General features: G+C 67.5%; 44 protein-coding genes. 20 read left to right on the top strand and 24 right to left on the bottom strand.

Features of this window, described 5'->3' with window-relative positions; all coding sequences use genetic code 11:
- The first annotated feature begins 150 nt into the window (after positions 1–150).
- The 4 genes from A9974_RS22465 (at position 151) to A9974_RS22480 (ending at position 3,338) form a co-directional block, all read left to right on the top strand.
- Positions 151–372 carry an RNA-binding S4 domain-containing protein gene (locus A9974_RS22465; RefSeq protein ID WP_183006395.1) on the top strand — a complete coding sequence of 74 codons (222 nt, stop codon included), beginning with the start codon at positions 151–153 and terminating at the stop codon, positions 370–372.
- Positions 369–944: a restriction endonuclease gene (locus A9974_RS22470; RefSeq protein WP_183006396.1), complete on the top strand. Its 576-nt coding sequence runs from the start codon at positions 369–371 to the stop codon at positions 942–944. The genes A9974_RS22465 and A9974_RS22470 overlap by 4 nt, the downstream gene beginning before the upstream one ends.
- A gap of 66 nt (positions 945–1,010) precedes the next feature.
- Entirely contained in the window at positions 1,011–1,421 is a 411-nt protein-coding gene (locus tag A9974_RS22475; RefSeq protein ID WP_183006397.1) for a DUF2784 domain-containing protein, read from the top strand.
- Positions 1,422–1,454: 33 nt separating this feature from the next.
- On the top strand, positions 1,455–3,338 hold the full coding sequence (locus A9974_RS22480; protein ID WP_183006398.1) for a tetratricopeptide repeat protein: 1,884 nt from the start codon (positions 1,455–1,457) through the stop codon (positions 3,336–3,338).
- Between the two features lie 80 nt (positions 3,339–3,418).
- Here A9974_RS22480 and A9974_RS22485 read toward each other — a convergent pair whose 3' ends face one another.
- Positions 3,419–4,546 (bottom strand): acyl-CoA dehydrogenase family protein, encoded by a 1,128-nt coding sequence (locus tag A9974_RS22485; RefSeq protein ID WP_183006399.1) that lies wholly within the window; start codon positions 4,544–4,546, stop codon positions 3,419–3,421.
- Between the two features lie 158 nt (positions 4,547–4,704).
- Positions 4,705–5,190 carry an Rrf2 family transcriptional regulator gene (locus A9974_RS22490; RefSeq protein WP_183006400.1) on the bottom strand — a complete coding sequence of 162 codons (486 nt, stop codon included), beginning with the start codon at positions 5,188–5,190 and terminating at the stop codon, positions 4,705–4,707.
- Positions 5,191–5,286: 96 nt separating this feature from the next.
- Here A9974_RS22490 and A9974_RS22495 point away from each other — a divergent pair, with 96 nt between their 5' ends.
- Positions 5,287–6,204, top strand: a complete 918-nt coding sequence (locus A9974_RS22495) for an NAD(P)/FAD-dependent oxidoreductase (RefSeq protein WP_183006401.1) — start codon at positions 5,287–5,289, stop codon at positions 6,202–6,204.
- Between the two features lie 30 nt (positions 6,205–6,234).
- On the opposite strand, the gene A9974_RS22500 is transcribed toward A9974_RS22495, so the two are convergent.
- Both A9974_RS22500 and A9974_RS22505 read right to left on the bottom strand, forming a co-directional pair.
- Positions 6,235–7,644, bottom strand: a complete 1,410-nt coding sequence (locus tag A9974_RS22500; RefSeq protein ID WP_255468297.1) for a hypothetical protein — start codon at positions 7,642–7,644, stop codon at positions 6,235–6,237.
- Positions 7,641–8,276, bottom strand: coding sequence for a DUF2971 domain-containing protein (locus tag A9974_RS22505; RefSeq protein ID WP_183006402.1), 636 nt, complete (start codon positions 8,274–8,276; stop codon positions 7,641–7,643). The genes A9974_RS22500 and A9974_RS22505 overlap by 4 nt, the downstream gene beginning before the upstream one ends.
- 81 nt (positions 8,277–8,357) lie before the next feature.
- On the opposite strand from A9974_RS22505, the gene A9974_RS22510 reads away from it, so the two are divergent.
- The gene (locus tag A9974_RS22510) at positions 8,358–8,825 is read left to right on the top strand and encodes a hypothetical protein (protein ID WP_183006403.1); all 468 of its coding nucleotides are present in this window, start codon (positions 8,358–8,360) and stop codon (positions 8,823–8,825) included.
- A 17-nt stretch (positions 8,826–8,842) separates the two neighbouring features.
- On the opposite strand, the gene A9974_RS22515 is transcribed toward A9974_RS22510, so the two are convergent.
- Complete coding sequence (locus tag A9974_RS22515) at positions 8,843–9,346, bottom strand: DUF2165 family protein (protein WP_183006404.1); 504 nt, start codon at positions 9,344–9,346, stop codon at positions 8,843–8,845.
- 372 nt (positions 9,347–9,718) lie between these two features.
- Here A9974_RS22515 and A9974_RS22520 point away from each other — a divergent pair, with 372 nt between their 5' ends.
- Positions 9,719–10,873, top strand: a complete 1,155-nt coding sequence (locus A9974_RS22520) for a porin (RefSeq protein WP_183006405.1) — start codon at positions 9,719–9,721, stop codon at positions 10,871–10,873.
- A gap of 126 nt (positions 10,874–10,999) precedes the next feature.
- Here A9974_RS22520 and A9974_RS22525 read toward each other — a convergent pair whose 3' ends face one another.
- The 11 genes from A9974_RS22525 to A9974_RS22575 form a co-directional block, all read right to left on the bottom strand.
- Positions 11,000–11,443 carry a hypothetical protein gene (locus A9974_RS22525; protein ID WP_183006406.1) on the bottom strand — a complete coding sequence of 148 codons (444 nt, stop codon included), beginning with the start codon at positions 11,441–11,443 and terminating at the stop codon, positions 11,000–11,002.
- A 21-nt stretch (positions 11,444–11,464) separates the two neighbouring features.
- Positions 11,465–12,091: a class I SAM-dependent methyltransferase gene (locus A9974_RS22530; RefSeq protein ID WP_183006407.1), complete on the bottom strand. Its 627-nt coding sequence runs from the start codon at positions 12,089–12,091 to the stop codon at positions 11,465–11,467.
- 58 nt (positions 12,092–12,149) lie between these two features.
- Positions 12,150–12,728: a hypothetical protein gene (locus A9974_RS22535; protein ID WP_255468298.1), complete on the bottom strand. Its 579-nt coding sequence runs from the start codon at positions 12,726–12,728 to the stop codon at positions 12,150–12,152.
- 272 nt (positions 12,729–13,000) lie between these two features.
- Entirely contained in the window at positions 13,001–13,363 is a 363-nt protein-coding gene (locus A9974_RS22540; RefSeq protein WP_183006409.1) for a winged helix-turn-helix domain-containing protein, read from the bottom strand.
- A gap of 30 nt (positions 13,364–13,393) precedes the next feature.
- Positions 13,394–13,714, bottom strand: a complete 321-nt coding sequence (locus A9974_RS22545) for a DUF4148 domain-containing protein (protein WP_183006410.1) — start codon at positions 13,712–13,714, stop codon at positions 13,394–13,396.
- 157 nt (positions 13,715–13,871) lie between these two features.
- Entirely contained in the window at positions 13,872–15,602 is a 1,731-nt protein-coding gene (locus tag A9974_RS22550; protein ID WP_183006411.1) for an ABC transporter substrate-binding protein, read from the bottom strand.
- Between the two features lie 113 nt (positions 15,603–15,715).
- A complete protein-coding gene (locus A9974_RS22555) occupies positions 15,716–16,024 on the bottom strand; it encodes a DUF2160 domain-containing protein (protein WP_183006412.1) in 309 nt (102 codons plus the stop codon).
- A 10-nt stretch (positions 16,025–16,034) separates the two neighbouring features.
- A complete protein-coding gene (locus tag A9974_RS22560) occupies positions 16,035–16,847 on the bottom strand; it encodes a carbohydrate ABC transporter permease (RefSeq protein WP_183006413.1) in 813 nt (270 codons plus the stop codon).
- Positions 16,840–17,730 carry a carbohydrate ABC transporter permease gene (locus tag A9974_RS22565; protein ID WP_183006414.1) on the bottom strand — a complete coding sequence of 297 codons (891 nt, stop codon included), beginning with the start codon at positions 17,728–17,730 and terminating at the stop codon, positions 16,840–16,842. Before A9974_RS22565 ends, A9974_RS22560 begins: the two co-directional genes overlap by 8 nt.
- Complete coding sequence (locus A9974_RS22570) at positions 17,727–18,815, bottom strand: ABC transporter ATP-binding protein (RefSeq protein ID WP_183006415.1); 1,089 nt, start codon at positions 18,813–18,815, stop codon at positions 17,727–17,729. Before A9974_RS22570 ends, A9974_RS22565 begins: the two co-directional genes overlap by 4 nt.
- The gene (locus tag A9974_RS22575; protein WP_183006416.1) at positions 18,815–19,900 is read right to left on the bottom strand and encodes an ABC transporter ATP-binding protein; all 1,086 of its coding nucleotides are present in this window, start codon (positions 19,898–19,900) and stop codon (positions 18,815–18,817) included. The genes A9974_RS22570 and A9974_RS22575 overlap by 1 nt, the downstream gene beginning before the upstream one ends.
- Positions 19,901–20,107: 207 nt before the next feature.
- Here A9974_RS22575 and A9974_RS22580 point away from each other — a divergent pair, with 207 nt between their 5' ends.
- On the top strand, positions 20,108–20,896 hold the full coding sequence (locus A9974_RS22580; RefSeq protein ID WP_025136358.1) for a DeoR/GlpR family DNA-binding transcription regulator: 789 nt from the start codon (positions 20,108–20,110) through the stop codon (positions 20,894–20,896).
- Between the two features lie 63 nt (positions 20,897–20,959).
- Positions 20,960–22,558, top strand: coding sequence for a glycerol-3-phosphate dehydrogenase/oxidase (locus A9974_RS22585; protein WP_183006417.1), 1,599 nt, complete (start codon positions 20,960–20,962; stop codon positions 22,556–22,558).
- A 102-nt stretch (positions 22,559–22,660) separates the two neighbouring features.
- On the opposite strand, the gene A9974_RS22590 is transcribed toward A9974_RS22585, so the two are convergent.
- The 3 genes from A9974_RS22590 to A9974_RS22600 all read right to left on the bottom strand — a co-directional run bounded on the left by A9974_RS22590 (position 22,661) and on the right by A9974_RS22600 (position 25,192).
- Positions 22,661–23,293 (bottom strand): HD-GYP domain-containing protein, encoded by a 633-nt coding sequence (locus A9974_RS22590; RefSeq protein ID WP_370539675.1) that lies wholly within the window; start codon positions 23,291–23,293, stop codon positions 22,661–22,663.
- Between the two features lie 171 nt (positions 23,294–23,464).
- Positions 23,465–24,145 carry a type 1 glutamine amidotransferase domain-containing protein gene (locus A9974_RS22595; protein ID WP_183006419.1) on the bottom strand — a complete coding sequence of 227 codons (681 nt, stop codon included), beginning with the start codon at positions 24,143–24,145 and terminating at the stop codon, positions 23,465–23,467.
- A 9-nt stretch (positions 24,146–24,154) separates the two neighbouring features.
- On the bottom strand, positions 24,155–25,192 hold the full coding sequence (locus A9974_RS22600; RefSeq protein WP_183006420.1) for an NADP-dependent oxidoreductase: 1,038 nt from the start codon (positions 25,190–25,192) through the stop codon (positions 24,155–24,157).
- Between the two features lie 122 nt (positions 25,193–25,314).
- On the opposite strand from A9974_RS22600, the gene A9974_RS22605 reads away from it, so the two are divergent.
- From A9974_RS22605 to A9974_RS22650, 10 genes are all read left to right on the top strand, one after another.
- The gene (locus A9974_RS22605; RefSeq protein WP_183006421.1) at positions 25,315–26,112 is read left to right on the top strand and encodes a TetR/AcrR family transcriptional regulator; all 798 of its coding nucleotides are present in this window, start codon (positions 25,315–25,317) and stop codon (positions 26,110–26,112) included.
- A gap of 2 nt (positions 26,113–26,114) precedes the next feature.
- Positions 26,115–27,086, top strand: a complete 972-nt coding sequence (locus A9974_RS22610) for an HlyD family secretion protein (RefSeq protein ID WP_183006422.1) — start codon at positions 26,115–26,117, stop codon at positions 27,084–27,086.
- Positions 27,083–28,045, top strand: a complete 963-nt coding sequence (locus A9974_RS22615; RefSeq protein WP_183006423.1) for an ABC transporter ATP-binding protein — start codon at positions 27,083–27,085, stop codon at positions 28,043–28,045. The genes A9974_RS22610 and A9974_RS22615 overlap by 4 nt, the downstream gene beginning before the upstream one ends.
- Positions 28,042–29,187: an ABC transporter permease gene (locus A9974_RS22620; RefSeq protein WP_183006424.1), complete on the top strand. Its 1,146-nt coding sequence runs from the start codon at positions 28,042–28,044 to the stop codon at positions 29,185–29,187. Before A9974_RS22615 ends, A9974_RS22620 begins: the two co-directional genes overlap by 4 nt.
- Before the next feature lie 8 nt (positions 29,188–29,195).
- Positions 29,196–30,680: an efflux transporter outer membrane subunit gene (locus A9974_RS22625; RefSeq protein WP_183006425.1), complete on the top strand. Its 1,485-nt coding sequence runs from the start codon at positions 29,196–29,198 to the stop codon at positions 30,678–30,680.
- Positions 30,681–30,826: 146 nt separating this feature from the next.
- A complete protein-coding gene (locus tag A9974_RS22630; protein ID WP_183006426.1) occupies positions 30,827–31,546 on the top strand; it encodes a response regulator transcription factor in 720 nt (239 codons plus the stop codon).
- A 246-nt stretch (positions 31,547–31,792) separates the two neighbouring features.
- Positions 31,793–32,275 carry a YbaK/prolyl-tRNA synthetase associated domain-containing protein gene (locus A9974_RS22635; protein ID WP_183006427.1) on the top strand — a complete coding sequence of 161 codons (483 nt, stop codon included), beginning with the start codon at positions 31,793–31,795 and terminating at the stop codon, positions 32,273–32,275.
- Between the two features lie 19 nt (positions 32,276–32,294).
- Positions 32,295–34,280: an FUSC family protein gene (locus tag A9974_RS22640; RefSeq protein WP_255468299.1), complete on the top strand. Its 1,986-nt coding sequence runs from the start codon at positions 32,295–32,297 to the stop codon at positions 34,278–34,280.
- A 3-nt stretch (positions 34,281–34,283) separates the two neighbouring features.
- Positions 34,284–35,078, top strand: a complete 795-nt coding sequence (locus tag A9974_RS22645; protein ID WP_183006428.1) for an NRDE family protein — start codon at positions 34,284–34,286, stop codon at positions 35,076–35,078.
- Between the two features lie 104 nt (positions 35,079–35,182).
- Complete coding sequence (locus A9974_RS22650) at positions 35,183–35,617, top strand: carboxypeptidase regulatory-like domain-containing protein (RefSeq protein ID WP_183006429.1); 435 nt, start codon at positions 35,183–35,185, stop codon at positions 35,615–35,617.
- 30 nt (positions 35,618–35,647) lie between these two features.
- Here the strand turns inward: A9974_RS22650 and A9974_RS22655 are convergent, their stop codons facing one another.
- Both A9974_RS22655 and A9974_RS22660 read right to left on the bottom strand, forming a co-directional pair.
- Positions 35,648–36,643 carry a glycerophosphodiester phosphodiesterase family protein gene (locus tag A9974_RS22655; protein WP_370539676.1) on the bottom strand — a complete coding sequence of 332 codons (996 nt, stop codon included), beginning with the start codon at positions 36,641–36,643 and terminating at the stop codon, positions 35,648–35,650.
- A gap of 4 nt (positions 36,644–36,647) precedes the next feature.
- Positions 36,648–37,022, bottom strand: coding sequence for an MAPEG family protein (locus tag A9974_RS22660; RefSeq protein ID WP_183006430.1), 375 nt, complete (start codon positions 37,020–37,022; stop codon positions 36,648–36,650).
- Between the two features lie 337 nt (positions 37,023–37,359).
- On the opposite strand from A9974_RS22660, the gene A9974_RS22665 reads away from it, so the two are divergent.
- Positions 37,360–38,211 (top strand): CPBP family intramembrane glutamic endopeptidase, encoded by an 852-nt coding sequence (locus tag A9974_RS22665; protein WP_183006431.1) that lies wholly within the window; start codon positions 37,360–37,362, stop codon positions 38,209–38,211.
- Between the two features lie 124 nt (positions 38,212–38,335).
- On the opposite strand, the gene A9974_RS22670 is transcribed toward A9974_RS22665, so the two are convergent.
- The 3 genes from A9974_RS22670 to arfB all read right to left on the bottom strand — a co-directional run bounded on the left by A9974_RS22670 (position 38,336) and on the right by arfB (position 40,318).
- The gene (locus A9974_RS22670; RefSeq protein WP_183006432.1) at positions 38,336–39,391 is read right to left on the bottom strand and encodes an alkene reductase; all 1,056 of its coding nucleotides are present in this window, start codon (positions 39,389–39,391) and stop codon (positions 38,336–38,338) included.
- A gap of 47 nt (positions 39,392–39,438) precedes the next feature.
- Positions 39,439–39,780, bottom strand: coding sequence for a helix-turn-helix transcriptional regulator (locus A9974_RS22675; RefSeq protein ID WP_183006433.1), 342 nt, complete (start codon positions 39,778–39,780; stop codon positions 39,439–39,441).
- Positions 39,781–39,901: 121 nt separating this feature from the next.
- Positions 39,902–40,318, bottom strand: a complete 417-nt coding sequence (arfB, locus tag A9974_RS22680; protein WP_025140447.1) for an alternative ribosome rescue aminoacyl-tRNA hydrolase ArfB — start codon at positions 40,316–40,318, stop codon at positions 39,902–39,904.
- Positions 40,319–40,427 lie beyond the last annotated feature (109 nt).

The following is a 40,427-nucleotide window of genomic DNA, read 5'->3' on the forward strand; positions in this document are numbered from 1 at the left end:
CCTTCGGCAAGCGTGAATTCGATGATGGGCATGTCGCGAACAATCGTTGAAAGGGAAATCGGGCCGTTCAGCCCTGGCCGCCGGGGGGGGCAATCCCCCCGGCGGCCAGGGCTGAACGGCCCGATTTCCCTTTCAACGATTGTTCGCGACATGCCCATCATCGAATTCACGCTTGCCGAAGGCAGCCCCTATATTGAAATCAACCAGCTGCTCAAGGCCACCGGCGTGTGCGACAGCGGCGGCGCCGGCAAGATGCTGGTGGCCGACGGCCACGTAAGCGTGGGCGGCGTGGTGGAAAGCCGCAAGACGGCCAAGATCCGGCCTGGCCAGATCGTCACCTGTGGCGACGTCCGCATCGTGGTGCGCGCATGAAGCTCAAGATGTCGCAGAACTCCATTTTCGCGGTGCTGCTGCGCTCGCCGTGGTGGATGAGCGCGGGCGTGGCCGTGGTGCTGTCAGTGGGCGGTTTTGCCGCCCTGCCGCTGGACTATGCCGCCATGGGCGTGTTCGCTGCCGTGCCGTTCGCCGTCATCGCCATCATGGCGGCCTACAAGCAGTTGCGCGCCCCGTCCGGCGCCCGCGTGGAGGCCGTGGCGCAAGCGGCCGCCGCCATGTCCTGGAACGAATTTTCCGCCACCGTCGAAGCCGGTTTCAAGCGCGACGGCTGCGAGGTCGAACGGCTGCAGACGCCCGGCGCCGACTTCGCCCTGAGCAAGGACGGCCACGTCGCCCTGGTCAGCGCCAAGCGCTGGAAGGCCGCCCGCGTGGGCGTCGAACCCCTGCGCGAATTGCAGGCGGCGCGGGAAAAGCGCGGCGCGCGCGAAGCCATCTACATCGCCCTGGGCGACGTGTCGGACTACGCGCTGCAATACGCCCGCGCCCAGGGCGTGTCGCTGATGACGGCGCCTGAACTGACCAAGCTGCTGCGCGACCTGAAGGCCTGATCCGCGCCCGACCGCGGCGTGCGCGGCTGGCGCGGCCCGCTTGCCTGAACCTGGAGAACTCCCCGCATGATCTATCGCCTGATGGCCGACGCAGTGCTGGTGCTGCATGGCCTGTTCGTCGCCTTCGTCGTGTTCGGCGGCCTGCTGGCCCTGTGGCGCTGGCGCCTGGCCTACCTGCACCTTCCCGCACTGGCCTGGGGTGCGATGGTGATCGGCATGGGCTGGATCTGCCCCCTGACGCCCCTGGAAGTCTCGCTGCGCCAGCAGGCTGGCCAGCAAGGCTACGGCGGCGGTTTCATCGAACACTACATCCTGGCCGCGATCTACCCGGACGGCCTGACGCGCAATGTGCAGATCCTGCTGGCGGTCTTGCTGGTGGTGGGCAATCTCATCATCTACACGATGTGGGCCCGCCGCCGCCGCGCCAGCCGCGGCAAGCCCGCTGCGACCCTCCTCAGCCGACGCGCACGCTCGTAGGCGACGGCCTTTTCCCTGCATCCGGAGTTCCGCATGAGCTTCCTGAAGAAAATCCTCGGCCAACAACCCACGCCGCCTGCCGCCGAAGCCGAAGCAGCTCCCGTCAGCGATCCGGCACAAGACCCCAACCTGATCCGCGCCTACGACGCCTATGGCCGCGAAATCTTCGTGACCCGCGAGCAATGGCGCGAGAACGTGCTGGCCGGCGCCATCGAACAGCACTGGAACGACGCCGATTCGCTGTCCGGGCTGATCATCCAGTCGCTGGGCGATGGCTTTGCCGACGACATGCTCAAGCCCGCCGAGCGTCTGATTGAACTGGAGCCCGGCGCGGAACGCGCGGTGGTGCTGCTGGCCATCGTCTACATGAAGACCAGCCGGCTGGACGACAGCGAACGCGTCCTGCTGGAATTCATGCGGCAGCACGGTGAAACCGGCGTCACGCTGACCAACCTGGCCAAGATCCAGGACGAACGCGGCGACGAAGCCGGCGCCCTGGCCACCCTGTGGCGCGCGCTGGAACACGATCCCAACCAGGAAAACGGCCTGGGCTGGTACGAAGCCATCCACCGCGAACACGGCGGCGATGTCGCGGGCGTCACCGCCATGCGCAAAGTCGCGGCCCTGCCCGGCAGCTGGCGCGCGCAGCTGTGGCTGGCCCATGCCGAGCTGGGCGCGCACAACCTGGCCGGCGCGATCAAGCTCTACCAGGAAGCCCTGGCCCGCGCCGGCTCGCCCACGCCCGCCGGCCTGCTGATGCAAATGAGCGCCGACCTGGGCAATGCCGGCGCCATCGAACCGATCCTGCAACTGGCCGGCCCGCGCTTCGATGCCGCGGCGCACGGCGTCATGGTCGGCAACAACCTGATCCGCGCCCATGCCGAACTGGGCCAATACGACCAGGCCCGCCGCATTCTCGAGCAGCTCTACGCGCAGCAGCGCCCCGACTGGCAGGAAAACCTGTCGTACTGGGATACCGAACTGGCGCGCGCTACCCTGGGCGACGGCACCTTGGCCGAACCCGATCAGATGCGCTTTGCCATGCTGCTGGGCCGCGGCCCGGTCTGGCTGGCGCCCGAGTCGCCGGCCGCCAAGCTGTTCGACCCGATTCCGCCCAACCGCCCGCTGGTGTCGTTCCTGGGCGGGTCGGCTGAAATCGGCAACGCGCCTGACCATGCCGAGCGGCAACTGGCCGACGCCACCGGCCGCCTGAGCCGCGCGCTGCCGCTGTATTTCAACGAACAATTGGCGCTGCGCTGCGGCCTGCGCACGCAAACGCTGGTGCCATGGCTGACGCAACCGGACCCCGGCTTCGTGCTCAGCGGCGCGGCGTGGGACGACGCCGATGCCATCCGCTACGCCCAGCAATGCGAAGCGCAAAGCGACTTCGTCGTGATTTCTCACCTGGTCACCACCGCCGAACCCTGGCAGGCCCACGTGCGCGTGCTGCGCACCGACGACGAGGAATGCATCGGCACGGTATCGGCCCGATTCCCCATGGCCGAGCCCGCCGCCGCCCTGCAGCAGCTGACCGAAGACCTGGTGGCGCTGATTGCGCGCGCCGCGGCGCTTAGCCCCAAGAACGCCCCGGCGAACTACACGGTGCCCGACGGCGCGTCGTTCCCGCGCTACCTGCTGCGGCTGGAGCAATTGCTGGCGGTGCGCTGCAATGGCGCCGACGATAGCCGGCCCGGCCAGCTGAACGGCGAACGCGAGATCATCGACGGCAATATCCGCCAATGCCTGGACTTTCCGCACAGCCTCAACGTGCGCCTGCTGTTGGCGCAGACCGTGCGCGCCATGAAGCAGCTCCGGCCGGACGTGGTGCAGGAATTCGAAGAAAAGATCGCGCGGCTGCAGCGGGAACAGCCCTTGCCGCCCGAGGCGCAGGCGGCCGTGCAGGCGCTGCTGGCTTAAGGAGGCTGGCGGCGGCGCAATCGGGCCGCCGCGCCCTGCTCTGGATGCCGCCGCGCCAACGCCATGATGGGCGGGCGCCTTTACAGCGCGCGGGCGATCACCAGGCGCTGGATATCGCTGGTGCCTTCATAGATCTGGCACACCCGCACATCCCGGTAAATGCGTTCCACGGGAAAGTCGGCCAGGTAGCCATAGCCGCCTAGCGTCTGGATCGCGGCCGAGCAGACCTTTTCGGCCATTTCCGAGGCGAACAGCTTGGCCATCGATGCCTCGGTCAGCGCCGGCCTGCCGGCCTCGCGCAGCGCCGCGGCATGCAGCACCATCTGGCGCGCCGCGTGAATCTGCGTGGCCATGTCGGCCAGCCGGAACGACACCGCCTGGTGTTCCATGATGGGCTTGCCGAAAGCCTGGCGGTCGCGCGCATAGTCGCGCGCGCATTCAAACGCCGCGCGGGCCATGCCCACCGATTGCGACGCGATGCCGATGCGCCCGCCTTCCAGGTTGGACAGGGCGATCTTGTAGCCCTCGCCCTCTTCGCCCAGGCGCCACGCCGCCGGAATGCGCATGTCTTCAAAGGCGATCTGGCAGGTGTCCGACAGATGCTGGCCCAGCTTGTCTTCCACGCGGACCACCTGGTAGCCCGGCGTGTCGGTCGGCACGATGAACGCCGAAATGCCGCGCTTGCCGGCCTGCGGATCGGTCACGGCGAACACGATCACCGTCTGTCCGGTACGGCCCGAGGTGATGAACTGCTTGGCGCCGTTGATCACGTAGTGGTCGCCGTCACGCACCGCGCGGGTGCGCAGGCTGCTGGCATCCGACCCGGCCTGCGGCTCGGTCAGCGCGAAGCCGCCGATATGCTGGCCCGTGGCCAGCGGCCGCAGGAACTGTTCTTTCTGGGCATCGGTGCCGTACTTCAGGATGGGCATGCAGGCCACCGAATTGTGCACGCTCATGATGGTGGAGCAGGCGCCGTTGCCGGCCGCGATTTCCTCCAGCGCGACCGCGTACGACAGATAGCCGCTGGCGTTGCCGTCCCATTCCTCGGGCACCAGCATGCCGAAAAAGCCCAGCTGGACCATCTCGGCGATGGCGTCGGCCGGATAGTGGTGCTCGCGGTCCCAGCGTTCGGAATTGGGCGCCAGGCGTTCCTGGGCGAAACGGCGCGCCATGTCCTGGACGCTGAGCTGTTCTTCGGTCAAAAGCATGTTCGGTCTCCTGTGCGGGCAGTTCCAGGCTGGCGCGGGTGGGCGCCGCCCGTGTTTTCTTGCGCGGGCCGAACGCCTGGGATGCAGGCGCGGCACGATTGCGAGAATACACCGGCCAGGACGCCGGCCAGGCTCGCAAGCGGCCTGCTCGGCCGTCTTTAACCGCAGTGCGGATCGTGGTCGGGGTGCTGGCCCGGGAGCAGCCCCCGGTACTCGGGATGCTGCTTCAGGCGTTCCTGGAAGTCCCGCGCCAGCTGGTCGATGCGGATGGTCGAAAAGCGCGCCAGCAACAGCCGGCGCGACTCGGACAGCGCGCCGTCCAGCCCGGCATTGACCGCTTGCTCGACCAGGCACTTGGGTTCGCTGTCGGCCAGGCCCAACGCAAAGATCGGCGGCTCGCCCAGCGCCTGGTAGACGTCCAGCAGCGTCAGCTCGGACAGCTTGCGCGTCAGCACCCAGCCGCCGCCGTGGCCCTTTTCGGACTGCACATAGCCGCGTTCGCGCAGGCCGGACATCATGCGCCGCACCACCACGGGATTGGTATTGAGCATCTTGCCGATGCTCTCGGAGGTCAGCGGCGCGTCGTGCTCGGCCATGTGGATCAGCACGTGCAGCATGCGTGACAGGCGGTTGTCGCTACGCATCGGAGAGGGATTCCAGGTTCATCGATTGAAACATTATAAGTTGCGTGAAACCGCGCGATCGACTTATCATGCAACTTTTAAAGTATCGAGAAAGCCATGCAACTGGATATCCGCCCCCCGCGCTATGACGCCATCGTTGTCGGCGGCAGCTTCGCCGGCCTGTCCGCCGCCATGCAGTTGGCGCGCGCCCGCCGCCGCATCGCCCTGGTGGATGCCGGCCGGCCGCGCAACCGCTATGCCGCCCGTTCGCACGGCTTCCTGGGCCTGGACGGCAAATCCCCCACCGAAATCGTGCGCCTGGGCCGCCGGCAACTGGCCGCCTACCCCACGGTGGAATTCATCGACGGCACCGCCGCCCACGCCGAGGAATCGGCGGGACGTTTCCTCGTCACCATGGAGGACGGCAGCGTCCTGCATGGCGCCCGCCTGGTCCTGGCCACCGGCATGCGCGACGAGCTGCCCGCCCTGCCCGGCCTGCAGGAACGCTGGGGGCAGACCGTGCTGCACTGCCCCTATTGCCACGGCTACGAAGTGGCGGACCGTCCGCTGGGCGTGCTGGCGGCGCACCCCTTGTCCGCGCACCAGGCGGCGCTGCTGCCCGACTGGGGCCCCACCACCTACTTCACCCAGGGCGAATTCGAGCCCGACTCGGAGCAGACGGCCTTGCTGACCGCGCGCGGCGTACGGATCGAACGCACCCCGGTGGTGAACCTGCTGGGCCCGGCGCCGCAGATCGACGCGGTGCAACTGGCCGATGGCCGCCGCCTGCTGATCAATGCGCTGTTCGTGGCGGCCCGCGTGCACATGGCCAGCCCGCTGGCCATGCAACTGGGTTGCGCCTTCGATCAAGGGCCGATGGGGCCGTACCTGCGGGTCGACGATTTCAAGCAAACGACTGTGCCCGGTGTCTTTGCCGCGGGCGATGCCACGCTGCCGATGGCCAACGCGACCTTGGCCAGCGCCTCGGGCGTCATGGCGGGGGCCGGCGCGCACAACTCGCTGGTGCGGGGGTGACGCCGGCGCGGCGCAACGAACGCTATCGTCTCAGGTGCACTGCCAAAGATGCCCGCTAACGCGGCAATGCGCGCACCAGAAGGTGTAATTGCAGCCGCCGCTGCCCCAGAGCCATTCGCCGCCGCCTTCCTGCGGCAAGTCAGAATCCAGCTGCATCGCGTAGTCCATGTGCTTGCCGCAATCGGGGCACGGCGGATATTCCCCCTGCTGCACCCAGCTGGGCGGCCCGCCCACACGGCTCAGGTTCTGGCGGCTGTTGGAATCGCCCCAGTCCTGCCAGGCCCACCGCGCAGGGGCCTGGAACAGCGTCACGTCGGCCTCCAGCAAGGGCTCGGCGGGAAACTCCGGCGTCCACGGCTCGGCGCGTTGCTGCGACGGATGCGCCTGGGGCGCGCCCTGATCGTCGTGGCGGAAGAACAGCACCGACGCGTCCCTCTCCCAGCCTTGGCAGGACAGGCAGGTCGCCAATTCCAGCGGCGTATCGCAAGCAATGCCAGCCAACGCCGGTTGCGGCAGCGCCAGCAGCCGGTGCAACGGGCCGTGGCACAGGCCGCAGGTCGCGGTCAAGGCGCCGCCCATGCGGCCTTGCGTGATCGTGGCGGCGTCGGCCTGTGCGTCGATGCCAGCAGCCCCCGGCTCTGCGGAGGTCGCGGGCCTGCCGGTACGCACCGGATCAACACGGCATCCCGCCACGCCCCATGTCGGATGCAGCCGGTGAATCTCGCGCCGCCAGGCTGGCTGCGAGGCCTCCATCAGCTTGCGCTGCGCCGCGCTGAAACCGATGTGCAGCGGCCGCTCGCCGTGCAGCGCACGCGCCTGTCCATTGTCATCGGCATAGCCCACCGCCATCAGCCAATAGATGCCGTTCGGGTCATCCGGCGCCGCGAACACCCTGCGCCAGACATCCAGCACCAGCGCTGGCTGGCGCGAATGCAACACGGCGCGGGCGCGCAAATGTTCCAACGAGCCCTCTTCCGCCTCTGGCCCGACCTGCGCCAGCCAGTTACGCGCCGTCTCAGCGTCCAGCGCGCGCCAGGCGAAATCCACCCCAAAGCGCGGTCCGCCCTGGCCCTGATGCGCGGCCCTCAGCAGGCGATCCCAATCATCGGCGAACACCTCAGGCCATTGCACCGCAGCGGAATCCAGCACTTCCGCCAAGGCCTTGGACGTCTCGCCCTGCCTGGACCGCTGCCACGCCTGCCGCAGCGTGTCGGCGTAGGTGGCGTCATCCATCAGGTCCAGCGCGGCGTCAATGAAGGTGGCGTGTTCATGCCCCAGATCCAGGAACCGAGTGACCAGCTCGCCCAGCGCCTGCGGGTCATCGCGCCGCAAGCGCAGCACCTGGCCCATGGGGTCGTTGTTCTTCCAGCCAAGGCGCGCAAAGGCGTCCACGATCTGGGCCGGCGACATCGCGCCGCCGGCCTGTTGCTTGTCCGTCATGCGGCTTCCTTGCGGCCCGCGCTGGCGAATTTCTTCCAGTCTTCGTTGTCCACCAGCGTGGACCGGAACACCCGCAGCTTCTCGCACCCCTTGATGGACTTGAGCACCTTCTTGACCTGATCGCATACCGTGGCGGGCAGCCAGGGGCTGAGCGTGACGCGCTTGATGGTTGCCGGCGCCACGGGGATGCGCAGCACCGGTGTGTCGCGCGTCCTGCGGCACACGAACAGGCGGAATTCCTTTTCGTCGCGAAAGGCATGGCGCTTGAGAAACGGTAGATCGGCATCGGCCGGCGGCTGCTCGCGCAGCGACTTGATGGTGCGGTACTGCACCGTCTCGGCGCGCAGGTCGGGCACGCCAGCCACCTGCTCGACCAGTTTTTCCTTGTCAAACTCGATGCACACGCCGCCGCTGCCGTGCGAGAACACCCGCCAGTGATGGTAGGTTTCGGTCGCCTCGGCCATGCACAACGCGTAGATGCCGAGCAGGCGCTTGGCCCGCGCATATTCCTCGATGTAGAACGAATCGTTGCGATCGTCCCACGCCTTCGGGTTGAGCAGCGCCAGTTCTCCGGACTGCAGATAGTCGATCAGATAGGGAAGCTCGGTATATCGGCGCAACGAGGTAGCCAAGGCGGCGCTCCGGTGAAAAAAACCCAGGCGTCAGTCTACCCCGGCGCGACGTTACACTGGCCGATTCGCCAAGGAGACCCTATGCTTCAAAAGAATAGCGAAGGAAAACCCACGCCCAAGCGCCAATCCGCCACCAGCCAGCGATTCTGGTACATCGCGCTGGCGGGCACGCTGGCGGCCTGCAGCTACGAGCTCATTCCCTTGTTGCAAGGCCGGCTCCCGGCGCTGCAAAAACTTCTGGTGCCAATGCTGCTGCTGGCGTGGCTGTACCGCGGCAGCGAATGGCCCCGGTGGCTGCTGACCGCCTTGATGCTCGGCATCGGCGGGATGAACCTGTACCAGGTGATTCCCTTGCTCGAATACGGCGCCACCCTCTGGCTCAAAGCCCTGGTGTACATCCTGATCATGCTGGCCACGGGCCTGTATCTCGCACTGGCCACGCGGGATTTCACCCGCTATCAGAATTACGTCGCGATGCGCGACGGCCCTCGCGCCGCCGCCAGGAAACGCGCGGCCGAACGCTCCAACCGCGAGGGATCGGCACGCTAGGGCCTGAACGTTTGGCTTCACCGCTCGACGGCGGATGCCGATGCCGGCAGAACGGTGAAGATCAGCACGCCCAACATCGTCATGGCAATCCGGAACGCGGCCTCCAATCCATTCCAGCTGTGGGACATCCACATCCCGAACCACTCTCCCCCCACACTGGCGAACATGAACTGCCAGGTCACGAAGCCAAGGGTCAAGCCCTGGATGGCTCGTGTCTTGGCGGCGCGGAATTCCTGATCTGTCTTGCGCCGGGCCCGCAGCATCTGGCGAGCCCCCGCCAGGCACAGCACGGCCGTAGCGGCTTCGGCCAGGATGATGAGGACAAAGGCCGCGCTGTGAGCCAGCGGAGCATCGATGGACCGATAGTGAATGCCCGAGCCAGGAAAAATGGTATCCATCATCATGACGTGCTGAACGAACGGGTAGTTCGCGCCGGGGTCTGTGACATTGCCGAAAGCCACTAAAGCTGCGTGAACACCCATGCACAGAACCAGCAGGCTCTGTGAGATTCTCGTGATCATTCTTGCCCCCTGAAGAGATGACTCTGTCGGCGCGTCGCGCCGTAGCCGGAGAGGGTCGGCGGACACTACACCGATCCATTGAGCGAGTCTAGATCCGGGCTTGCGAAGCGCACTATTGGATATTTCTGAAAGGCGCGGCGGCACGCGCCGGCCGCGACCGACGTGAGCAGGCGGCCGTCGCGATGGCTGATCGGCCCTAGCAGCAAACCATGACGCCTTCCAGACAGCGGCGCGATCGGAATTGTCATTTCAATGTCCGCGAATTGTCGATCGGCGCCGTTCAGACTTTCATTCGCCACGCGGCAGGCCGACCACGCATCCGCCCGCGCGGCGCATCCGATATCCGCACCGTTCCCGCACCCGGAGTCTTTCATGAAAAAAATATTATTCGCCGCGGCCGCTACCGCCCTGTCCGGCGCCGCATCCGCGCAATCGTCGGTCACCCTGTACGGCCTGATCGACACCGGCATCGGCTACGCCAACGTCGACGGCCGCTACACCGACCCGGCCACGGGTCGCAGCACCCGCATCGACAACAGCCGCATCGGTTCGACCACCGGCACCACCGCCGGCTCGCGCTGGGGCCTGCGCGGCAAGGAAGACCTGGGCGACGGCCTGTACGCCGTGTTCCAGCTGGAGTCCGGCTTTGACAGCCGCAACGGCAGCTCGCTGCAGAGCAACCGCCTGTTCGGCCGCGAAGCCACTGTGGGCCTGGGCAGCGCCGATTGGGGCGAGATCCGCCTGGGCCGCCAATACAACATCGCCGCGCGGTACTTCTCGGGCATGTTCGGCTCGTCCTTCGGCGGCGGCTTCAACCAGCTCAGCACCGGCGCCGGCCTGGGCTTCAGCTCGGCGTACTACGTGCGCTACGACAACCTGGTCGTCTATGAAACCCCGTCGCTGGGCGGCTTGAAAGCCGCCGTCGGCTACGCCTTCAACGCCGACGACCGCCGCACCGCGCAAACGGGCTTCGCCACGGCCGACAACACCCGCGCCATCACCGCCGGCGTGCGCTACGACAATGGGCCGTTGATGGGCTTTGCCACCTACGACCAACTCAACGCGTCCAACAAGCTGCCCCAGAGCCAGGTCGACGCCACGCCCCGCTCGTACATCGTCGGCGGCTCGTACGACTTTGAGGTCTTCAAGGTGGCGCTGGCCTACAACCGCATCACCGACGGCTGGTTCGCGGGCAAGAGCCTGCCCAACGGCGGCAGCATCGGCGCCTTCACCGGCACGCCCTCCTACGCCTTCGCCAAGGGATTCCGGTCCAATTCGTACATGCTGGCGCTGGCCGCGCCGGTCGGCAAATCCGGCGGCGCGTTTGCCTCATGGCAACGGGCGGACGCGAACAGCAAACAGCTCACCGGGGGGGATTCGGCCAGCAATACGTATAGCCTGGGATACAACTACAACCTGTCCAAGCGCACGGACCTGTATGCCGTGGCGTCCTATACGACGAACTGGGCGTTCCTGGACAACGCCAAGGCGACCGAGGTGAACATGGGCATCCGCCATCGCTTCTGATGCAGCATTGAGGTCATAACAAGCTGTCTATTGAACCCCCGTTGACGACGCCATGCTCCGCGAAGGGAGGGATGGTGGTTCGATGCGCGCTGCCCGGGAAAAGGCAGCGCGTCTTTTTCTGGCCCGTCAGCCGCTATCGTCCACCGCGTCCTGCAAGACGGCGACACCCTGGCCGGGATCCAACGAGGACAGCGCCTGATTGACGATCAGCCAGGCATCGATGTCCTGGCCAAGCACGTGCAGGCGAAATCCGTTGTAGATCGCATAGTAGGCAGACGCCGCGGCATGCGGCAGCACCCAGTCCTCATCGCGCAACGCAATGATGGGCTCAAGATACCGGCTCTCGACGCCTGCCGTGTCGCGACGGTCTCTGACCGCCGCCAGCGCTTCGCGGGGCAATCCGGTATCTGCTTGCTGGCAAGACCCGGCCACCGACTCGACATAGGTCGGTTGCGCGTCCAGAGAATAGTGGGACTCCCAGACCGCAAGCGCGTGCTTCAACAAATGCAGATGAACACCGCGTTGGCGCTCGGGCGGGAAATCCAAGAAAGCCTCGGCCGCAAGGAACATGCTATCTGATGTGTCCGTGGTTCACAGATCAAGCAGCGCCGGCCGCCGCGCCAGCCACACCGTGGCTCCGCCGCAGGCGACGTCGTTCTGGACTTGCCGCACCACCTCGAAGCCGTTGTCGGCCAGCAACTGGCGATACTCGTCCTTGTCCAGGCTGCCGTGATAAAGCGGCCTGCCCTCGAACTGGCCGATGGCATGCCCGTGCGACGGGCCGCTGGTAAACATCAAGGCCGCACCGGGTTCTGCCCAGCGGCGAAACCGGTCGAACATCGGCCGCTGGTCATCGGGACGCAGATGGAAGAAGCTGTGCCAGGCGATCAGGCCATGGAACCTGTCCGGGCAGGAAAACCGCCGCATGTCGGCGGCGATCCAGCGCTGGTCGGGAAACGCCGCCCGGGCCGACGCGAGCAGAGGCTCGGACGTATCGATCCCGGTGATGAGGCAACCCTGCGCGATCAGATGCCGGGCGATGGGCCTCCCGGTGCCGCAACCGATGTCCAGCACCCGCGGCGCGGCCGCCGGCAGCAGGTCGCGGAATGCCGCCAGCCAGTCGGCCTCGATCAAGCGGTGCGCGTCGCGCTGCGCCTCGAATGCGGCGGCGTGTTCCTGGTAGATCGCGATGATGTCGTCAGCGTAGGGGTCGGACATGTCCAGCCTCGTGAAAACGCGGGCGGCGATGGCGTGCGCGGCCGCGCATTATCGGCATTCAGCGGTTGATGAGCATCGAGTAGCCGGGCGGCGTCTGCGCGTTGTCGATAAAGATGTAGGCCGTGCCATCCGAACAGAAGTTCGCCACTTCCGAGTAGCCGCCCTCTTGCATCGGCACGCAATTGTCGATCTGCAGCAGCAATCGGCCGGGCGGCACGCCTTGCGCGCCGTTTGCGGTCCAGTAAGGCACGCCGCCGAACTTGGTGCGCCATTCGGTGGCCCAGTCGTGGGGGTGCGCGATCTCGTCGGGCAGGTCGTCGTGGCGGCCGTAGTCGTAGAAATCGGCTTCCAGCTCGGCAGGCGCGCCGTCGTCGTCGGTGCGCCAATGGGCCACGCCAAGTTCGGGAATGAGTTCGGGGAAACCATCTTCGGCATGCTCCGGCGGCGCCGTCGGGCCGTCGCCCAGCGCCGTGCGCGGCAGGCTGAATACCGCGTTGGCGCCGCCGTCGCTTTCCCAGAAACTGCAAATGCTGTCCCACTCGCACTTGAAGGCGAACAGCACTTCGCCCGCCGGGATCGGCAGCTCAGGCGCGTTGTCGTCCGCGGACTGCCCGGGCACCTGGGCGAGAAAGCTCATTGCCCGGCCGCATTCCTTGCATACCGGCCAATGCGCGATCGGCAGGCCCCAAGGCAGACCGCCCAGCTTATGGACGAGACCCGGCGCCGCACCGGCGCAATACGTGGGGTAATGACTTTTCATGGAGGCACCTGAGTCGACGGAAGTCCCAGACTATATCGTCTGGCGGCTGCTTTGTCGTGACGCGGCGGTGACCCGTTCCTGCACTTCCTCGGCCGCAAACGGGCGCACCCCTGAAACGCGGGGCCAGCGCCTGTACTACGCCCTCGCCTTCACAGCGGCCCCGCCGCCAGCATGAAACTGCCGCCGCGGATCACATGCAACAGGCGCGGACGGCTGCCGCCATCCACCTTCTTGCGCAACCGGCGCATGGCGATGGCGACCGCCTGGCACTTGACGTGCTGGGGCCCCTGGGTCTTGGCCTGGGTCTTCCAGACCTGCTCGGCCAACTGCCAGCTGGTGAACACGGCGCCCGGGCTGCCCATCAACAAGGCCAACAGCCCGAATTCCTTGGGCGTCAGCATCAGCATCTGGCCATCGCGATAGGCGCGATAGCGCAGCAAGTCCAGCTCCAGGTCCGCGAACTGCAACCTGTCGCCGGACTCGGGCGTACCGGTGAGCATCACGTGGCCCATGCCGCGGTGTCCTGTAGGCCGCCTGCGCGCTTAGCGGCGCGCGTCGTTCTGGCGCTGGACTTCGGCCTGGTAGTCCGGCCCCGAGCGCAGCCGCACATACTCCGAGAACGCGGCCTTGTATTCGCGGCTGTAGATGTCCGGCGTGGCTTCGCCGCGCCAGAACTTGTCCACCCCTGCCTGCTTCCACAACGCCAGGTCCGCCAGGACTTCGGCGCGCGTCAGCGGCTGGCCGTAGGGGCTGGTCAACGCGGTGGCCGGCGCACCGGCCGATGCCACCTGCTGCGCCAGCGCGGTGCCGGAAACGCCCGCCGCCAGGGCCAGGACCAATGCGGTTTTACGAAGAATCTGCATGCTTCACACTCCTAGGTATCAAGTTGAGTACTGCACGGGATTCATTCTAGGAAGGTGATGCAGACAGAAAGCCGATAGGGAGATTACGTTTTTGACATCAAGAAAAAAGCGCCACGGACCCGCCGTGGCGCTTTGCAAAGGCGACGCGGCGACGGTCTTACCGAACCTTGCCCTCCTTCCAGGCTTCCAGCAGCTTCTCATACGCCACCGTCTCGCCCTTGGGCTTTTCATTGCCCAGCTTCTTCCACGGCGCGTGCTGATCCGACAGCCACTTGTTCGGATCGCTCTTGGCGTTCAGCTTGGGCGCGCATTGCGCCATGCCGGCCCGTTCCAGCCGCGCCATGACCTGGTCCATTTCGTTGGCCAGGTTGTCCATGGCGGCCTGCGGGGTCTTTTCGCCGGTGACGGCGGTGGCGACGTTCTTCCACCACAACTGGGCCAGCTTGGGATAGTCGGGCACGTTGTTGCCGGTGGGGGTCCAGGCCACGCGTGCCGGGCTGCGGTAGAACTCGATCAGGCCGCCGTAGTTGGCGGCGTTCTTGGTGAAGTAGTCGCTGTGGATGTCGCTGTCGCGGATGAAGGTCAGGCCGGTGATGGACTTCTTCAGCGAGACCGACTTGGACGTGACGAACTGGGCATAGAGCCAGGCGGCGGCCATCTTGTCGGGGTTGGTGGACTTGAAGAAGGTCCACGAGCCGACGTCCTGGTAGCCGTTCTGCATGCCGTCCTTCCAGTACGGGCCATACGGCGACGGGGCCATGCGCCACTTCGGCGTGCCGTCCTCGTTGACGACCGGCAGGCCCTTCTTGGTCATGTCGGCGGTAAAGGCCGTGTACCAGAAGATCTGCTGGGCGATCTGGCCTTGCGCGGGCACCGGACCGGATTCCGAGAAGGTCATGCCCATGGCCTGCTGCGGGGCGTACTTCTTCATCCAGTCGACGTACTTGGTCAGGGCGTAGACGGCGGCCGGGCTGTTGGTGGCGCCGCCGCGCGCGACCGAGGCGCCCACCGGGGTGCACTTGTCGTCGGCCACGCGGATGCCCCATTCGTCCACCGGCATGCCGTTGGGCAGGCCCTTGTCGGCGGCGCCGGCCATGGACAGCCAGGCATCGGTGAAACGCCAGCCCAATGACGGGTCCTTCTTGCCGTAGTCCATGTGGCCGTAGACCTTCTTGCCGTCGATTTCCTTGACGTCGTTCGAGAAGAAGTCAGCGATGTCCTCGTAGGCGGACCAGTTGGTGGGCACGCCCAGGTCATAGCCGTACTTGGCCTTGAACTTGTCCTTCAGGTCCTGGCGGGCGAACCAGTCGGCGCGGAACCAGTAGACGTTGGCGAACTGCTGGTCGGGCAGCTGGTAGAGCTTGCCGTCGGGCGCGGTGGTGAACTTGGTGCCGATGAAGTCCTTCAGGTCCAGGCCGGGATTGGTCCATTCCTTGCCGGCGCCGGCCATGTAGTCCGACAGCGGCAGGATGGCGCCGTAGCGGTAGTGGGTGCCGATCAGATCCGAATCCGAGATCCAGCCGTCGTAGATGGACTTGCCCGACTGCATGGACGTCTGCAGCTTTTCGACGACGTCGCCTTCCTGGATCAGGTCGTGGTTGACCTTGATGCCGGTGATTTCCGTGAAAGCCTTGGCCAGCGTCTTGGACTCGTATTCATGCGTGGTGATGGTCTCGGACACCACGTTGATTTCGGTGACGCCCTTGGCCTTGAGCTTGGCGGCGGTTTCGATGAACCACTTCATCTCGGCCATCTGCTGGTCTTTGGACAGGGACGACGGCTGGAATTCCGAATCGACCCACTTTTTCGCTTCCGGCTCGCCGGCCCAAGCCCCTGACGTACCGATCAGGGCGATGGCGGCCGCCATGGCGTGCATGCGCAATTTCATGACCTGTCTCCTCGATAAGTCTTCCCGTATCGTGCTGCGGACCGCTGGCCGGGGAAGACGCTGGCCGATAGTCCTTCCAAACCACTGATAGCGCGCGGGGTTCTAGCGCCCCGTCATCCTTTTCTCATGATCAAAGCCAGCAGCAGCATGGACAGCACGAAGCTGATCCACACCGATGGCGGCTCGTCCAGCGAAAACCATTCCACCGCCTTCTGGCCCAACCCGAGGAACGCCAGGTTGAGCCAGGCCGCGGCCATCAAGCCGATGAACAGGCGGTCGCCCCGCGTGGTGCGCAGGGGCAGGAAGCCCTTGCGCTCGACCGTGGGCGACTTCAGTTCCCAGACCGTCATGCCGATCAGCATCAGGACGATGCAGGAGAAGAACACGGCGACCGGGGTGGTCCATACCATCCAGCTGAACATGTCTGCCCCCTTAGACTCGGCCCATCGCGAAGCCCTTCGCGATGTAGTGGCGCACGAACCAGATGACGATGCCGCCGGGAACGATGGTCAGCACTCCCGCCGCCGCCAGCACGCCCCAGTCCATGCCCGAGGCCGAGACGGTGCGTGTCATGGTGGCGACGATGGGTTTGGCATTGACGGACGTGAGCGTGCGGGCCAGCAGCAATTCGACCCAGCTGAACATGAAGCAGAAGAACGCGGCCACGCCAACGCCGGACTTGATCAGCGGCAGGAAGATCGTCAGGAAAAAGCGCGGGAACGAATAGCCGTCCACATACGCGGTTTCGTCGATTTCGCGCGGCACGCCGGACATGAAGCCTTCCAGGATCCACACGGCCAGGGGCACGTTGAACACCAGATGCGCCAGCGCCACGGCCAGGTGGGTGTCCATCAGCCCGAACGAGCTATACAGCTGGAAGAACGGCAGCAGGAACACGGCCGGCGGCGTCATGCGGTTGGTCAAGAGCCAGAAGAACACGTGCTTGTCGCCGATGAAGCGGTAGCGCGAGAACGCGTAGGCGGCGGGCAGCGCCACCGCCAGCGAGATCACGGTGTTGATGACCACGTAAATCAGCGAATTGATGTAGCCCGAATACCAGGCCGGGTCGGTGAAGATGGTGCGGTAGTGCTCCAGCGTGAAATCCTGCGGCCACAGGGTCAGCGTGCTGACGATTTCGGTATTGGTCTTGAACGACATGTTCAGCATCCAGTACAGCGGCAGGATGGCGAACACCAGGTACAGCGCCAGGAAGGCGCCGCGCCACCAGGTGGATGAGTCACGCATTGGCACGCTCCTCGTCAAAGCCGCCGGTGGTGCCGGCGCGCTGCATCCAGTTGTAGAGGATGAAGCACAAGAGCAGGATGATCAGAAAGTAGATGATGGAGAACGCCGCCGCCGGGCCCAGGTCGAACTGGCCCACGGCCTTCTGCGTGAGGTATTGCGACAGGAAGGTGGTGGCGTTGCCCGGCCCGCCGCCGGTCAGGACGAAGGGCTCGGTGTAGATCATGAAACTGTCCATGAAGCGCAGCAGCACCGCGATCATCAGCACGCCGCGCATCTTGGGTAGCTGGATGAACCGGAACACGGCCAGGCGCGAGGCGCCGTCGATGCGGGCGGCCTGGTAGTAGGCGTCTGGAATGGCGCGCAGGCCCGCATAGCACAGCAGCGCCACCAGCGGCGTCCAGTGCCAGACGTCCATGACCAGCACGGTGACCCAGGCGTCGATGTCGTTGCCGGTGTAGTTGTAGTCCACGCCCAGCCACGACAGCGTCGCGCCCAGCAGGCCGATATCGGTGCGGCCGAACACCTGCCAGATGGTGCCCACCACGTTCCACGGGATCAGCAGCGACAGCGCGATGATGACCAGCACGGCCGAGGCGCGCCAGCCGCTGGCGGGCATCGACAGCGCCAGCAGGATGCCCAGCGGGATCTCGATGGCCAGCACGGCCAGCGAAAAGCCGATCTGGCGCAGCAACGCGCCGTGCAGCTCTTCGTCCTGCAGCACGGCGGCGAACCATTCAGTGCCGACGAACACGCGGCGCTCGGGCGAGATGATGTCCTGCACCGAGTAGTTGACGATGGTCATCAGCGGCAGGATGGCGGAAAACGCCACGCACAGGACGACGGGCAGGACCAGGAACCAGGCCCGGTGATTGATCGGTTTCATTGGATCAGTTCCTCGTCGCGGTAAAAGCAGGTGTGCGGATTCAGGGCCGACAGCCATACGGTGGCGCCGGCCGCCATGGCCGCGGCGTCGGCGCCCAGGCGCGCCCGCAGCGGCGTGCCTTCGAAATCGGCCACCAGCAGCGTGTAGGTGCCCACGTCCTGCACCCGGTCGACGCGCACGGGGATGGCGCCGGGCGTCCGGGCGTCGGTCAGGCGCAGGTACTCCGGCCGCACGCCCAGCTTGACCGGGCCGGCGTGGGCCAGCTTGGCGGCCAGGGCGTCGGACACGCCGTCCACGCGGCACTGCCCTACCCGCAACGCGCCGTCGCGCCATTCAGCCGGCAGGAAATTCATGCCGGGCGAGCCGATGAAGTGGCCCACGAAGGTATGGGCCGGACGCTCGAACAGGTCGTCGGCGCTGCCCACCTGGACGGCGCGTCCACGTGCCATCACCATGACCTGGTCGGCGAAGGTCAGCGCCTCGGTCTGGTCATGGGTGACGTAGATCAGCGTCAGCTTGAACTCGTGGTGGATTTCCTTGAGTTTGCGGCGCAGTTCCCACTTGAGCTGCGGGTCGATGACGGTGAGCGGTTCGTCGAACAGAATGGCCGACACGTCATTGCGCACCAGCCCGCGGCCCAGCGAGATCTTCTGTTTGGCGTCGGCGGTCAGGCCGCTGGCGCGGCGGTCCAGCACGTGCGACATCTCCAGCATTTCGGCGATGCGGCCGACGCGTTCGCGGATACGCTCGGGCGGCACGCCGCGGTTGCGCAGCGGAAAGGCCAGGTTCTCGGCCACGGTCATGGTGTCGTACACCACCGGAAACTGGAACACCTGGGCAATATTGCGAGCCTGCGGCGTCTTGCCGGTGACGTCCTGGCCATCGAACAGGATGCGGCCGTGCGAGGGGTGCAGCAGGCCCGAGACGCAGTTCAGCAAGGTGGTCTTGCCGCAGCCCGACGGGCCCAGCAAGGCATAGGCCCCGCCATCGCGGAAGGTGAATTTCAGCGGCAGAAGCGCGTAGTCCTCGTCGGCCTGGGGATGGGCGACGTAGGAATGGGACAGGTCCAGCTCGATCTGCGCCATCAGACCGCCCCTTGCGCGGCGGCGGGGCGCGCGGGCGCGGCCAGCAAGGCCCCGTCGCTGCCGAACGCGTAGGTTTGCGCGGGGTCGAAGTACAGCGTCAGGCGCTGGTCCAGCGTGTAGCGGTGCACGCCGGGCAGTTGCGCGACCACGTCGCCCGCGGCGGTCTGCGCGTGCACGAAGGTGTCGGACCCGGAGATCTCGGCCAGCTTGACCACGCCGTCCAGGCCGATATGGCCGGGCCGCGGCACGACGTCCAGGGCGCCGGCGCGCAGGCCGGCGGTGAGCTCGGCGCCGTCGCCCGGGGGCAGTTGCCGGTCCACCGCGATGCCGCCTTGCAGCGAAAAGCCGCCCTGGCCGCGGCGGGCGGCGAACAGGTTCATCGGCGGATCGCTGAAGGCGCGCGCCACGCGGATGGAGTTGGGGCGGTGAAAGACTTCGGCGGTCGGACCGTATTGCAGCAGTTCGCCCGCGTCCAGCACCGCGGTGTAGCCGCCCAGCAATAGGGCCTCGCCCGGCTCGGTGGTGGCGTAGACCACCGTGGAGCGGCCCTGGGCGAACAGCGCCGACAGCTCGTCGCGCAGTTCTTCGCGCAGCTTGTAGTCCAGGTTGACCAGGGGTTCGTCCAGCAGGATCAGCGGCGCATCCTTGGCCAGGGCCCGCGCCAGCGCCACCCGCTGCTGCTGGCCGCCGGACAGCTCGGATGGGTAGCGGGCCAGCAAATGGTCGATGTGCAGGCGCGCCGCCATGGCGCCCACTTTGTCGGCGATGCCGTCCGCGCCGCGCAGCTTGAGCGGCGAAGCAATATTGTCGAACACCGTCATGGACGGATAGTTGATGAATTGCTGGTAGACCATGGCGACGTTGCGCTGGCGCACCGGCACGCCGGTCACGTCCGCCCCGTCGGCCAGCACCCGGCCTTCGGTGGGCCGGTCCAGCCCGGCCATGATGCGCATCAGCGAAGTCTTGCCCGCCAGGGTCGCCCCCAGCAGCACGGTCATGGCGCCCGGCGCCGGGGCCAGGGTCATCGGATACAGGTGCGTCTGCGAGCCGGCTCGCAAACCTATCCTGTCCAGGGTCAGCTGCATCTGGTCTCCTACCTCTTATACGTCCCCGATTATTCAATCGGGCATCGATACTTGGGTACAGCGGCCCTTGCGGCGCGCAAGAACGCGCCGTTTCAGGTTTTTCTTTCAGATCGCTTTCGTTTTTTGTGCGTTTTACCGAAGAAGCGAACAAAAAACAATCTTGCAGTGCGTCATTATTTTTCGCTTTTGTTGTTTTATGATGCGAACATGACACTGAATCCTAGACAGAGCGCCTTGATCGAAATGGTGCGAGCCCAAGGCTCGGCCACGATCGAGGAGCTTGCCAAACGCTTTGACGTCACGCTGCAGACCGTGCGGCGGGACGTCAACATCCTGTCCGAAGCCGGCCTGCTGTCGCGCTTTCACGGCGGCGTGCGCATCGAAGCGTCGACCATCGAGAACATCGCCTACCGCAAGCGCCAGGGGCTGCATGCCGCGGGCAAGCAACGCATCGCCGAGGCCGTGGCCCGCGCGGTGCCCGATGGCTGTTCGCTGATCCTGAACATCGGTACCACCACCGAGGCCATCGCGCGCGCCCTGCTGCGCCATCGCGGCCTGCGTGTCATCACCAACAACCTGCACGTGGCGGACATCCTGTCGGACAACCCCGATTGCGAAGTCATCGTCGCCGGCGGCGTGGTGCGTTCGCGCGACCGCGGCATCGTTGGCGAAGCCACCATGGATTTCATCCGCCAGTTCAAGGTCGACATCGGCCTGATCGGCATTTCGGGCATCGAGGCCGACGGCACGCTGCGCGACTACGACTTTCGCGAGGTGCGCGTGGCCCGCACCATCATCGAACAATCGCGCGAGGTATGGCTGGCCGCGGACAGCAGCAAATTCAAGCGCCAGGCCATGGTGGAACTGGCGCACATCTCGCAGATCGACCGCTTTTTCACCGACGCGCATCCGCAGGAACCGCTAGCGCAAGTGCTGCTGGATTCCGGCGTGCGCTGCGAGGTCGCCGCCGCACCGAACGCGGCCAAGGCCGCCTGACGCGGCGCCCCGCCCCTTAAGAAACACCGTACTGATTACCTAGCGGCCCAGCCGCCAATGCATATGAACCAAACGCTTGCCACCGTCACCCCGCCCGACCGCAACCGCCTGCTGGCGCAACTGGACAACACGCCCGCGTGGGATGTGATCGTCATCGGCGGCGGCGCCACCGGCCTGGGCACCGCCGTCGACGCCGCCAGCCGCGGCTACCGCACCCTGCTGATCGAAGGCGCCGACTTCGCCAAGGGCACGTCCAGCAAGGCCACCAAGCTGGTCCACGGCGGCGTGCGTTACCTGGCGCAGGGCAACATCAGCCTGGTGCGCGAGGCCCTGCATGAACGCGGCCTGCTCAACCGCAACGCCCCGCACCTGGTGTGGCCGCTGGGCTTTGTGGTGCCGGCCTACAACCTGCTGGACCAGCCCTTCTACGGCATCGGCCTGAAGATGTACGACATGCTGGCCGGCAAGCTGAACCTGTCGCCCAGCCGCTGGCTGTCGCGCCGCGACACCCTGGCCAACGCGCCGACGCTGGCCGAGAACGTCAACGGCCGCGGCCTGAAAGGCGGCGTGCTGTACTACGACGGCCAGTTCGACGACGCGCGCCTGGCGCTCAGCCTGATGCGCACCCTGTTCGACCTGGGCGGCACGGCGGTGAACTACGTGCGCGCCACGGGCCTGACCACCACGGGCGGCAAGGTCGACGGCGTGACCGCGCAGGACGTGCTGGGCGGCGCCACCTTCACACTGCGCGCGCGCTGCGTGATCAACGCCACCGGCGTGTGGGTCGACAGCGTGCGCCGCATGGAAGACAAGAACGCGCAGACGATGGTGGCGCCCAGCCAGGGCGTGCACCTGACGCTGCCGCAGGAATTCCTGCCCGGCAAACGCGCCATCCTGATCCCCAAGACCGACGACGGCCGCGTGCTGTTCGTGGTGCCATGGAACGGCCACACCATCGTCGGCACCACCGATTCGCCGCGCAATGACCTGCCGCTGGATCCGGACGCCGGCGCGCAGGACGTGGACTTCATCCTGCAAACCGCTGCCCGCTACCTCAGCCGCAAGCCGACGCGCGATGACGTCACCAGCGTCTGGGCGGGCCTGCGGCCGCTGGTCAAGGCCACGGGCGATGCGTCCACCAAGTCGCTGTCGCGCGAGCACACCATCCTGGTGTCGCAGGCCGGCCTGGTGACGGTCACCGGCGGCAAGTGGACCACCTACCGCCGCATGGCGCAGGACGTGGTGGACACCGCGATCCAGCACCAGTTGCTGACGCAGGCCAGCTGCCGCACCGAGTCGCTGGCGCTGCACGGCGCGAACGGGCTGGCGCCCTCGCAGGAGCACGCCGGCACGCCGGACAGCTACTACGGCAGCGACCTGCCCGCGCTCAAGGCCTTGCCCGGCGCGGACCGCATGCTGGTCAAGAGCAGCGGCCTGTCCGAAGCGCACGTGCGCTTCGCGGCCCGTTTCGAATTGGCGCGCAGCGCCGAAGACGTGCTGGCGCGGCGCAACCGCGCGCTGTTCCTGGACGCCGACGCGGCGCTGCTGGCCGCGCCCGAAGTCGCGCGCATCCTGGCCGAGGAACTGGGCCATGACGCCGCCTGGCAGCAACGCACGCTGCAGGAGCTGGCCGGCGTGGCGGCGCACTACAAGCTGAAGTAATGCGCGCGGCCTCTGCGCGCGGCGATGTCCGCGCGAAGGTGCTGCAATGTCCGTGTCGGTGATTGGCGGCATCGCCAGCGCGGCAGTGTCCGCCGCCCCGGCTCAGGGCACGCGCAGCGGGCTGTTCTGGATCATTGTTTCAAAGACCCGCAACAGATCGGGGTCGCATTTGGACCCCGCTTCCAGATTCAGGATGCGCAGGATCTCGGCGTGCTTGCGCGCCGGGTGATAGGGCCTGGCGTCGCCCAGCGCGTCGTAGGAATCGGCCAGCGAGATGATGCGCGAGTGCAGCGGAATGTCGTGCCCGGCCAGCCCGTCGGGATAGCCCGAGCCATCGAAGTGTTCGTGGTGGTGGCGCACGGCCTGCGCGATCCGTTCACGCTGCGGCATGTCGCTGTGCAGGATGATGTCGGCGCCCACCGCGGCGTGCGACTTCATGATTTCCCAATCTTCTTTTTCCAGCCGCTTGGGCGAGAACAGCACGCGGTCCGGGGTGCCGATCTTGCCGACGTCGTGCAACCGGGCGGCCACGGCGACGGCCTTCTGCTCGTCTTCGGCCAGGCCGCAGGCGCGGGCCAGGGCCACGCTCAGGGCGACGACGCGGTGGCAATGGCGGCCGGTGGCAAGATCGCGTGCCTGCATTGCGGCGAACAGCGCGGCTTCACAAGATCCCGCGGGCATGGCGGAACAGGCAGCAGGCGCGGACGCGTCCTGCGGAGGTAAGTCTGGAGGCATTAGGCATGGCGCGCGCGGTTGCAACGGAACCGCGCGCCTGTGTCAGAAAGTATCAATTCTGACACAAGCGCGCGGGCCGCGCGGCGCGGCCTTCCGTACAACGATGCGGACATCGGCAGGACGCTGCGGCGCATCCTGACGACATGCGCAGGCGCATGCGCGGGGTCTGCGTCAGCCTTTCAAGCGATCCAGCAACGCCTGCGCCACGCCCACTGACGACGCGGGATTCTGGCCCGTGATCAGGAGCCCGTCGGACACGATGTAGGGGTGCCAGTCCGGTCCCTTGGTGTACAGCCCGCCCAGCGCCGCCAATTCGTCTTCGACCAGGAACGGCACCACGTCGGTCAGTTGCACCGCCGCTTCTTCCGCGTTGGAAAACCCGGTCACCTGGCGGCCCTGCACCAGCGGCTTGCCGTCGGCGGTCTTGGCGTGGCGCAGCACGCCGGGCGCGTGGCAGACCGCGGCCACGGGCTTGCCCGCGGCCAGCATGGTTTCGATCAGCGAGACGGACTTGGGGTCTTCGGCCAGGTCCCAGAGCGGGCCGTGGCCGCCGGGGTAGAACACGGCGTCGTAGTCGGCCGCCTGCACCTCGGCCAGGCGGCGCGTGGCGGCCAGGCGCTGCTGCGCGGCGGGGTCCTGGCGAAAACGGCGGGTGTCGTCGGTCTGCGCATCCGGATCATCGCTCTTGGGGTCCAGCGGCGGCTGGCCGCCCTTGGGCGAGGCCAGCGTCAGCGTCGCGCCCGCATCCAGGAAGGCGTAGTACGGCGCGGCGAACTCTTCCAGCCAGAAGCCGGTCTTGCGGCCGGTATTGCCCAGCGTGTCGTGGGAAGTCAGCACGATCAGGATATTCATGTTGCGCTCCTATGCATCGGGGCCGACGCGCACGATGCGCTTGCCCGCATTTTCGCCCTTGAGCAGGCCCATCAAGCCGCGCGGCGCGTTTTCCAGGCCGTCGACCACGTCTTCGCGATACTGGATGCGGCCGTCTTTCAGCAAGCCCAGCATGGCTTCGCGGAATTCGCCGTAGCGGTGCGCATACTCGTTGAAAATGATGAAGCCCTGCATCTTGATGCGCTTGGTCAGGATGGTGCGCATCAACAGCGGCAGGCGGTCGGGGCCGGCGGGCAGGCTGGTGGCGTTGTAGGCCGCGATCAGGCCGCAGACCGGCACCCGGGCGCGTGGATTCAACAGCGGCAGCACCGCGTCGAACACCGCGCCGCCAACGTTCTCGAAGTACACGTCGATGCCCTTGGGCACCGCGCGCGCCAGCAACTCGGACAAGGCCGGGTCCTTGTGGTCGATGCAGGCGTCAAAGCCCAGCGTGTCGACCACGTAGCGGCATTTGTCGGGGCCGCCGGCGATACCGACCACGCGGCAACCCTGGATCTTGGCCAGTTGGCCCACCACCGCGCCCACCGCGCCGCTGGCCGCGGCCACCACCACGGTTTCGCCGGCCTTGGGCTGGCCGATGTCCAGCAAGCCCATGTAGCCGGTAAATCCGGGCATGCCCAGTACCCCCAGCGAATACGACGGACGGTCGGGCGACTGGCCCAGCTTGAGCAGGCCGGCCCCGTCGGACAGCGCGTAATCCTGCCAGCCGGATTGCCCCAGCACCCACTCGCCCACCGGGTAATCCGGGTGCTGGGACGCCACGACCCGGGAAACGGTGCCGCCCACCATGGGGTGATCCACTTTGACGGGTTCGGCATAGGACGGCGCATCGCTCATGCGGCCGCGCATGTAGGGGTCCAGCGACAGGTAGACGGTGCGCAGCAGCATCTGGCCTGGTCCGGGTTCGGGCACGGCAACGGTTTCCAGGCGGAAATCGCTGTCGGCGGGCTCGCCGTGCGGCCGGGCGGCCAGGACGATGCGGCGGTTGATGGAGGACGATTGCGGCATGGCGTGCAGACTCCTTCTGTTCCTGGTTGGACCATTACACCATCGTTGGCGCGCCGCCTATCCGCCAACCCTGCCGGGTTCCCCTCTTTTAATTAATTAAATATTTAATTAGAATCTGCTCCATGCCGAATCCGCCTGCTCCCGCCCGCCGTCCGGGCCGCCCGCCCCGCCCCGACAACGCCGCCGTCCGCGACCAGCTGCTGGATATCGCCACGGACCTGTTCGCCGCGCAGGGCGTGGCCGCCACCCGCATTGCCCATATCGCCGAACGCGCCGGGGTGACCTCGGCCATGCTGCATTACTACTTCAAGAGCCGCGACCAGTTGCTGGACGCCGTGGTGCTGGAACGGGTGGTGCCGGTGATCAGCTTTGTCTGGAGCCCGGTGCCGCAGACCGCGCGGCGCGTGGACAGCCCGGCCGATACCGCGCGCGCCGTTATCGCCGAAATCGTGGCGCGGCTGGTGCGTTGCGCCGCTGACCGGCCCTGGCTGCCAGCGCTGTGGATGCACGAAGTCGTCAACGAAGGCGGCCAACTGCGCGAACGCGTGCTGCGCCACCTGCCGGCGCAGCGGTTGCAGGTATTCGCGGGGCTCATTGCCGACAGCCAGCGCGCTGGGGCCATCACGCCGGGCGTCGAGCCGCGGCTGGTGTTCCTGTCGATCCTGGGCCTGACGCTGCTGCCGCTGGCCACGTCCGGCCTGTGGCGCCGCATCTGGGAAAACGACCCAGCGACCCAGGCCATCGGGCACCAGGCCATCGCGGCGCACGCCACCGCCATGTTGACGGGCGGGCTGTTTTCGCCGGCCGCGCCGCTGACCGCCAGCCCGGCGCACCCCATGGCCACCGATAGCGGCGACGAGGCCATGCCCGCCGCCATGGCCGATACCCTTCTTCCCCCCACGCCTGCCCCAGGACGCTGATCATGCGCACCGACTCCCCCTTGCGCTTCGCGCTGCCCGTTGCTTGCGCATTCAGTCTGTTGCTGCTGGCCGCTTGCGGCAAAGGCGGCGATGCGGTGTATCAGGGCTACGTCGAAGGCGAATACCTCTATATCGCGTCGTCCGAAGCCGGCCGGCTGGACACGCTGTCGGTGCAGCGCGGCCAACAGGTCGCCGCGGCCGCGCCGCTGTTCGCGCTGGAAGCCACCCGCGAAACCGCCGCGCGCGACCAGGCCGGCGCCCAGTTGGCGGCCGCCGCTGCGCAGTTGCAGGACATCGCCACCGGCAAGCGCCCGGCCGAGGTCGACGTCAACCGCGCCCAGCTCGCCCAGGCCGAAGCCGCCAGCCGCCGGTCGGCGGCCCAGTTGGCGCGCGACACCGCGCAGTTCCGCGCCGGCGGCGTGGCCCGGGCGCAATTGGACGACAGCCGTGAGCAGGCCCAGTCGGATGCGGCGCGGGTGCGCGAATTGCGCGCGCAACTGGACGTGGCCAACCTGCCCGGCCGCCAGGACCAGCGCCGCGCCCAGGCCGCCCAGGTCGACGCCGCGCGCGCCGCGCTGACGCAGGCCGAATGGACCCTGGCGCAAAAGCGCCTGGCCGCGCCCGCCGCCGGGCTGGTCTTCGACACGCTGTACCGTGTGGGCGAATGGGTGCCAGCCGGCAGTCCGGTCGTCAGCCTGCTGCCGCCGGGCAACATCAAGGTGCGCTTTTTCGTGCCCGAGGCGGTAGCCGGTTCGCTCAAGCCCGGCCAGCAGGCCACGGTGCGCTGCGACGGCTGCGGCGATCCCGTGCCGGTGCGCATCGACTACATCTCGCCGCAGGCGGAATACACGCCGCCGGTGATCTACAGCCGCGAAACCCGCGGCAAACTGGTCTACATGGTCGAGGCGCGTCCGGCGCCGGACGCGGCGACGCGGCTGCATCCGGGCCAGCCGGTAGAGGCGGCGTTGCAATGAACGGCGCGCCCGCCTCCCCCCAAACGCCCGGCGGCTACGTCATCGACGTGCATGGCCTGAACAAGCACTTCGGCGACAAACACGTGGTCAACGACGTGTCGCTGCAAGTGCGCGAAGGCGAGATCTTCGGCTTCCTGGGCCCCAACGGCAGCGGCAAGACGACCAGCATCCGCCTGATGTGCGGGCTGCTCACGCCGGATTCGGGCAGCGGCACGTGCCTGGGCTACGACATCCTGAAGGACAGCGCGCAGATCAAGCGCCAGGTCGGCTACATGACGCAGAAGTTCTCGTACTGGGACGACCTGACCATCCGCGAGAACCTGGACTTCGTCGCCCGCATGTACGGCATGCCTCAGCGCCGCGAGACCGTGGACCGCGCGCTGGAAGACCTGGGCCTGAAGAGCCGGGCCGGGCAATTGACGGGGTCGCTGTCCGGCGGCTGGAAGCAGCGCCTGGCGCTGGCCGCCTGCCTGTTGCACCAGCCGCGCCTGCTGCTGCTGGACGAACCCACGGCGGGCGTGGATCCGACCGCCCGGCGCGACTTCTGGGAGCAACTGCACGAGCTGGCCGCGCGCGGCATTTCGGTGCTGGTCAGCACCCACTACATGGACGAGGCCGAACGCTGCCACAAGCTGGCCTACATCTCCTACGGCAAGCTGTTAACGCAGGGCACGGCCGACGAGGTCATTGCCGAGCAGCACCTGACCACCTGGGCCATTCACGGCCACAACCTGGTGCCGCTGGCGCAGCAACTGCGCGGCGCGCCCGGCGTGGACCAGACGGTGGCCTTCGGCTCGGCGCTGCACATCAGCGGCCGCGACGCCGCGCAACTGGAACGCACCCTGAACCAGGCCATCGCCGGCCAGGACTTGCGGCTCGAACAAATCGACACCAGCCTGGAGGACGTCTTCATCTATCTGATGAAGCAGTCCGCCGACAACTTCGCGAGCCCGGCATGAGACGCCACCTGGAAGGCTTTTCGTGGTCACGCTGGTGGAGCATGGTGCTCAAGGAATTCCTGCAGCTGCGGCGCGACCGCATCACGTTCGGCATGATCGTGGGCATACCCATCATGCAGCTGGCGCTGTTCGGCTACGCCATCAACACCAACCCCAAGCAGATGCCCACCGCCGTCATCGTGGCGGACCACAGCCCCTTTACCCGCAGTTTCGTGGCGGCCATGAAGTCGTCGGACTACTTCAATATCGTGGAGGAACTACCCGACGAAGAGGCCGGCCGCGCCGCGCTGGCGCAGGGCCGCGTGCTGTTCGTGGTGACCATTCCGCCGGATTTCACCCGCAAGCTGCTGCGCGGCGAACGCCCAGCCCTGCTGATCGAGGCCGACGCCACCGATCCCATGGCCACCGGGCTGGCGATCGGCTCGGCCAACCAGCTGGCCCAGGCCGTGGCGCAGAAAGACCTGACGGGCCCGCTGGCCCGCCTGGCCGGCGGCCAGCCGCCGTTCGACGTGCGGGTGCACCAGCTCTACAACGAAGAACAGATTTCGCAATACAACACCGTGCCGGGGCTGATGGGCGTGATCCTGACCATGACCCTGGTGATGATGACCGGGCTGGCCATGACGCGCGAACGCGAACGCGGCACCATGGAAAACCTGCTGGCCATGCCGGTGCGGCCGCTGGAGGTCATGACCGGCAAGATCGTGCCGTACATCGCCATCGGGCTGATCCAGGCCACCATCATCCTGCTGGCCGCGTATTTCGTCTTCCATGTGCCGTTCCTGGGCAGCCTGCTCACGGTCTACCTGGGCGCGCTGATCTTCGTGGCCGCCAACCTGACCGTGGGCATCACGCTCTCGTCGCTGGCGCAAAACCAGCTGCAGGCCATGCAGCTGACGATGTTCTACTTCCTGCCCAACATGCTGCTGTCCGGCTTCATGTTCCCGTTCCTGGGCATGCCCAAGTGGGCCCAGTACCTGGGCAACCTGCTGCCGCTGACGCACTTCAACCGCCTGATCCGCGGCATCCTGCTCAAGGGCAACGGCTGGTGGGACCTCTGGCCCGCCATCTGGCCGATGCTGCTGTTCACCGTCATCGTCATGACCGCCGCCGTGAAGTTCTACCGCCGCACCCTGGATTGAAGGCCGCCATGCCCAGCCCTCGCTCGCGTCTTGCCCGCGCCCCGCTCACCCGCCACATTGCCCCGGCCCTCTGCGCCCTGCTGGCGGGCTGCGCGGTCGGCCCCGACTTCACCCGGCCGGCCGCCCCGCCGGTCACGGCCTATACCGCGCCTCGGGAAGACGCGGCCGGCGCGCAGCCCCGTATCACCGCCGCCGATATTCCCGCGCAGTGGTGGCAATTGTTCCGCTCCGACGCGCTGGACGCGCTGGTGCGCCAGGCGCTGGACGCCAGTCCGACGCTGGAACAGGCCCGTGCCCGCCTGCGCCAGGCCGGCGAAGACCTGAACGCCGAGACCGGCGGCCGCCTGCTGCCGGCCGTCGACGCCAATCTTTCCGCCACCCGGCAGAAGGTCGACCCGTCGGCCTACGGCGTGCCGGTGACCGAACAGCCCGCGCCGTTCACGCTGTACAACGCGTCCATCGACGTGTCCTATACGCTGGACGTGTTCGGCGGCAACCGCCGCGCGCTGGAAGGCCTGGCCGCCCAGGTGGACTACCAGTCGCACGAATGGCAGGCCGCGCGCATGACGCTGGCCGCCAACGTGGTCACCACCGCCATCCGCCAGGCGGACCTGAACGAACGCATCGCCATCACGCGCGACCTGCTGGCCGCGCAGCAGCGCCAGCGCGACATCATGCGCCAGCGCCTGGCGGCCGGCGGTATCGCCGAAGCCGACCTGCGCAACCAGGAACTGCTGCTGGCGCAAACCGAAACCACCCTGCCGCCGTTGCAATATCAACTGGCCCAGGCCACGCATCAGCTGGCCACTTACCTGGGTCAGCCGCCCGCCGCCTGGCAGGCCCCGCCGCTGCGCCTGGTCGACCTGACCCTGCCCGCCGAGATTCCCGCCGGCGTGCCGTCGGCGCTGACCCGGCAGCGGCCGGATATCCTGGCGGCCGAAGCCCTGTTGCACCAAGCGTCGGCCGATGTGGGTGTGGCCACGGCCAATCAGTACCCGCGGTTCACCCTGACCGCCAGCTTCGGGTCGCAACGCACGCGGGCCGGCGATATCACCGATGGCGTCAACGTATGGAACCTGGGGCTGGGCGTGGTGCAACCGCTGTTGCGCGGCGGTGAACTGCGCGCCCGCACGCGGTCGGCCCAGGCTGCCTACGAGGCCGCGCAGGCCGGCTACCGGCAGACCGTGCTGGACGGTTTCCGGCAGGTGGCCGACGCCCTGCGCGCCGTGCAGACCGACGCCCAGGCTTTCGACGCCTACGACACCGCCTGGCGCCGCGCCGACGACGCCGCGCGCATCGCCCAGGGCCGCTATCAGGCCGGCGGCATCAGCCACCTGAGCCTGCTCGACAGCCAGCGCCAACTGCTGCAGACGCGGCTTTCGCGCAGCGCGGCCGACGCGGCGCGCTACGCCGACACCGCCGCGCTGCTGCAGGCGCTGGGCGGCGGCTGGTGGAACGAAGCGCAGGAACCGGCACAAAACGCTTCCCCGTAACGCCCCGCAAACCCGCGCCAAATCAGGGTTTGCAAAATCATGTCCGAGAATTCGGGTCAGAAAGTGGTGTTGTGCGACGTTTAGGAATCGGTTGTATCCGATGCATCATGCATGCGCTCAAGCTGCACAGATCTCGACAACGATTCATGAATGACCTACTAGACCTGATCGTCTTCTCGCCCGACCCCCGTCAACGCATGCACCGCAGTGATGCACTGGCGGGAATGGGTTTCTCGCCTCGCAACTGCGAGGATTCCAACGGCCTGTTCCGTCTGTTCCAGGCCCGGCGCACGCCGCTGCTGGTGATGGAAGCCGAATTGACCGACCTGTGCATGGCCGTCGCAGGTCTGCGCGCCATGGACACCACTGCCGGCATCGTCGCGGTATCCACCTTCGATTCCCCCGAAAACCGCATACTGGGCTTGCATTGCGGCGCCGATGCGTGCTTTCAGCCCGAAGTCGCCACTGCCGAGATCGCCGCGGCGCTACAGGCCCTGGTGCGCCGCGTGCCCGTGACCGGCCGCCGGCCGCTCGAGGCCGAGCCGCGCGCCGCCACGGCGGGCGCCGCCGACGGCAACGGCAAATGGCAGTTCCAGGACGCCGCCTGGACCCTGGTCAGCCCGCGCGGCAAGCGGCTGGCGCTGACCCAGGCCGAGCGCGACTTCCTGCTCAAGCTCACCACCAGCCCGGACAAGCGCATGCCCCGCGGCGACCTGCCGCCCGGCGATCCCCATGCCGGCCGCGAATCCGTGCGCCGCACGGACGTGGTCGTCAGCCGGCTGCGGCGCAAGGCGCAGGAAACCAATATGGAATTGCCGATACGGACGGTGTGGGGCTGGGGGTACGCGTTTACGGGGGATATCTAGGGCCTGTTCACACTAGAAGGCGCCTCGCATGAGTACCCAAATGAGTGACTATCAAGGTGCGAAGCGCAGTCGCGGCCGGCCCCCGGCGAGCATTCGCAACGCTGAGAGGCGCTCATTTGGGTACTCACCCTTCGGGCAGGCCGGCCCGGAACGAGGCTGGGCCGGCGGCCGGGCGGCGTATCATGCGACGTGGGGCGCCCTTGCCGGCGCTGGCCCCTGTTCAACCTCATCCGCCTTCGTCCCGCCATGGAAGTCTACGACCGCCTGCAAGCCTTGCTGACCCAGCACCAGGCCAGCTACCGCCTCATCTCGCACCCGGCCGCCGGCCGCTCGGTGGAGGTCGCGGCCGTGCGCGGCACCGCCGTCAGCCAGGGCGCCAAGGCGCTGGTGTGCCGCGTGAAAATATCGTCCAACCAGCGCAAGAACGTGCTGGCCGTGTTTCCCGCCGACCAGCAGGCTGACCTGGAAGCCATCGCCCGAGCGGCCGGTGGCAAGAAGGCCTCGCTGGCCTCGCAAGACCTGGCGCGTGAACTGACCGGCTGCGAGATCGGCGCGATTCCGCCCTTCAGCTTCAATCCGGACCTGCACCTGATGGTGGACCCGACCCTGCGCCAGCGGCACGATGAAATCGTGTTCAACGCCGGACGGCTGGATGCCTCCATCCTGATGCGCACCGAAGACTACTTCCGGCTGGCAGCGCCGCAAGAGGCGCCGCTGATCAAGAACTAGCCAACGCCCAGAGCCTGCCTTGTCTCGCCCGATCAGCCCATCCCGCGCCCGCGCTTCCAATATGCGCTGGCTGATGAGCCTGGCGCACATGGAGCCGTCGCCAGTCAGCCGCTGGGTGGCCCTGCGCGCCGCCCTGGCTATCGGCCTGCCGACCGCCGCAGGCCTGGTGCTGGACCAGAGCGCGGCGGCCGCGCTGGTGGCGTTGGGCGCCCTGCCCGCCATCACCGGCGACAACGGCGGCCCCTACCGCAACCGCGCGCTGTCCATCGGGTCCACCGTCTTCGGCGGCGCGCTGGGCTACTTCCTGGGCACGCTGCTGGCCGGCCACGGACTCTGGAGCGCCGCGGGCATGACCGTGCTGGTGCTGCTGGCCAGCCTGGTCGGCACCTTCAACAACATTGCCGCCGTCGCCACGTTGCAGTTCGCCACGTATGTGATCGTGGGCGCCAGCCTGACCTCGCCCCTGCCGCCCTGGCTGCCGTCGGTGCTGGTGGGAGCCGGCGGACTGTTCGGCCTGGCGCTGACGCTGCTGGGCTGGGTGGTCAACCCCATCGCGCCGGAACGCGCGGCGGTGGCGCTGGCCTACCGCAAGCTGGCCGCCATGTTCGCGGCCATCGGCACTTCGCGCATCATGACCGCGCGCCGCGACATGGAAGCCGCCATGACCACCGCCTACAACACGGTCCTGGCCGCGCGCGGCCGCGCCGCGGGCCCCTCGCCGCGGCTGGCGCGATTGGCCGCGCAACTGCAGGCCTGCACGCCGCTGTCGGACGCCGCCTTGGCGCTGGCGCGCGCCGGCCGGGTGCTGCCGCCGGAAGGCGCGCGGGTGATGAACCGGCTGGCGGACCGCGTGGAAAACGACGCCCCGCCGGCTCCGGCCGACGACATCGCCACGCTGCGCCAGGCCGGCTTGGCGCCCCTGGCCGATGCGCTGGCCGGGGTGCAGCCGCTGCTGGACGGCAGCGGCCCGGCGCAGCCATCCAGCGACTTTCCGGCCCTGCCGCCGGCGCGGCCGCGCACGCCCTGGCGCGTGCTGGCGCAGACCTACCGGCCGGGGCCGACCACCCGGCGCTACCTGATCCGGCTGGGGCTGTGCCTGATCGCCGCCGAGGCCGTCGCCCACGCCTTTGCGCTGCCACGCTCTTACTGGGTGCCGCTGATCGTGGTGGTGGTGTTCAAGCCAAACTTCGGCTCGGTCTTCGCCCGCGCGCTGCAGAGCTGCGCCGGCAGCGTGGTCGGCGTGGCCATCAGCGCCACCGTGCTGGCGCTGGACCGCAGCGGCATCGCCAGCCTGGTCACGGTGATCGCGCTGGCTGCGCTGCTGCCCTGGTCCATCCGACGCAACTACGGCCTGTTCTCGGCGATTCTGCTGCCCATCCTGATGCTCTTGATCGGCGCGCTGCAGCCGGGCAGCTGGCCGATCGCGCTGGCGCGGCTGGTGGACGTGGCGGTGGCCGCGGGCATCGTGCTGGCGGTGGGCTACCTGCCCTGGATGCGGATCGAACGCCACAACCTCGATCAGGCGGTGGCCAATGCCATCGACACGCTGGCCGCCTATCTGAATACCGTGTTCCAGGCCGACGCCGCTGCCCGCCATGAGCTGCGCGCCCAGGCCTACGCCCGTCTGTCGGACCTGCGCATCGCGTTGCAGCGCGGCCTGTCCGAGCCGCGCCTGGTCAGCCGTCGGGCACTGGCCTGGTGGCCGGTGGAAGTGGCGCTGGAGCGCGTCGCCAATGCAGTGTCGGACACCGCGTGGTCATTGCCTGCCGGCCAGCCGCCACCTGCGCCGGCCGAACTGGCGCAGCTGGCTGCCGTGCTGCACGCGATGGCCGAGGCCGTGACGAATGGCGCGCCGGTGACGCTTGACCCGGTCACCGCGCCCGTGCCAGCACTGCACGAAGCGGCCGCCGCCATCGAATCCCTGCGCGCGACGCTGACGGGCCCCGCGTTCGCGGCCACGCCCGGCAAGCCCGCCCCCTCGCAACCGAACGCCAACCAGGTCTGAACCATGTGTCTTGCCGTCCTGGCCCTGCACGCCGTGCCGGGCATCCCCGTCCTGATCGCCGCCAACCGCGACGAGTTCCACGCCCGCCCCACGCTGCCCGCCGCGCAATGGCCCGACGCGCCGCAGGTCTACGGCGGGCGCGACGGCCTGGCCGGCGGCACCTGGATGGGCGCGACCGCCCGCGGACGCTACGCGCTGGTCACCAATTTCCGCGAACCCGGCCGGCAGATCGCCGATGCGCCGTCGCGAGGCGCGCTGGTCGAGGACTTCCTGCGCGGCGCCCTGCCGCCCGCCGATTACATCGTCGCCGCGCATGCCGCGGGCCAGGCCTACAACGGCTTCAACCTGATCGTGGGCGATGCGCGCGGCGCCTGGTACGCCAGCAACCGCGACACCGCGCCGCGTGCCCTGACGCCGGGCGTGTATGCCCTGTCCAACCATCTGCTGGATACGCCGTGGCCCAAGCTGGCGCGCACCAAGACGGCCTTTGAACAGGTGTTGAAGGGCAGCCCCCAGCCCGATCTGCCTGCGCTGTTCAGCGCGCTGGCAGACAACCGTCCCGCCGACGATGCCGATCTGCCCGCCACCGGCCTGCCACTGGATCGCGAAAGACTATTGAGCAGCCCGTTCATCATCAGTCCGAACTATGGAACCCGCAGCTCGACCGTGCTGGCGCTGCGCGACGATGGCGCCGGCGAGCTGACCGAACGGCGTTTCGCCCCCGACGGCTCAGTCAGCGGCGAAAGCGCCCTGGCCTTTGCCTGGCGCGACGAGGGCGCAAGCGATATCCTGAAATAGGCTGCGGAAACAATCCGTAGGCATCCCTTGCTGCCTGCGGCGAACTCGCCACGCACATCTGGGTCGAATCCTGTGTCGCGTGATCATTCCGTCAGGAGAACCTCATGAACAAGCGCATTGAACGTTGCACCATGGCCGCCGTCATGGCCCTGGGCACCCTGGCCGTCGCCGGCGTCCTGTCCACCGCGCAGGCCGCCCTGCCGCCCGTCAAGCACCAGGGCAGCGTGCAGTATGTCAGCGGCGGCATCGGCCTGGACGAATCCGAAGCCCTCAAGGCCGCCGCCAAGGACTACCCCCTGGCGCTGACCTTCGCCGCCCAGCGCGACGGCAAGGCCGACTACGTCGCCAGCGTCGCCGTCAGCATCCACGACGCGCACGGCAAGGAAGTCCTGAAAGCCGAATCCGAAGGTCCCTACATGCTGGTGAAATTGCCGGCCGGCAGCTACAAGATATCGGCCACTTTCAATGGCAAGGCGCAAGACCGCGAAGTGACCGTGCAGAACAGCGGCACGGCGCGCGCCGTCTTTGAATGGAAGTGAGGCGCCACGCGCCGTGATGCGCGCTTGCGCTCACGGGAACGTTGCCGAGGGGCTGCGGCCCTTGAACACGTGGGCCGCCGCTTCGATTTCGTTGGTCCAGATCCCGCCGGCATACCCCGCGGGCACGCGGCGCATGTCGTCGGGCGTGTCGATACCGGTCGAAAACCCTTCCCCGTGATATGGCCCGACCAGGAACGCGCGGCTGCCCGCCTCGCGCAGCCGCGCCTGGAACCGGCCGGGCCAACCCCACAGCCAGGGCGCGACATTGATCGGCACCATCAGCAGCCTGCCATGGCAGGCCTGCGGCACCTGCCCGGTCCAGCCCATTGCCGCGTAGCGCAGCAGGCAGGATTTCAGGCCCGAGCGCGTCAACGTCAGCACATCCGGCGACAACTCGCGCAGGCGCGCCATCGGCTCGTCGCCGCCATAGGCCATGAAGTCGCGGCGCCGCTCGGGCGTCAAGGCATTGAACACGCGGGCCAGGGCCTCGCCCTCGGCCGCATCGCGGCTCTTGATGTGGATCAGGAAACGCTGGCGCGGAAAGGCGGCCAGCACCTCGTCCAGCGCCGGCATCAGCCCCACCCCGCGGCCCCGGAAGGGAAAAGTCTTGCCCCCGTCCGCCGTGTAGCCGTAGCCGATATCCAGCGCCTTGAGCTGGGCCATGGAATGCTCGCGCGTCACGCCGCGGCCGTCCGTGCGGCAGTCCAGCGTCCAGTCATGGAACACCGCGAACTGGCCGTCCGTGGTCGGGTGCACGTCGATTTCGACGATGTCGGCGCCCGCGTCGAAACTGACGCGCATCGACGCGATGGTGTTTTCCAGGTAGCTGTGGACCGGCGGCAGGATCCGCGTGGCCGTGCAGGTATCGGGCTGCATGCCGGCCGTGCCGTAGCGCTGCGCGACGCCGCGATGCGCCAGCAGCGTCGGCTGCGCGCCCGGAGCCGGCGCCGTCCAGTCGGCGTTGCCGACATAGATCAGCGCCGCCGCCGCGACGGCGGCGCCGGCCGCGATGCGCCGCTTGCGCACGCGGCTACACACCCGAGAACAGGATGGCGATCGTGAACCCCATGCCGATCGTCCACACCAGCGAGCGCAGCGCGCCCCAGCCCGCCAGGTACATCGCCAGATAGCCCAGCCGCACACCCAGCCAGCAGGCCATCAACGTGGCCACGTGCGCGGGCGGCGCCTGGTTATACAGGGCGAACAGCACCGCCCCGAAAAAGAACGGCAACGCCTCGAAGGTATTGATCTGCGCCGCGTTGGCGCGCGCGCGCCAGCCTTCCTGGCGGGCCAGCCAGGCGCGCGGATCGTTGTTGTCGAACTTCTTGCCGCCGGCCTTGGCCACAATCGTCGAGATGAACGGCAGGATCGCCGCCGCCAACATCAACCAAGCGATCATTTTCATTGCAGCTCCTTGTACGGGCGGAACGTCTCCCGCCAACTGGCGGCAAGCCGATGCCGCCGCTGCGGCATGGTCGCCTGAAAGCGCGAAAATGAAAAGCCCGGGCGCTTGCGCTGCCGGGCTTGCCGCGGCGCGGTCCGGCCACGCCTTCGTGGATGGCGGACCGGGTGTGCGGCCCTTGGATACGCCCGCATACACTAGCGGGCTTGCGACGCCGCCGGGGCACGCCTTGGGATGTCGGGCCGGTTGTGCTTCCGCGTGGACTTGTCCGCGGGGCGGCGATGCCGGATCACCCACTCGGACGCAGGCCGCCGCCATTCGTTTCAATGCAGGAAGATTCATGCCGCTCGCTTCTCCCGGTTCGCTCTTGTTCGTCGCCGCCGCCCTGTTGTGGCTACCCGCCACCCGCCGCTGGTCACTGCTGCCGCTGGCCGCGGCCTACGCCGGGGCCTGGAGCCAAGGCGGCATCGAACCGCTGGCGCTGGTGTGGCCGGCCCTGTTGGCGGTGGCCGCGAGGCTGATCCGCCCGGCCGCGCCGCCCGCCCTGCGCGCCGCCGGTCACACGCTGTTCCTGGTGTTGGCCGTACTGCTGTTCCTGCACTGGCTGCCGGGCTATCACAACCCGCTGGTGATTCCGCGCGCCGCGCTCACGCCCGACGCCGTGCCCTTCGGTATGTACCTGAACCTGGACAAGCCGCTGGTCGCGTTCTGGGTCATCCTGGCCGCCGCGCCCGTCATGGCGGGTGTCAACGCGCGCACGACCCTTGCCGCCGCGCTGACCGCCTGCGCGGCCGCTCTCGCGGCATGCCTGGGGCTGGCCTTGATCCTGGGCATGGTGGGATGGGCGCCGAAATGGCCCGAGTCCGGTTGGCTCTGGCTGGTCAACAACGCCTTGCTGGTGACGCTGACCGAGGAAGCGCTGTTCCGCGGCTATGTGCAGCAGCGGCTGACGCAGGCGTGGCGTGGCCACCGCTACGGCGCTATCGCGGCGCTGTTGACCGCCGCCGTGCTGTTCGGACTGGCCCATTATGCCGGCGGCTGGCAATGGATGCTGCTGGCCGGCATTGCCGGCGTGGCATATGGCGTGGCTTACCGCTACGGCGGCCTGACGGCCGCGGCGCTGGCCCACCTGGGCCTGAACGCGGCGCACTACGGGCTGTTCACCTACCCGATGCGCGCGATCCTCAATTGAAACGCGGGCCTGGGACCCCGCCTGCGGCCATGCCGCCAGCGCAATCCCAAGCCCGCGCTCGGATTCGGTCAGGCCACGCCGGGGCTGCCCAGGCAGGCAGCGCCCGAGAAACCAATCAGGCCATTCAGGCCGGCAACGCCGGATAGTCCGTGTAGCCCGCCGCGCCCGCCGAATAGAACGTCGACGAATCCGGCGCGTTCAACGGCGCATTCCGTGCAAAACGCTGCGCCAGATCGGGGTTGGCGATGTATTGCACGCCGAACGCCACCGCATCGACACGGCCCGCCTCGATCGCGGCTTCAGCCGATTCGCGCGTGTAGCCTTCGTTGCCGATGTACACGCCGCCGAACGCTTCGCGCAGCTGCGGGCCGATGCTGTCGGCGCCTTCATGTTCACGCACGCACAGGAACGCCAGGTTGCGGCGGCGTGCCGCCCGCGCCACATAGCTGAACGTCGTCAACGGATCCGAATCGCTCATCGTGTGCGAATCGCCGCGTGGCGACAAATGCAGGCCGACCCGGCCCGCGCCCCACACGCTCACGCAGGCGTCGATCACTTCCAGCATCAGGCGGGCGCGGCCTTCCAGCGAGCCGCCGTAGCCGTCGGTGCGGTGATTGGTGCCGTCCTGCAGGAACTGATCCAGCAGATAGCCGTTGGCGCCGTGCACTTCCACGCCGTCGAATCCGGCTTCCTTGGCCAGCAGCGCGCCGCGGCGGTAGGCCTCGACCACGCCCGGGATCTCGTCCGTTTCCAGCGCGCGCGGCACCACATAGCCGCGCTTCGGGCGTACCAGGCTCACATGCCCGTCCGCCGCGATCGCACTGGGCGCCACCGGCAGCTCGCCGTTCAGGAACACCGGATCGGAAATCCGGCCCACGTGCCACAGCTGCGCAAAAATGCGGCCGCCGGCGGCGTGCACCGCCTCGGTCACCTTGCGCCAGCCCTTGACCTGGTCTTGCGACCACAGCCCCGGCGTATCGGCATAGCCCACGCCCTGCGGCGTCACCGAGGTCGCCTCGGTCAGGATCAGCCCCGCGCCGGCGCGCTGGACGTAATACTCGGCCATCAGTTCATTGGGCACCCGGCCTTCGCTGGCGCGCTGGCGAGTCAACGGGGCCATGATGATTCGGTTCGGCAGGGTCAGATCGCCCACGCGCAGGGGTTCAAACAACTGGCTCATACAAACAATCCTTGCCCGGCGGTCGGGCGCTAGGTAGCGGCGGCAGGCTACATATCTTGGTTCAATTGCTGCAAAAACGCGGCAATCACAGGTTCATTGCGACGAAAGAACACCCACTGCCCCACCTTCGTGGGCGTAATCAGCCCCGCGCGCTGCAGCACCGCCAGGTGTGAAGACACCGTGGACTGCGACAGCCCGCAGCGCCCATCGATATGGCCCGCGCACACCCCGTTTTCAAAGGTATGCCCCGGCCGTTCCTCGAAGTGCGCCTCCGGCGTCTTCAACCACGCCAGGATCTCGCGGCGCACCGGATTCGCCAGCGCCTTGAGAATGGCGTCGGCATCAATATCCGGAGCGGCCGCCGCAGCGGTGGAAGGAAGGGTCGTCATATTCAAATATCGCAATTTATCGAATCTTATATCGAGACATCTCGATATATAGTCATGCCCCTACAGCCTGAGGGGCTTTCCGCCGCCGGAGCGCTGGAGATACCAGACCAGCACAGCGCCCCTACTCGCCCTGCACCCGCCCCCGCAACCGCTTCACCTCGCCATGCAGCACCTTGCGCTGCACCCGCCGCCGCTGCGACGCCCGCGTCGGCTTCGTCGCCCGCCGCGGCTTCTCGACCTTCGCCGCCGCCCGCACCAGATTCACCAGCCGCTCGATCGCCTCGGCCCGATTCTTCTCCTGGCTGCGAAACGACTGCGACTTGATGACAATCACGCCATCCTTGGAAATCCGATGATCACTCAACCCGCACAAGGCGTCCTTGATCTCGTCCGGCAACGACGAGGCCCGCACATCAAACCGCAGATGCACGGCACTGGAAACCTTATTGACGTTCTGCCCCCCGGCGCCCTGCGCCCGGATCATGGAGAACTCGAGCTCGCGCTCGTCGATATATAGAGAATCTTGAACATGAAACATAGCGCGTAAGTATAAGTGTTCCCCTCCGACGCCCCGCCAAGAACTACACGGCAGAACACCACTCAGCCCCAGCCAAGCCCCCCCGCCAGCCACGACCAGTCCTCAACGG

Source organism: Achromobacter sp. UMC71, from assembly GCF_014170305.1.
Classification (GTDB): Bacteria; Pseudomonadota; Gammaproteobacteria; order Burkholderiales; family Burkholderiaceae_B; genus Achromobacter.

Excerpts from the sequence above, each read along its gene's own strand:
- A9974_RS22465 (WP_183006395.1), top strand. The coding sequence starts at position 151 with ATGCCCATCATCGAATTCACGCTTGCCGAAGGCAGCCCCTATATTGAA.
- A9974_RS22470 (WP_183006396.1), top strand. The coding sequence starts at position 369 with ATGAAGCTCAAGATGTCGCAGAACTCCATTTTCGCGGTGCTGCTGCGC.
- A9974_RS22475 (WP_183006397.1), top strand. The coding sequence starts at position 1,011 with ATGATCTATCGCCTGATGGCCGACGCAGTGCTGGTGCTGCATGGCCTG.
- A9974_RS22480 (WP_183006398.1), top strand. The coding sequence starts at position 1,455 with ATGAGCTTCCTGAAGAAAATCCTCGGCCAACAACCCACGCCGCCTGCC.
- A9974_RS22485 (WP_183006399.1), bottom strand. The coding sequence starts at position 4,546 with ATGCTTTTGACCGAAGAACAGCTCAGCGTCCAGGACATGGCGCGCCGT.
- A9974_RS22490 (WP_183006400.1), bottom strand. The coding sequence starts at position 5,190 with ATGCGTAGCGACAACCGCCTGTCACGCATGCTGCACGTGCTGATCCAC.
- A9974_RS22495 (WP_183006401.1), top strand. The coding sequence starts at position 5,287 with ATGCAACTGGATATCCGCCCCCCGCGCTATGACGCCATCGTTGTCGGC.
- A9974_RS22500 (WP_255468297.1), bottom strand. The coding sequence starts at position 7,644 with ATGACGGACAAGCAACAGGCCGGCGGCGCGATGTCGCCGGCCCAGATC.
- A9974_RS22510 (WP_183006403.1), top strand. The coding sequence starts at position 8,358 with ATGCTTCAAAAGAATAGCGAAGGAAAACCCACGCCCAAGCGCCAATCC.
- A9974_RS22515 (WP_183006404.1), bottom strand. The coding sequence starts at position 9,346 with ATGATCACGAGAATCTCACAGAGCCTGCTGGTTCTGTGCATGGGTGTT.
- A9974_RS22520 (WP_183006405.1), top strand. The coding sequence starts at position 9,719 with ATGAAAAAAATATTATTCGCCGCGGCCGCTACCGCCCTGTCCGGCGCC.
- A9974_RS22525 (WP_183006406.1), bottom strand. The coding sequence starts at position 11,443 with ATGTTCCTTGCGGCCGAGGCTTTCTTGGATTTCCCGCCCGAGCGCCAA.
- A9974_RS22530 (WP_183006407.1), bottom strand. The coding sequence starts at position 12,091 with ATGTCCGACCCCTACGCTGACGACATCATCGCGATCTACCAGGAACAC.
- A9974_RS22535 (WP_255468298.1), bottom strand. The coding sequence starts at position 12,728 with ATGAGCTTTCTCGCCCAGGTGCCCGGGCAGTCCGCGGACGACAACGCG.
- A9974_RS22540 (WP_183006409.1), bottom strand. The coding sequence starts at position 13,363 with ATGGGCCACGTGATGCTCACCGGTACGCCCGAGTCCGGCGACAGGTTG.
- A9974_RS22545 (WP_183006410.1), bottom strand. The coding sequence starts at position 13,714 with ATGCAGATTCTTCGTAAAACCGCATTGGTCCTGGCCCTGGCGGCGGGC.
- A9974_RS22550 (WP_183006411.1), bottom strand. The coding sequence starts at position 15,602 with ATGAAATTGCGCATGCACGCCATGGCGGCCGCCATCGCCCTGATCGGT.
- A9974_RS22555 (WP_183006412.1), bottom strand. The coding sequence starts at position 16,024 with ATGTTCAGCTGGATGGTATGGACCACCCCGGTCGCCGTGTTCTTCTCC.
- A9974_RS22560 (WP_183006413.1), bottom strand. The coding sequence starts at position 16,847 with ATGCGTGACTCATCCACCTGGTGGCGCGGCGCCTTCCTGGCGCTGTAC.
- A9974_RS22565 (WP_183006414.1), bottom strand. The coding sequence starts at position 17,730 with ATGAAACCGATCAATCACCGGGCCTGGTTCCTGGTCCTGCCCGTCGTC.
- A9974_RS22570 (WP_183006415.1), bottom strand. The coding sequence starts at position 18,815 with ATGGCGCAGATCGAGCTGGACCTGTCCCATTCCTACGTCGCCCATCCC.
- A9974_RS22575 (WP_183006416.1), bottom strand. The coding sequence starts at position 19,900 with ATGCAGCTGACCCTGGACAGGATAGGTTTGCGAGCCGGCTCGCAGACG.
- A9974_RS22580 (WP_025136358.1), top strand. The coding sequence starts at position 20,108 with ATGACACTGAATCCTAGACAGAGCGCCTTGATCGAAATGGTGCGAGCC.
- A9974_RS22585 (WP_183006417.1), top strand. The coding sequence starts at position 20,960 with ATGAACCAAACGCTTGCCACCGTCACCCCGCCCGACCGCAACCGCCTG.
- A9974_RS22590 (WP_370539675.1), bottom strand. The coding sequence starts at position 23,293 with ATGCCTCCAGACTTACCTCCGCAGGACGCGTCCGCGCCTGCTGCCTGT.
- A9974_RS22595 (WP_183006419.1), bottom strand. The coding sequence starts at position 24,145 with ATGAATATCCTGATCGTGCTGACTTCCCACGACACGCTGGGCAATACC.
- A9974_RS22600 (WP_183006420.1), bottom strand. The coding sequence starts at position 25,192 with ATGCCGCAATCGTCCTCCATCAACCGCCGCATCGTCCTGGCCGCCCGG.
- A9974_RS22605 (WP_183006421.1), top strand. The coding sequence starts at position 25,315 with ATGCCGAATCCGCCTGCTCCCGCCCGCCGTCCGGGCCGCCCGCCCCGC.
- A9974_RS22610 (WP_183006422.1), top strand. The coding sequence starts at position 26,115 with ATGCGCACCGACTCCCCCTTGCGCTTCGCGCTGCCCGTTGCTTGCGCA.
- A9974_RS22615 (WP_183006423.1), top strand. The coding sequence starts at position 27,083 with ATGAACGGCGCGCCCGCCTCCCCCCAAACGCCCGGCGGCTACGTCATC.
- A9974_RS22620 (WP_183006424.1), top strand. The coding sequence starts at position 28,042 with ATGAGACGCCACCTGGAAGGCTTTTCGTGGTCACGCTGGTGGAGCATG.
- A9974_RS22625 (WP_183006425.1), top strand. The coding sequence starts at position 29,196 with ATGCCCAGCCCTCGCTCGCGTCTTGCCCGCGCCCCGCTCACCCGCCAC.
- A9974_RS22630 (WP_183006426.1), top strand. The coding sequence starts at position 30,827 with ATGAATGACCTACTAGACCTGATCGTCTTCTCGCCCGACCCCCGTCAA.
- A9974_RS22635 (WP_183006427.1), top strand. The coding sequence starts at position 31,793 with ATGGAAGTCTACGACCGCCTGCAAGCCTTGCTGACCCAGCACCAGGCC.
- A9974_RS22645 (WP_183006428.1), top strand. The coding sequence starts at position 34,284 with ATGTGTCTTGCCGTCCTGGCCCTGCACGCCGTGCCGGGCATCCCCGTC.
- A9974_RS22650 (WP_183006429.1), top strand. The coding sequence starts at position 35,183 with ATGAACAAGCGCATTGAACGTTGCACCATGGCCGCCGTCATGGCCCTG.
- A9974_RS22660 (WP_183006430.1), bottom strand. The coding sequence starts at position 37,022 with ATGAAAATGATCGCTTGGTTGATGTTGGCGGCGGCGATCCTGCCGTTC.
- A9974_RS22665 (WP_183006431.1), top strand. The coding sequence starts at position 37,360 with ATGCCGCTCGCTTCTCCCGGTTCGCTCTTGTTCGTCGCCGCCGCCCTG.
- A9974_RS22670 (WP_183006432.1), bottom strand. The coding sequence starts at position 39,391 with ATGAGCCAGTTGTTTGAACCCCTGCGCGTGGGCGATCTGACCCTGCCG.
- A9974_RS22675 (WP_183006433.1), bottom strand. The coding sequence starts at position 39,780 with ATGACGACCCTTCCTTCCACCGCTGCGGCGGCCGCTCCGGATATTGAT.
- arfB (WP_025140447.1), bottom strand. The coding sequence starts at position 40,318 with ATGTTTCATGTTCAAGATTCTCTATATATCGACGAGCGCGAGCTCGAG.